We start from the raw sequence: 40,853 nt of genomic DNA on the forward strand, positions 1-40,853 counted from the left end.
CCTCCACCTCCCGCGGCACCGGTGCCGGTCCTGCCTGCCCCCGCGCCGATCTACAACCCGCCGGGGTACATCCCGCCCGTGGTGGTGCTCCCGCCGCTCCTGCGTCCCCCGGTGATCGAACCGCCGCGTCGCTCGCCGTGGCAGCCGCCGTGGCAGCGTCAGCCTGTCGACGAGCCCGACTACCCGTGGCAGCCGCCGTCGCGGCAGAACCCGGACTATCCGTACCCGGGCAATTCCGGGAGCGGCTCCGGAGACTGGGGTCCCGGTTCCAGTTCCGGCGGACGTGGCGGTGACAACGGCGGCTGGAACCCCGGATCCAGTTCCGGCGGACGCGGTGGCGACAACGGCTGGAACCCCGGTTCGGGTGGTCGCGGCGATGACGGTGGCAGCCGCGGTGGCAACGGCGGCGGCTCGATCTGGCCGTGGCCGTTCGGTGGCGGACACTAGCCACCACCAACCGTTACCTGACGTTGGTTTGCCGCTCAGGGTGACGTAGCGGCTCGCTCATTCGCGCGGCCTATTCAGGCAGTATGCGATGCACCGTATTCGGAACCGGTTACCTCGGGGCCACCCACGCCGCCGGTATGGCAGAGCTCGGCCACGAGGTCATCGGGGTCGACATCGACCCGGGCAAGGTGGCCAAGCTGGCCTCCGGCGACATCCCGTTCTATGAGCCCGGGCTGCGGAAGGTGTTGAACGACAACCTGTCCGCCGGGCGACTCCGGTTCACCACCGATTACGAGGAAGCCGCCGACTTCGCCGACGTGCACTTCCTCGGCGTCGGCACGCCGCAGAAGAAGGGTGACTACGGCGCCGACCTGCGCCACGTGCACGCCGTCATCGACAGCCTGGTGCCGCGGTTGCGCCGCCCGGCGGTGATCGTCGGCAAGTCGACCGTTCCGGTGGGCACCGCCGCGGACCTGTCCAAGCGGGCCCGCGACCTGGCCCCCGAAGGCGTCGACGTCGAGGTGGCCTGGAACCCCGAATTTCTCCGCGAGGGTTTCGCCGTGCACGACACCCTGCACCCCGACCGCATTGTCGTTGGGGTGCAGGAGAATTCACTGCGATCGGAGGCCGCGGTGCGCGAGTTGTACGCACCGCTGCTCGCCGACGGCGTGCCGTTCCTGGTCACCGACCTGCAGACCGCCGAGCTGGTCAAGGTTTCGGCAAACGCCTTCCTGGCCACCAAGATCTCGTTCATCAACGCGATCTCCGAGGTGTGCGAAGCCGCCGGCGCCGATGTCACGCTGCTCGCCGACGCGCTCGGCTACGACCCGCGCATCGGGCGGCGCTTCCTCAACGCGGGCCTCGGTTTCGGCGGCGGCTGCCTCCCCAAGGACATTCGCGCATTCATGGCCCGGGCCGGTGAGCTCGGGGCCAACCACGCGCTGACCTTCCTGCGCGAAGTCGACAGCATCAACATGCGGCGCCGCACCGCCATGGTCGAGCTGACCACCAGGGCGTGCGGGGGGTCGTTGCTGGGCGCCAACATCGCGGTGCTGGGTGCGGCGTTCAAGCCCGAATCCGACGACGTGCGGGATTCGCCCGCGCTGAACGTGGCGGGCATGCTGCAGCTCAACGGGGCGACAGTGAACGTCTACGACCCCAAGGCGATGGAGAACTCGCAGCGGGTCTTTCCCACGCTGAACTACTCGACGTCGGTCGTCGAGGCGTGCGAGCGGGCCAATGCGGTGTTGGTGCTCACCGAATGGCAGGAGTTCCTGGATCTGGATCCCGACGCACTGGCCGGTACGGTGCGCGCGAAAGTCGTTGTCGACGGCCGTAACTGCCTCGATGTGCAGCGGTGGCGGCAGGCCGGGTGGCAGGTCCATGCGTTGGGCCGCGCGGCGGCCACTGTTTGACACTTGTCCAACAATCCCGCCGGTCGTAGGCTCGGGTCATGCGGGAACGGATCCGTTGGTTTGCCCTGCACGGCGTCATACGCGGTCTCTCCGCGATGGGCATGCGCGAGGGGGACCCCCAGGCCAGGCTGATCGCCGATCCGGGGGTGCGCGCGGATCCGACGGCCTTCGCCGACGAGATGCGTGTGCGCGGCCCGGTGATCCGCTGCCGCAAGGTGTTGTTGACGTTCGATCACACCGTCGGACATGAGCTGCTGCGGTCAGAGGACTTCCGCGTCAGCAAGCTCGGAGCGAATCTGCCGAAACCGCTGCGCTGGGTCGTCGACAAGACCGATACAGGCCTGCTGCACCCGATCGAACCGCCGTCGCTGCTGTCGATCGAACCACCCGACCACACCCGGATGCGCAAGCTGGTGTCCTCGGTGTTCACCACCCGTGCAGTGGCCCGATTGCGCGAACGCGTCGAGGAAACCGCGGCCGAACTGCTTGACGGACTTGGGGACACCGGCGCACCCACAGATGTGGTCGATCGGTACTGCGCCAAACTGCCCGTCGCGATCATCGGCGACATCCTCGGGGTCCCCGAGTCCGACCGCCCCAACATCCTGCACTTCGGTGAACTGGCCGCACCCAGCCTCGACATCGGCCTGTCGTGGCCGCAGTATCAGCGGGTCAACGAGGGCATCGCCGGTTTCGATCACTGGCTCACCGGTCACCTGCGGCACTTGAGGAGCAATCCGGGCGAGGATCTGATGAGCCAGATCATCGCCGCGTCCGACGGCGGGCAGGCAGGCGAACCGCTCACCGAGCACGAATTGAAGGCCCTGGCCGGACTGGTGCTTGCGGCCGGTTTCGAGACCACCGTGAACCTGCTGGGCAACGGTATCCGGATGCTGCTGGACCATCCCGAGCATCTTCAGACACTGGCCGCGCGACCCGAATTGTGGCCCAACACAGTCGAAGAGATCCTGCGGCTCGATTCTCCGGTTCAGATGAGCGCACGCATGGCGGCGCGTGACACCGTGGTCGCGGGCACCGCCGTACAGGCCGACGAGCTCATCGTCATCCACCTGGCCGGCGCCAACCGCGACCCTGCGGTGTTCACCGACCCGCACCGGTTCGACATCGAACGCGAAAACGCCGGGCGGCACCTGTCGTTCTCCGGCGGACGGCACTTCTGCCTGGGTGCCGCGCTGGCCCGCGCCGAGGGCGAGGTGGGCCTACGCGCCTTCTTCGAGCGCTTCCCCGACGCCCGGTTGGCGGGCGGTGGCGTCCGGCGCGACACCCGTGTGCTGCGCGGATGGTCGACTCTGCCGATCGCGCTCGGGACCGCGCGTGCAGCGGTAAGTTCGTGATGTGGACTTCCGAGCCGCTCTGCTCGATCAGACCCGCGCCTTCGGGGAATTGGTAGCCACCGGCGCTCCCGAGACGCACATCCCGACCTGTCCGGACTGGACGCTCAAACAGCTCTTCCGCCATGTCGGTCGCGGAAACCGTTGGGCAGCACAGATAATCGCCGACCGAAGAACCAGCGCGCTGGATCCTCGCGAGGTCCGCGACGGGCGCCCGCCCGACGACACCGCTGAGGCGGTCACCTGGCTCAACGACGGTGCGGAGCTGATCCTCAAAGCCGTCGACCAGGTCGGTACCGATGCACGTGTCTGGACGTTTCTGGGGCCCAAACCGACCGGCTGGTGGATCCGCCGTCGCCTGCACGAGGTCGCCGTTCACCGCGCCGACGCCGCACTGGCACTCGGGGTCGCCTTCGACCTTCCACCGGACCTGGCGGCCGACGCGATCAGCGAGTGGCTCGACCGGACATGCCTGGAGGCGACGAAAGGGCACCACACACCACTGCACCCAGGACAGACGCTGCACCTGCACGCCACCGATGACGGGCTGGGCCCCTCCGGAGAGTGGACCGCCTACAACGAGGACGGGGAGATCTCGTGGTCGCACGACCACTCCAAGGGCAGCGTCGCGGTGCGGGGGAGCGCCACGAACCTGCTCCTCGCACTCACCCGCCGGGGCACGGTGGCCGATCTCGGGCTGGAGACCTTCGGCGACACCGCGGTCTGGGACCGGTGGCTCGAGCACACGCCGTTCTGAGTGGCGTACGTTTCGTTCATGACCACATCCGAGATCGCGACGGTTCTGGCCTGGCACGACGCGCTCAACGCGCGGGACTTCGACACCCTGGACCGGCTGTGCAGCGACGACATCGAGTTCGGTGACGCCCGAGGGGCCGCACAAGGTCGCGCTGCCCTGCGGCAATGGGCCCAGGAGCTGGGCGAAACCGTGACGGCCGGCCAGATGTTCGTGCACGACGGCGTGGTGGTCGTCGAGCAGACCATCGCCGACTCCGACGGCGAGACCGACACCTCGGCGTCGGCGTTCCGGGTGGTACGCGACCACGTCACCTCGGTGTTCCATCACCGCGACCTGGCGGCGGCGCTCGCGGCGACCGACCTGACCGAGAGTGATCTTGTCTGAGGCGTGAGAAGGGGCATGTCCGGGTACTTCTCCGGGCATGACGGCACCGCGATTGCACGCTGACCCGCGTGACGCCGCCGAAGCTCAGCGCACGATCGACGCGGTGACATCGGCCTTCACCACGCGTGTCGTGGGGCAGGATCACCTGCGCGAATCGATGCTGGTGTGCCTGCTCGCGGGCGGCCACCTGCTCATCGAAAGCGTTCCGGGGCTGGCGAAGACCACGGCGGCACGCGTCGTCGCCGAATCGATCGACGGCACCTTCCATCGCATCCAATGCACTCCCGATCTGTTGCCGAGCGACATCATCGGCACCCAGATCTACGACGCGGGAGCCGCTCCGGACGCGGCCTTCAGCATCCGGCTCGGCCCGGTGCACGCCAACATCGTGCTGCTCGACGAGATCAACCGGTCCAGCGCCAAGACCCAGAGCGCCATGTTGGAGGCGATGGAGGAACGGCAGACCACCATCGGCGGCATCGAATACCGGCTGCCCGAGCCGTTTCTGGTGATCGCCACCCAGAACCCCATCGACCAGGAGGGCACGTATCCGCTGTCGGAGGCTCAGACCGACCGGTTCATGCTCAAGGACATCGTCGGCTACCCGTCGGTCGAGGATGAGATCGAGATCGTCGCGCGAATGGACGCCGGTCTCTACGCCCGCGACCACCCGTCGGACGCCGTCGTCACGGTCGACGACATCCGCCGCGCGCAACGCATCGTCGCATCGGTGTACATGGATCGCGGCCTGGTCGAGTACGCCAGCCGGTTGGTGAACGTCACCCGGGAACCGGGCCGGCACCTGCCTGCGAACCTGGCGCGTCTGGTCGAGTACGGGGCCAGCCCCCGCGCCACGCTGGCGTTCTGCCGAACCGCACGTGCCATGGCGGTGCTGCGGGGTCGTGACCATGTGGTGCCCGACGACGTCGCGCGACTCGCGCACCGCGTGCTGCGGCACCGGCTGATCCTCGGTTTCGAGGCCGCCAGTGCGCGCGTGACGCCCGATGTTGTGGTCGACGCGGTACTGCGCGCGGTGCGGGTGCCGTGAGGCCGTCATGGGCAAGTACCTCGACTCTGCCAAGGCGTATGTCGGCCGCGACGCGGGCGGTCTGCTCGAAGGCGGCCACTACGCGCTGATCCACACGCGCAGCCTGGAGTTCGACGAGTTACGGCCTTATGTACCGGGGGACGACGTCCGCGACATCGACTGGACCGCGACCGCGCGCTCCGGGCACACCCTGGTCAAGCGGTTCGTCTCCGAGAAGCACCACAAGATCCTGGTCGTCACCGACGCCGGGCGCAACAGCCGGGCGCTGGCGCCGTCGGGTGAACTGAAATATGTTGTGGCCCTGCATGTCATCGGCGCTGTCGGCCTGATGACCCTGCCGCGTTCCGACGAAATCGGCATGGTGCTCGGCGACCGTCGCGGCTGCGTCGACATCCGGCTGCGCCGCGGGGAGACTCACATCGAGAGCATGCTGCACCGCTACCAGCAGCACGCCGCGGCCGATCCCGCGCCAAGTGACATCGTCGTCCAATTGAGCTGGGTGGCACGGCACTACCGGCACCGGCTGCTGATCGTCGTGGTCAGCGACGAGCCGGACATCAGTGACCGGCTCGAAGAGGTGCTGCGTTCGTTGACCGCACGTCACGACGTGCTGTGGGCGATGGTCGCCGACATGCCGGCCGTACACCCCGACGCCCAGCACCGGAAGAGCTACGAGATCACCGACGGGCGGCCCATTCTCGATGAGCTGGACGCCGATGTGATCGAGGCCTATCGGCGAGCCGAAGCGCAACGGCGCGACCAGCTGGCCGAGTTCCTGACCTTGCAACGGATACCGCACGCGCGAATCACCGGCAGTGCGCGTATCTTGCCGGCACTCACCACGATGACCGGGGTGTATGCGCGTGCCCGATGATCTGCTCTCGCACCTGATCGGCCCGTCACCGTACTCGTCGGCCTGGTTGTGGACCGCGGTGATGCTGGCGCTCGGCGTGATCGTTTGGTACGCGGTAGTTTTCGCGTTGACGTCTCGACGCCGACTGCGGGATATCCCGGTGCTGGGCGCCGCGCGCGACGAGCTGATCCGGCGCCGCGCGGTCCGCGCGGTGCGCACCATCGGAAGCCGCTATCGGGCAGGGGAACTGGCACCAGCCCGGGCCGGCGCCGCGATGAGCGGCGAACTGCGCTCCTTCCTGCACGCCGCGACGGGGATGGACGCCGAGTACATGCAGGTCGATGCCATGACCGTCGGGACGCTCGCGCCGGCCGCGCCGATCCTGTTCGAGCTCACCGATGTTCAGTTCAATCATCGGTCCGCGGTCGACGTCGGTGCACTCAGCGCGGCAACCGAGGAGCTGATTCGCGAATGGACCTGATCTGGTGGGTGGTGGCGATGGCCGGTTGCCTCGCACTCGCCGGGTGCATCGGCCTCGCGGTCCTGTGGCCCCGGCAGGTGTCGCAGCAAGAGCTGCGGCCCTTGGCCAATACCGGTCGGCTCACCCGGTTGCCGGAATACCGGCGAGCGGTGCGGCGACGCACCGTCACCATCGTCGCCACGGTCGCATTGCTGGTGGTCGCGTTCGTGGCGTCGGTGTTGGTCGCTGCGCGTCCGACAGGATTGCCGTCCTGGGCTCGCAACGCCCAGAACTCGGCACCCGAGGACATCATGGTGTGTGTCGGCGGCCCGCAGGACAGCCCCGGGGTGGCCGCGACACTGAAGTACTTCGCCGACCGAATCCCCTCGTTCGGCACCCAACGCATCGGGCTGACCTCGGCCAACCGGCGCATCGTGCCACTCACCCGCGACTACCAGTACGCCGCAGCGCGATTCGCAGACTACGCCCAGCCGCAGGGCAGCCCGTCGTTGGTGGCGCCGGTGTCCTATGCCGACTACGCGCCGAGCGTCGAAGACGTGATCGCGATGTGCGTGACGGGCTTGCCACCGTTTGATCGCACGGCCGACCAACGGCGTTCGCTGATCTATATCGGCCCCCAGACCACTTCCGGCGGCGCTCCGGCATTGTTCACCGCCGACCGCGTGACCGATTTGGCGCACAAGGCCGGGGTGCAGGTCAATGTTCTCACCACCGGGGCCTCCACCGGACCGACGACAGACCTGGCCCACACCACTGGAGGCCAAGCGTTTTCGGCGGATTCCGATGTGACAGCGCATCTCGAGCAGATCCGCAAGCACCCACCCCCAGCTGCGCCGGGAGCCGGCGCCGCCCGGTCTCCGGAGTCCCCGGAGGTCCCGGCCATCGTGGCGCTGTGCGCGGTCGTCGTCCTCATTGCCCTCGTCGTGGTCCGTCAGCGGGGGACCGTCGGCCGGCGAATCGCTCTGTTGGTCGGTGCGGCAGTGCTTTTGGCGATCGCCATCGCCCGCCCCGTGATCGGCGGGGCCACCCCACCACCCGCGGTCGCAGGTGCTCATGACCCGAGCATCTTCGTGCTGGTCGACCGGTCTGCGGACATGGGCATCTCCGACGGACGGGGCCGCACCCGGCTGGCGGCCGCACGTGACGACATCGCCGCCCTGATGGACCGCTACCCGAACGCGCGGTTCGCCGTCATCTCCTTCGCGTCCCGGCCGGCGCTGAATTGGCCTTTGTCGCAGGATAACTGGAGCCTGAAACCGGTTGTCGACGCCATCGCGCCCTACGCGTCGACCCCCGCCCAGGCCGCCCGGGCCGACGTCGGTGCCGCGTCCACAGTGCTGCGCTACCAACTGTTCAGTGCGGTGCAGCAGTATCCGCGAGCGCAGAATCTGGTGTTCTACCTCGGGGCGGGAGCACCCGAATCACAAGAGCAGGCACGCGCATTCGACCCGCCGGCAGGAGCGATCGACGGCGGTGCGGTGTTGGCCTACGACGCGGCAGGCCAGGCAGCGTTGCAGGCCGTTGCCGGACAATTGGGCGTACCACTGCTCACGCGTGGCGGTGACGGGCCGCTCACCGGGTGGGCCGAGAACCCGGGGCACGAGACCGCGCCCGCACCCGCCGCTGCGACCGGGTTCGAGACGTACTGGATCCTGGGAATGGGCGCGGCTGGGCTCGTCCTCGTCGAGTTGTATCTGGTGCTACGGCAATTCGTCCGGACCCGGCTGGTCACACCGGAGCCGCCATGACGACGCGGCGGCGGCTACTGGTGTACTCGGCCCCGGTCGTGGCCGTCGTGGTTCTCGTCGTCCTCAAATGCCTTTCGGTGATCATCGCGGGCAGTTTGGCGGCGTCGCACTTCACGGCCTATGACACCGACGCGCTGCACCGCGACGTCGCCGGGCTGTCGGTGTTCAATGTGGCAGAACCGGCGAAGGCGCCGTTCGCGGCGGGCACCCTGGCGGTGCTGCAGAACCGCCTCGACGACGCCGACCGGCAATTCTCCGCGGCACTGGCGGCCGGCGGGGCCGAATCATGCCCTGCCCGGGTCAATCTCGTCCTGGTCCGGGAGACCATGGGGGACCGCTCGATGGCGGCCCTGGATGGTCGCGGCGCGCTCGATCACTACCTCAGTGCACGCCAACTCGTCGAGCAGGCCCCGCAGGGCTGCTTCGCAGGTAACCAGGATCCGGACGAGCCCCGCCGTGCGGTGCGCGACCAGAGCGCGGCCCGCCTCGACGGCAAGATCGCCGCCGCGCGGGCTGCCGTGCCGCCACCCCCGCCGGCGCCGGTCGTCCCGCCGGCCGCAGCGCCGCCACCGGCCTCGGGCGCGGCACCGGAAAACCCCGAGGACAGACTGCGACTCGATCCAGGAGCCGGCGATCCGTTCGATAGGTTGCAACAGATCCTGCGCGACGCGCAGCGCTAACGGTGTGAATGCTGCTCGGGCGTGGCCAGCACGGCCGCGATACCCGTCGTCAACGGAACCGACAGGGCCAGGGCGATACCGCCCACCGCGGACCGGGTGATCTCGATGGCCACGCTCTCACCGGTCAGCACGTCGCCCAGGGACCGGTTGGCCACGCTGAACAACAGCAGCAGCGGCAACGCGCTGCCGGCGTAGGCCAGCACCAGGGTGTACACCGTGCTGGCGATGTGATCGCGGCCCACCCGCATGGCGCCCAAGAAGACCGACCGCCGCGTGCCGCCGTGCTCGGCCAGCTCGAACACCGTCGAGGCCTGCGTGACCGTCACGTCGTTGAGCACACCGAGTGAGCCGATGATGAACCCGGCCAACAGCAGACCCGTGATCGACACGTTCCCCAGGTAGGCCGCGACCTCGTTGTTCTGGTCCTCCGAAAGACCCGTCAAGTGCGCCACTTCGATTGCCCCCCACGACAACAACGCGGCGAGCAGCAGGGCGGCCAGGGTACCCAGCAGCGCTGCACTGGTCCGCAGGCTCACCCCGTGCGCGAGATAGATGACCGCATACAAGATCGCGGCAGAGGCCACCAGCGACACCGGGACGGCCGCGGCGCCGTCGCGCAGCGCGGGCAGCAGGAAGACCACGAGCACCACGAACGCAACGGCGATGCCGATCAGCGCGCGCAGTCCGCGCCACCGCGCCACCGCGACGATGACCACCGCGAACACCGCGGCCAGCGCGACCAGTGGCCAGGTGCGTTCGAAGTCGAAGAACGCATACGTTGTCGTCCCCGCATCGTCGACCTGCCGACTCAGCCGGACGTTGTCACCAACGGCAAGATGCGGCTGCCCCGGACCCTTGGTGAACTCCAGCAGGGTGTTCGCGCCCTTGTTGGGCCCCGAATCGATCGCGATGAGGTTCTGCACACACTGGCCGCCGCCCGGCGGGGCAGGCGTCGGATTCGCGGTGAGCACCCCGCCGGTCGACGGGCTGCCGCAGTCGGCCATCCGGCTGGAGAGCACATGTCCGGCCTCGGTCGTCACTGCACCGCCCGCCGCGTTCTGGAACGGCAGCGGGATGGCCACCTTCTGCTGGCTCGGCCACAGCAGGGCCAGCCCGGCCAGTACCGCGATACCGATGGCGATCAGCAGACCGACGACGACCTTGGCGGCCAACGGACCCAGCGGGGCAGGACCGCCACTGAGTGAGTGCGAGTGCGAGTGGGAATGCGCCACCCGCACAGGGTAGAGCGCCGAGCTGTCCGGTTACTGCGCCGGATTGGGCCCTACTGCCGGTAGCTGGCCAGGAAGTTGCCGAGACGTTCGATCGCGGCAGCGAGGTCACGCGACCACGGCAGAGTGACGATGCGCAGGTGATCCGGTGTGGGCCAATTGAATCCGGTGCCCTGCGTCAGCAGGATCTTCTCCTGCATGAGCAGGTCGAGTACCAGCTGCTCGTCATCCTGGATGTCGTGGACCTCGGGATCAAGCCGCGGGAACGCGTAGAGCGCCCCGGAGGGCTTCACACAGGACACCCCCGGGATCTCATTGAGCTTGGACCAGGCGGTGTCGCGCTGCTCGAGCAGCCGGCCGCCGGGCAGCACCAGATCGTCGATGCTCTGATGACCGCCGAGCGCCACCTGAATGGCGTGCTGCGCAGGCACATTCGGACACAACCGCATGTTTGCCAGCAGGCTGATGCCTTCGATGAAGCTGCTCGCGTGCTCCTTGGGGCCGGTGATCACCAGCCAACCGGACCGGTAGCCGGCGACGCGGTACGCCTTGGACAGCCCGTTGAATGTCAGGGTCAGGACGTCCGGCGCGACCGACGCCATCGAGATGTGCTTGGCGTCGTCGTAGAGGATCTTGTCGTAGATTTCGTCGGCCAGCAGCATCAGCTGATGCTTGCGCGCCAAATCCGCGATCTGCGTGAGGGTTTCGCGGCTGTACACCGCGCCCGTCGGGTTGTTCGGATTGATCACGACGATCGCCTTGGTGCGATCGGTGATCTTGGACTCGAGGTCGGCGACGTCGGGGTTCCAGCCCTGCGTCTCGTCGCACAGATAGTGCACCGGAGTGCCGCCGGCCAGCGAGGTCGACGCGGTCCACAGCGGATAGTCCGGGGTGGGGATCAGCACCTGATCGCCGTTGTCGAGCAGGGCCTGCAGGGTCATGGTGATCAGCTCGGAGACACCGTTGCCGAGGAACACGTCGTCGACGTCGAACCGGGGGAATCCCTCGACCAGCTCGTAGCGGGTGAACACCGCACGGCGGGCGCTGAGAATGCCCTTGGAGTCGGAGTAGCCCTGCGCGTACGGCAGTGCCTGGATGATGTCGCGCATGATCACGTCGGGAGCCTCGAAGCCGAACGGCGCCGGGTTGCCGATGTTCAGCTTGAGGATGCGATGGCCTTCAGCTTCCAGCCGGGAGGCGTGCTCGTGTACCGGCCCGCGAATCTCGTACAGGACATCCTGCAACTTCGTCGATTGGGCGAACACACGTGGCTTTGGGTGGTGCCCGGTACCCTGCCACGGCAGCTGATGGGTAGTCACGTCCACCATGGTCTCACCGTCGTCCAGTTGTTTTGCAATTTGCGGTCCATGCCACAAAAACGCCAGTGGCCAGTCATGACACACAATTCATGGCGAACCTGTGTCATAACTGGCCACTGCGGGGTACTGATCTAGCGCTTGCCGGGGCGACGGGCGCCCGGCTTGATACCCAGGCCCACAACCGGGGGCTCAGGCTTGGCCGGTTCCTCGGACTTGGCCGGCTCCGCCGGTGCTGCTGGGGCGGCGGCCGCAGCGGCAGGCGCGGCGTCGTTCTTCGGCGCGGCCTTCTTGGCGCCGGGGCGACGTGCGCCCGCGGCGATGCCAAGACCCACCACAGGTGGCTCCGGCTTGGCCGGGGCCGCGGCTGCCGGAGCGGCCTCAGCAGGAGCCTGCGCGGCCGGAGCCGGAGCCGGAGCGGCAGCGGCGGTCTTCTTGGCACCCGGACGCTTGGCACCGGCAGCCAGACCCAGACCCTTCACCGGAGTGGCGGGTGCCGCAGGAGCTTCGGCCGCGGGTGCCGCGGACGCTGCCGGGGCGGCAGCGGTCTTCTTGGCTCCCGGACGCTTGGCGCCGCCCGCGATGCCCAGGCCCTTGACCGGCGCCGCGGGTGCTTCGGCTGCCGGTGCCGCGGACGCTGCCGGGGCGGCAGCGGCCTTCTTGGCCCCTGGACGCTTCGCACCGCCTGCCATGCCAAGGCCGGTCACCGGCTTGGCAGCTGTGTCGGTCGACGCCGACGCGGCAGGAGCCGCGGGCTGGGCCTCGGGTTCGGCCGCTGCCGGAGCCGGTGCCGCGGCTGCGGCAGCAGCTTCGGCCTTGGCCTCGGCCTCGGCGCGAACGGCCGCGCGGGCTTCGGACTCCTTGGCGGCCGTGCCCTTCTCCGGCAGCGTGATGGAGCTCTTGTCCAACGAGTTCAGCAGCAGCTGAGCCACGTCGAGCACTTCGGCCTTCTCGACGTTGCGGGCGGCTGCCACGTCGTCGACACCGTCGGTGATCATCACGCGGCAGAACGGGCAGCCGGTCGCGATGGTCGAGGCGGTGTCCATCGCCTCTTCGGTGCGCTCCACGTTGACGCGCTTGCCGATGTGCTCTTCCATCCACATCCGCGCGCCACCGGCACCACAGCACAGGCCGCGGTCGGCGTGCCGGGGCATTTCCTTGAGCTGCACGCCCGAGGCCTCGACCAGCTCACGCGGAGCCTCGTACACCTTGTTGTGCCGACCCAGGAAGCACGGGTCGTGGTAGGTGACCTCGGGGCCGCCGGTGGACTTGACCGGAACCAGCTTCTTGTCCCGCACCAGGCGGTTGAGCAGCTGCGTGTGGTGCACGACGGTGTAGTTGGCACCCAGCTGCGGGTACTCGCGACCGATCGTGTTGAAGCAGTGCGGGCAGGTCACCACGATCTTGCGGTCGACCGTCTCGACACCCTCGAACAGCTCGTTGATGGTCTCGACGTTCTGCGCGGCAAGCTGCTGGAACAGGAACTCGTTGCCGGAGCGGCGAGCCGAGTCACCGGTACAGGTCTCACCGGTGCCCAGGACCAGGAACTTCACGCCGGACGCGGCGAGCAGCTCGGCGACGGCCTTTGTGGTCTTCTTGGCGCGGTCCTCGTAGGCGCCGGCGCAGCCGACCCAGAAGAGGTACTCGAAACCGTCGAAGCTCTCGACGTCCTGGCCGTAGACCGGAACGTCGAAGTCGACCTCGTCGATCCAGTTGGTGCGGTCCTTGGCGTTCTGGCCCCAGGGGTTGCCCTTGGTCTCCAGGTTCTTGAACAGCACGCCGAGCTCACCGGGGAACTCCGACTCGACCATGACCTGGTAGCGGCGCATGTCGACGATGTGGTCGATGTGCTCGATGTCCACCGGGCACTGCTCGACGCAGGCACCGCAGTTGGTGCAGGACCACAGCACGTCGGGGTCGATGACGCCGCCCTGCTCCAGGGTGCCGACCAGTGGGCGCAGCGCCTGATCAGGGCCGGAGCCCTCGATGCGGGCGAAGCCGTCTTCTGGCACAGCGTGCCCATGGTGCTCGCGCTCGGCCTTGGCGAAGTCGACCGAGCCTTCCTCGGGCATCGGCTTGCCTTCGATGATGTACGGAGCCTTGGCGAACAAGTGGTCGCGCAGGTTCATCATGACGAGCTTGGGCGACAGCGGCTTGCCGGTGTTCCAGGCCGGGCACTGCGACTGGCAGCGACCACACTCGGTGCAGGTCGCCATGTCGAGGTTGGCCTTCCAGGTGAAGTCCTCGATGCGGCCCTTGCCGAACACCGCGTCCTCGGCGGGATCGTCGAAGTCGATCTTCTCGCCCTTGTACTCCATCGGCAGCAGCGGGCCGAGACCGTTGGGCAGGCGCTTGAAGGTCACGTTGATGGGCGCCAGACCGATGTGCAGGTGCTTGGAGTGCAGCACGATCAGCAGGAAGGCCAGCATGACGCCGATGTGGGCCATCAATGCCAGGGTCTCCAGCCACAGGTTGGCGGTGTGGCCCAGCGGAGCCAGCAGAGCGGCCATGCCGTCGGAGAAGAACGCACCGGACTGGTACGGGAAGGCGGCGCGACCCTCGTAGTTGAGCACGTTGACCGCAGCGCCGCGGAAGATCGCGTAGGTCAGGATGACCAGGAAGATCATGATCAGGATGGTCCAGGCGCCGCCGTTGTGCGAGCCGTAGAACCGGGATTCGCGGCCGAGCTGCTCGGGATTCTTACGGATCCGGATGATCGCGAAGACGATGATGCCGACCAGCACCGCGACCGCGAAGAAGTCCTGGAGGAAGCCCAGAACGGGCCAGCGGCCGACCAGCGGGATGTGGAACTCGGGGTTGAACAGGACCCCGTAGGCCTCGAGGTACACCGTGGCCAGGACGAAGAAGCCCCACATCGTGAAGAAGTGCGCGAGACCCGGGATGGACCACTTCAGCAGCTTCGACTGCGCGAAGACTTCCTTGTTCTGGTTCAGGAAGCGACGGACCAGATCGTCTTTGCGGCCGCGTTCGTCACCGAGCTTCTGCCCCGAGCTGATCAGTTTCGTCAGCCACATGATGCGCTTGGCGGCGAAGACCAAGACGATCGCTGTTGCCAACAATGCAAGGATCAACCGGCCTGTCGTGAGCATATGCTCCAGGCTGTTTTCCAACGGGGGCCTCCCAGTTTCGTGGTTACTCGCCGGTAACAAAGTCCATGTTACTGATCGGTAACTTAAGCTCAGTGCCTGCTTATAGTGACATCAACCACAGAACCGGCGCCACTAAGGTTGTCCTAAGTCGATTTCCGGCCCCTGGGGAGGGCTTGTTACTTGTGGGTAACTTAGCGCTGGCGCGCGTGGTCGGCGGGCCGAAACCGGGCTGCGACACGCCCAGGGCGCCCGACGAAATTCTTCGTTTTTCGGACCTTCGATCGGTCGCTGCAGTCAGCTCTGCGGAGCCAGCATCGCACGCAACATAGACAGCATTTCCGACCGCGATTCGGCCCCCAACCGCCGCCGGATCCGGGCCACGTGATGCTCGACCGTCTTAGCCGAAATGAACAACTGGCTGCCGATATCGCGGTACGGCATACCGAGGAGGAGCAACTCGGCCACCTCCCGTTCCCGGTCGGACAGCCGGGCCGCGGAGCTCGCTCCGGGCTGGGCCGCAGGCACGGGAGCCTTCGCGACGGCTGCGACATCCGGGAGCGGTGACTCGTCGACCGCGCTGCTCTGCTTGAGGTCACGGGCCAGCTGCAGCATCGCCTGCGACACCCTCGCGTCCGGGGTCTGCAGCGCGGCCTGACTGGCCAGCCGGGTGCCGTCCCAGGTCAGGCCGTATTGCGCCAACGCCCGCGCTGCCACGGTGACCTCGTCGGTGTCGACCTGGTTGGCCAGCACCCGAAGCCAGGTGCGCCCCGCGTGGGCGAGGGCACGCGCGAACGCGCTCTGCCCGGCGGCCGCGGTGAGTGCCTGCCCGTGCGGGGCCACCGCGGCCGGGGAATTGGCCAGGATCCCGGCGTGCACACCCGCCCAGTGCAGCGGCACCGACCACAGCACCGGCTTACCCGACGAATCCAACAGATCGAATGCCTGCGACAGAGCGTGCTGCATCCGGTCGACCTGGCGCATCCGCGCCCCTGCCACCCACAGTTCACCGAGCGGGAGCAGGGAAAACAGGTCGATCGAGTACTCGGCGAGCACCTCCATGGCTGCGTACCAGTGCTGCTGCACGGCGCCGCTGTCACCGGCGCGGCGCGCGATGGCCGTACGCAGCGCGGCGGCCCACAAGGCATCCCGCCGGTGCAGGCCGTGGTCGGCCGCGGCCGCGTCGGCGGTGGCCGCTCCGAGCTGGCCGTCCTGCATGCGCACCCAGCCCTGCAGCAGCCGGTGCCGGTGCCCGGTGAAAGGCACCTCGTCGGCACCTTCGGCCCGCACGGCCCTGCCGATCACACTGCGAGCGCGCACCGGATCGCCGCCGTGCAGCGCGACCAGCGTGACCAGCGCCGACGGGGTGTCTGGGGCGACGGCGCCACCATGATGCTCGCTCGTGAGGGCCTGCCCGAGCCGGGCGACGGTGGCCGCGAACGGCTGATCCAGCGACGAGAGCACGCCCTCGGCGAGGCTGTGCGCGGCGCGGGCCGCGGCCGTCGGCGGACCCGTGCGCTCGGCCGTCAGCGCAGCGCGTGCCGTCGGCAGGTCGCCCGCGGCGACACTCACGACGACGGCCGCCGCACTCACCGAGGCGTCGGGATACGGACCCAGCCACCGGAACAGGTCGGCTGCCGCCACGGCGTTCCCGTCGTGCGCGGCGACGCTCGCGGCGATGCGGACCGCCGCGGCCCGCTGGCAGGCATCGTCGGATTCCAGCAGCTCATCGGCCATCCGTCCGGCCGTCGCGCAATCACCCGTCAGGGCCAGTGCATCGGCCAGCCGGACACTGCCCGAGATGGATCCGGCTTTGGCGGCGGCCCGGTACAGCGCTGCCGCGCGGGCCGGGCGACCGTGGACCTCGACGGCGCGCTCGATCAGTGCATCGGCCAACCGGTCGTCGCGCAACCCATGCTCGGCCAGCTGCACCGCGAGGTCCGCCGACAGCGTCGACATCGCCAGTTGCGAATTCAGCAGCGATGTCTCGATCTCGTGATGACGCGCGGCACCCGCGATCTGCGCGAGGCTCTCGTGCACCAGCCGCACGAACCGGCGGTCGTAGGACGGTTCGACGAGGCCGCAGGCCCTGGCCCGGTCGACGAGGTCGACGGCGTCGGTGCCGCTGCAGCCCAACGCCGCGGCGACGTCGTCGGGGCCGAGCCCCTGACTCAGTGACGTGATCAGCAGGGTGTCTCGGGTGCGTTCGTCGATGCGGCGCAAGCGATCGATCAGGGTGAACCGGGCGGACTGCTCGGGTGGATTCGTCGCCTGCGCGGCCGCGGTCACCAGGAACGGCAGGCCGGCGGTCGCGATCAAGACCGAGCGGACGGTTTCGGACGACGCAGGCGCGCCCAGCGCGGTCGTGAGGATGTGGTTGACCTCGGCTGCGGGCAGCGGGCCGAGGATGACTTCCGGGCTTTCCCGCTGCAGCGCGGTGGCCAGTGCGCGCAGCGCCGGCCGGTGCGCCAGGGGTGCGGTCGCGACCACCACGGTCGCTGCCGGATCGGTGATGTGCTCGACGAACGCAGCGAGTTCGTCGTCGCCCAGCAGGTGCGCATCGTCCACGACGTACGCCGAATCTGCGGCGTCGGCGGGGCGGGGTGGACGGGTCAGCACCACCCGCCCGGCAGCGCGCAGCGCGCCGCGCACAGCGGCAAGCACCGACGTCTTGCCGGTCCCGATGCCACCGGTGACCAGCAGCTTCGTCGGAGCGGTCGGCGCGGCGAGCACAGCTGCGACGGCGCGGCGGGCGGCCGGCGGCAGGTCCATGCCGGTGTCCGGCGCCGGGTGCGACATGGCCGACTAGGCGCCGCCGCCGGCCGCGGTCGTGGTGACCGGCGGTTGTGTCGTGGTCGGCGGCTTGGTGGTGGTCGGTTGCGTTGTCGTCGGCTGGGTCGTAGTGGGCTGTGTGGTGGTCGGCTGGGTGGTGGTTGTCGTTGTGGTGGGCGCCGTTGTGGTGGTTGTCGTCGTCGTGGTTGTCGTGGTCGGACTCGTGGTCGTGGTGGTGGGCGACTCACTCGTCGTGGTGCCCGACGTGGCGGTGTCCGTCGGCGTGTGCGTCTGGGTGATGACGGTCGTCGGGGTGATGACGGTGGTGGTGCCCTGACCGTCCGGACCGACGGTGACCGTGGTGACCGGCGGCAGCATCGAGACCGTGGTGCTGGTCTCGGTCACCGGGGTCGAGTCGCCCGACGAACTGGTCAGCGTCACGGCGAGACCACCCGCCGCGAGCAGGACCGCGGCGGCGGCCGCCGCGAACAGGATGACCGGTCGCTTGTACCAGGGCAGTGGCCCGGGCTCGGCCTCGAACGCCTCTTCTTCGTGGGCGAAGGCCATCTGCGGGCGGGCCGAGGTGGGGCCCGTCCCGCCGCTTTCGTAGTTGTAGTTGTAGTCCGGTCCGGCGTAGGGGACCGGTTCGTCGGTGGGTGCGTCGTCGTCCTGCGACCACGCGAGCGAGCGGAACGGGGCGGACGCGGCGCCGTCGGACGCCGACTCGGCCGCAGCCGCACCGGCCGCGCCAACGGCCCACGCGCTCGGCGCCATGCCGGTCGGGGCGTCCGCGGGGTTGATCCCGGGTGCCAGACCGGTCGGAGCGTCGGCCGCGAAAACCCCTGGGGCCATGCCGGTCGGGGCGCCCGCGTCGGCGACGACGTCGGCCACCAGCGCGGCACCGGCTGCGGCGGTCAGCTGCGGCTGCGGTGACGTGACGACGGGTGCGCGCAGGTGCTCCGAGAGGCGCTGGGTGACCAGCGGGATCGCGGCCGAGCCACCGACCGTCGCCACGGCTGTCACGCTCGACAACGCAATGTTGTTGCGCTGCAACGTGTCTGACACGCTGTTCAGTAGGCCGGTGAGTGGCTCGGCGACGAGTTGCTCGAGCTCGGAGCGCGTCACCCGGACATCGGAAGTGAACCCGGGAAGGTCGGTCGGTACGACGGCGACGGTGTCGGCCGACAACTGTTCCTTGGCCTGGCGGCAATCAGCCCGCAGCCGGGCCAGCGAGCCGACCGCCGCGGTGCCGGCCGGGTCGGCATTGCCCGCAGCGGCGACACCGCTGAGCACATGGTTGAGCAGCGCCTGATCCACCTGGTCGCCGGAGAAGTCCGGGTACCGCACGGTCTGGCCGATCTGGGACAGGCCCGCGCTCGCGTCCGCCAGCGTCACGCTGGTGCCGCTGCCGCCGAGGTCGCACAGGACCACGACGCCTTCGGTGGGCAGACCGGGGCCGGCCCGCAACGCCGCGAGCGCGGCCAGGGAATCGGGAACGAGTTCGGCGGGAACACCGTCGGGGGCCAAGGCGGGCTTGCCGCGCAGAGCACCGCGCAGCGCGCCGACAGTGGCGGGCCCCCAGTAGGCCGGGACGGCGATCGTGACCGGAGAACCACCACCGGCGGCACCGGCCATCGCGTCGAGAGCCTCGGCGAGCGCCAGCTCACCCCGATGTTGCGAACCGTCGGCGGCGACGATCGGCACGGGATCGCCCACCCGCTCGACGAATCCCGTCAGGGCCAGGCCCTGGTGATCGGGCCGACCGCCGATGTCGCCGACCTCGGGAGCTCGATCGGCGAACAGCGTGAGAATCGAGCGGCGAACGACCGGCGGACGCCCTTCGCGGGCAGCCACCAGGTTGGTTGTCCCGATCGACAACCCCAGTGCGTCGGTCATCAGGCGTCACTCCTGTGTTGTCTGGGCCGTCCCCACGATAGCGGCTGGCCCCCAGTGCCGAGGGTCCATCCCCTAGTCGCCAGAATCCCCTAACAGCCGACCCCCTAATTGGACCGCCAAGGGGGTGGGTTGGACACCGATCCCAGTGACGCCACTGGTGGATAGCATCGATGACAGCCGTCACGAGACGGGGCCGAGATGGTCACAAGACAGTAAGGAAGGTGTCATGGCGAATTCGCTCCTCGACTTTGTCATGTCACTCGTGCGCGATCCCGACGCGGCCGCGCGCTACGCGGCCGATCCGTCGCAAGCCATCTCCGACGCCCATTTGACCGGTGTGACCAGCGTCGACGTCAACAATCTCATCCCGGTGGTCTCTGAATCGCTCACCGGCGGCGAGGGGTTCGGCACCGAACCCGCGGGCAACGTCTGGGCAAGCGGTGCGGCCACGGCCGCGTTCGACGCCTTCGGCGACCATGTGCCTGCTGCGCCCGCGGATACCGGGCACGCCGTGGACCACGTGATCACCCAGCCCGATCACGTCGCGCCGGCCGCGCTCGATGACTACTTCACCGACAGCGGGATCACTGCGCAGCCGCTGGATGATTCATCGCTGCAGCTCAGCGACGCCGTCATCGATGACGCTCCGGCCCCTCAGGCCGACTTCGGCACCGAATGGGCAGCCCCCGCGGTGGACGATCACCACCACGACGATGGTGGGGCCGGCTTCGACCTGTTCAGCTGAACGCGGCCCATCTAACCGTAGCGAATTAGCGCACAACCTCCGAGGTTGTGCGCTTTTTTGACGTTGACGTGCATAAATGGGCGATCTCCCAGGCTTCGACCATATTTGCCTCAGGAACCCCTAGCGATCCCCTAATCCCCTAATGGGTCCCCATTGGTCAGCCCCGGTGGGCCTGTGGGAGGGAGGGGATCCTGCCCCGTTTGCGGGGGCTTGCGGGGCCCATAACGTTGTCACCAGTTCGCCGGGACACCCCGGAACGAGAACCAGAACCTCAGGCAAGACACAACGAAAGGCAGTACCGAGATGACCACTCTGATCGACTTCATCATGGACCTGTTCCGCAGCCCCGCCGCTGCCGCCGCCTACGTGGCCGACCCGGAAGGCGCGCTGCGCGACGCCGGCCTGCCGAACGTGTCCGCCGCGCAGCTGGCCTCCGTGGCCGCCACCGCCGCTCCGGCCGGCCTGGCGCTGGGCAACGGTGACCCGGTCTACGGCCTGCAGCGCGCGGTCGCCGACTACCACAACATCGCCTCCCCGTTCTCCCCGCAGACGGCCTTCACCTCGCAGCCGACCTTCGCCCCGCAGACCGACACCTCTCTGATGAGCGGCAACTCGACCGATCTGGCCAGCCACAACAACGTGCCGATCATGAGCCCCAACCAGGACGCGGGCGCCAACGCTCAGCAGGGTGCGTTCAACCTGGGCTTCGGGGACATCACCCTCGGCGACAAGACCACCACGACCAACACCGCCACCAACGGTGGCGTGGTCAACACCGGTCACTCCAGTGGCCCGATCGTCACCGGTGACGGCGCTGTGCTCGGCCACGGCAACACCGTCAACAACGGCGATGTCTGGGCCGGTTCCGGCTCGCACGTCGCAGTCGGCCAGGGCAACGAGATCTCGGACAGCTCGCAGCATGCCGGCGGTCAGATCATCTCCGGCAACGACGGCCCGGTCATCAGCGGCAACGACATGAGCGGTGGCCACGGCGGTGGCGCGAGCGCCAGCGGCAGCGGCGGTGGCCTGCTCAACATCGGCGGCAGCGGCGGCCACGCCAGCGGCGGTGACGGCGGCAACGCCGGCTCGATCATCGTGACCAGCAACGACAGCCACGCGGTTGGCGGCAACCAGACCACCGCCGGTCACGACGTCGGCAGCGGCAACACCAGCTCCATCGACTCGTCGGTGCACACCGCGTCGTCGACCCACACGTCGCTGTCCGATCAGTCGGTGCACGACAGCTCGGTGGGCAACACCAGCACGGTGCACAGCGACAGCTCGGTGCACAGCTCGGTGACCGACGATTCGGTTCACCAGGTGGGTGGCCTGCACACCAACGTGTCCACCACCAACGATGTGGCCAGCCACAACACCGTCGACCCGCACGCCGGGTTCCACGGCTTCTGATCGGAACAGCACCGCCACTGGCGGGGACCGCAACGGTCCCCGCCAGTTCGCCGTTTACCGTTAGAGGCCGGAGGGTTTCCCTATGACGCAACCGAATGACCCGCGCAAAGTGGCGGCCGGCGGGCCGGCCAGACCAGTCGCGATCATCGTCGAGCTGATCGACCACACCAGCAGGATTGCCGGCGCCAGAGACCGTGGCGACCTCGTGCAGAGCCTGGGCCGCGCCAAGGAGCGCATCACCGACCCGCACATCCGGGTGGTGATCGCCGGCCAGCTCAAACAGGGCAAGAGTCAGCTGCTCAACTCGCTGCTGAACATGCCGGTGGCCCGGGTCGGCGACGACGAGAGCACGGTGCTGGCCACCATGGTGTCCTACGGCGAGCAACCGTCGGCCCGGCTCGTGGTGGCCCGGCCCGACGGGGCGGAACCCGAACTCATCGACATCCCGCCGGGTGAGCTGCGCAACGATCTACGCCGGGCCCCGCAGGCCGGCGGGCGGCAGGTGTTGCGGGTAGAGGTGACCGCCCCGAGCCCCCTGCTGCAGGGCGGGCTTGCGTTCATCGACACCCCCGGCGTTGGCGGGCACGGGCAGCCGCACCTGTCGGCCACGTTGGGCCTGCTGCCCGACGCCGACGCGATGCTCATGGTCAGCGACACCAGCCAGGAGTTCACCGAGCCCGAGCTGAGGTTCATCCGTCAGGCACTCGAAATATGCCCGGTGGCAACGATTGTCGCGACCAAGACCGATCTGTACCCGCATTGGCGGGACATCGTCGCCGCCAACACGGCGCACCTGCAGCGCGCGGGTTTGGCGGTCCCGGTGACTCCGGTTTCCAGTGTGTTGCGCAGCCACGCCATTCAGCTCAACGACAAGGAACTCAACGAGGAGTCCAACTTCCCGGCCATCGTCAACTTCCTCTCCGAACGGGTGCTGTCTCGCGAGAACGACCGCATCCGCGATCAGGTGGTCGACGACATCCGCTCCGCCGCAGAGCATTTGATGCTCGCGGTGGAAACGGAGCTGGCGGCGATCAACGATCCGGAGGTTCGCGCGCAGCTGACCAGCGAGCTGGAGCGGCGCAAGCAGGAAGCGCAGGACGCCCTCGCGCAGAGCGCGCTGTGGCAGCAGGTGCTCAACGATGGTATCGCCGATCTCACCGCAGACGTGGATCACGATCTGCGGCAACGGTTCCGGACCATCAGCGCACACACCGAGAAGATGCTCGACAAGGTCGATCCCACTGCGCACTGGGCCGAGATCGGCGCCGAGCTGGAGGACGCGGTGGCCACCGCGGTCGGCGACAACTTCGTGTGGGCCTATCAGCGGGCCGAGGCGCTGGCCGCCGAGGTGGCCGACACGTTCACCAAGGCCGGTCTGGACGCGGTGGCCCTGCCGCAGATCGACGCCCGCGAAATGGGTGCTGGTTTCGGGGAATTCAGCTCGGTACAAAAACTCGAGGCGGGGCCCATCCGGGCCGGGCACAAGCTCGTCACCGGTATGCGGGGTTCCTACGGCGGTGTGCTGATGTTCGGCATGATCACCTCATTCGCCGGTCTCGGCATGTTCAACCCGCTGTCGCTGGGTGCCGGACTCCTGTTGGGCCGCAAGGCTTACAAGGAGGACATGGAGAACCGGATGCTGCGCGTGCGCGGTGAGGCCAAGGCCAACGTGCGCAAGTTCGTCGACGACGTGGCGTTCGTGGTGGGCAAGGAATCCCGCGACCGGCTCAAGGCCATCCAGCGTCAGCTGCGCGATCACTACCGCGAGGTGGCCAACCAGACGAACCGTTCACTCAACGAATCCCTGCAGGCCACGCTCTCGGCGGCCAAGGTCGAGGAGAACGAACGCAACAGCCGGGTGGCCGAACTGGAGCGTCAGCTCAACATCCTCAAGCAGGTGGTCGAGCATGCTGGGAACCTCGCCCAGGCACGCCCGCTAGGCTCGCGGGGTTAAGTGGAAGGGTCGGATTTCGCAGCGTGAGCACGAGCGATCAGGTACGGACGATTCTGGGCGGCACCATCCAGGCGTACCGGGGCGACCCGGCGTACCGTGACCGACCCGACGTGCACAACGAACTCGACCGGATCGGGCGCAGGCTCAACCAGCCGATCCGCATCGCGCTGGCCGGCACGCTCAAGGCAGGCAAGTCCACGCTGGTGAACGCTCTGGTGGGGGAGGACATCGCACCCACCGACGCGACCGAGGCGACGCGCATCGTCACGTGGTTCCGGCACGGCCCCACCCCGAAGGTGACGGCCAACCACCGCGGGGGCCGCAGGTCCAACGTGCCGATCGCGCGCGACCCCCACGACCGGGGCCTGACGTTCAGTTTTTCGGCGCTGGATCCCGTCGACGTGGTCGACCTGGACGTGGAATGGCCTGCCGCCGAGCTGATCGACACCACGATCATCGACACTCCGGGCACGTCGTCGCTGTCGCGCGACGTCTCCGAACGCACGCATCGGCTGCTGGTGCCCGAGGACGGGGTGCCACGCGTCGACGCGGTCGTGTTCCTGCTGCGCACCCTCAACGCTGCCGATATCGCGCTGCTCAAACAGATCGGTGAGCTGGTCGGCGGGTCGGCGGGCGCGCTCGGCGTGATCGGGGTGGCATCGCGGGCCGACGAGATCGGCGCAGGCCGCATCGACGCCATGATGTCGGCCAAGGACGTCGCCAAGCGGTTCACCGCCGAGATGGACAAGACCGGCATCTGCCAGGCCGTGGTGCCGGTGTCGGGGTTGCTCGCACTGACCGCCCGCACGTTGCGGCAGAGCGAGTTCGTGGCGCTGGAGAAGCTCGCCGGGGTCGACGCCACCGAGATCAACAAGGCCATGCTGTCGGTGGATCGCTTTGTGCGCGAAGACAGTTCGCTGCCCGTGGACGCAGCGACGCGGGCGGCGCTGCTCGAGCGGTTCGGCATGTTCGGCATCAGGATCTCCATCGCGGTACTGCGTGCTGGCATCACGGATTCGGTGGCGCTGGCCGACGAACTGCTCGAGCGCAGTGGCCTGGTCGCGCTGCGCGACGTCATCGACCAGCAGTTCGCGCAGCGCTCCGATCTGCTCAAGGCGCACACCGCGTTGCTGTCGCTGCGGCAGTTCGTGCAGCACAACCCGATCTACGCGACGCCCTACATCCTGGCCGACATCGACCCGCTGCTGGCCGACACGCACGCGTTCGAGGAGCTGCGGCTGCTCAGCCAGCTGCGCGGGCGGCCGACGACACTCAACGAGGACGAGATGGCCTCGTTGCGGCGCATCATCGGCGGGTCGGGCACCGACGCCGCGAGCCGGCTCGGTCTGCAGCCCGATACGCCCTACGACGGGCCGCGCGCGGCGTTCGCGGCCGCGCAGCGCTGGCGTCGGCGGGCCGAGCACCCGCTCAACGACCCGTTCACCACCCGCGCGTGCCGGGCGGCGGTGCGCAGCGCCGAAGCGCTGGTTGCCGAGTATTCGGCCCGCAACCGCTGACGCCAGCGAGGAGCCGGAGGCGGATCGCGCATCGGCGGGTGCAACGAATCAGGGCCCTCGACCGACATAGAAGGTATGCGTGGTTGCCTGGGGTTGTCGGTTGGTGCATCCAACCTGACAGCGGTTGTTGACCAGGCGCCGATCGTGCGGCGTAGCGTGCTGACCCTGTACCGGGACCGCATGCCTGAGGTCGGCGTCTTGGACGGAGACGGTCTTGTCATCAGCGGCTTCGTGGAGCGGGTCGGTGATCCCATCCCGCTGCTCGCTGCCGACGGCTCGGCCCACCGCGGCGAGCAGTTGCTGGCCGCGGCGGTCGAATCGCTGACCCGGATCGCCAGCCCTGCGCAGCGTCCGGAGCGCACCGTTGTGGCGGTGCCTGCGTATTGGGGCCCGGCAGCGTTCGATGCGGCCCGCGCCGCGATGCCCGGGGTGCGGGTGGTGTCCGACGCCGTTGCGGCGCTGACGGCGATGCAGGCGCATCCCGGGCTGCCGGCCCGCGGCATCGTCGCGTTGGCCGATTTCGGGGCCACCGGAACCAGCCTCACCCTCGCTGATGCCGGTGCGCGTTTCGCGCCGATCGGACAGACCGTGCGGTACGACGATTTCTCTGGTGATCTCGTCGATCAGGAGCTGCTGCGCCACGTGCTGAGCAGCCTCGACGCCGACGCCTCGGGCACGGCGGCGGTGGCCGCACTGTCCCGGCTGCGTGAGGAGTCGCGGGCGGCCAAGGAACGGTTGAGCTACGAGGCCGCCACCGGGTTGCCCGGCCCGGCACCGGGGAGCACGCTGCGGCTCACCCGTGCCGAGCTCGAGGCGGTCGTCGATGCGCCGCTGCGCGGGGTGATCGAGGCACTGCACGATCTGCTGCGGCGCAACGGCGTGCACCCGGCACAGCTGGCGGCTCTGGTGACCGTCGGTGGAACGGCGCGGATTCCCCTTGTGACGCAGCGTCTTTCGGAAGCCTTCCGGATGTCGGTGACCACCGTCTCGCAGGCTCAGGTGGTGACCGCGATCGGTGCCGGTCTGCTGGCCCGCCGCGGCGAGGCCGAGACAGCAGCGACGCGGGCGGTGACCGCGGCGCCTTTTGTCGCCGCATCGACGACCGGCACGGTGGCTGCCTCGTCGCTGGCACCGGCCGCGCTGGCCTGGTCGGTCAGCGATCCGGCCGCCGAGGTCATGGACTACATCCCCGAATCGGTGTCCGAGGATTCCGCAAGGCCCGCATTCGTGTTCGCCGAAGCCCCGCGTGAGCCCGCCGCGGCGGCCCGCACCCCGTGGTACCGCGGCATCGTGGTGTGCGCAGCGGCACTGCTCACGGTTGTCGGCACCGCGGGCCTGTTGTTGTCGGCCCACGCCGACAAGTTGGACGCCACGCCTGCAGGTGGCCCGGCGGCGGCGCCCGGGCTCGCGCCGGCGGAAGCGCCACTTGCCCAGGTCGGTGCGGCACCGCCGACCCGCACCGTCGTCGTGCAGGATCCCGCGGTGCCCGCGCCCGCCCCCGCGGTGTCGCCGTCGTCCGCGCCGTATTCGGTCCAGCGCCAGCAGGCGGCGTCGGCTCCCGCGCCGCAGGCCGCACCCGCCCCGGCTTTGCCGCAGGCGGCCGACCCGGCGCCGGCCGACATCCCCGCACCGGCCGCGGTGCCGCCGGCCCCCGAACTGCCGCCCATCCCGCAGTTGCCCATCCCGGCGCTGCCGCTGCCGCAGTTGCCGGTACCGCAGTTACCGGTGCCGCAGTTGCCGATCCCGACGTTCACGCCGCCCGCGCCGCCGGCGCACACCCCCGCGCCGACGCCGGAACCGACCCAGACCCCGACGCCCGAGCCGACGCATACGCATACTGCGCCGCCGCCTCCGCCGACACAGACTCAGGCGCCGGAGCCGACGGCTGCGCCCAGCTCACCGCCGAAGCCGTCGCATTCGACGGAGCCGACGACGTCTGCGGTGCCTGCGCCGTAATCGCTGCTAGTTGCCCTGCCTGCGGGGGAACTCCGGAATGGTCACGGTGTTGGTGACGACCGTGGTGCTCGTGCTGACCGTCACCGATGGTTCGGTCGTCGTGGTGGTGACCGGCGCCTCGGTCGTCGTGGTCGCGGTCGTCGTGCCCGGATCCGTGGCGGTCGGGGTGTCCGGTGCCTGGGTTTCGGTGACGGTCTGCGTGGCAGGCGGCGCTACCGCGGTGGTCTGCTGGGCCGGTGTGGTGGTCGCCGTCGTCGATGACGTGGTCGAGGACGTTGTCGTCACGCTCGCGGGCTTCGTGTCGCCGCCCGACGAAAACAGCTGCACGATCGCGTAGACGACCAGGGCCGCGACGATGGCGCCGAGTGCTCCGAGCCCGACCAGGGCAGCTGGTTTGCGGTACCAGGGGACGGGTTCAGGAGCAGGTGGCTCGGGTTGCGTTCCGTAGTCGCCGTAGTCGCTGTAACTCTGGGCGTACTGAGTCGGCTCGTTGTCGTCGGAGTAGTAGTTCGACACGCCAACCGATGTTAGGCGGACTCAGTTTCTCGACCGGATACGCGTAGGTGGATGAGCGTGGGTCGGTCGGCATTCAGTGCGGCCCCGACGGCGTCGGCCAACAGTGTGGCGGACTCGAGGGACACCCCGTGGCAGCCGAGGGATCGCGCCAGCGCGGCGAAGTCGGGGCTGGCCAGATCAACCGCATGCACGGTGTCACCGCGGTCGGCCATCTCGTTACGGATTTCGCCGTAGCCTCCGTTGTCGACGATGACGACGGGTACGGCCAAACCGGCCTGCGCGGCGGCCGCGAGCTCGGCGATGGTGAACATGACACCGCCGTCGCCCAGTAACGCGACCACTTTGCGTTGTGGCGCCGCGATTTTGGCACCGATCGCCGCCGGTAGCCCATAGCCCAAGGTGCCCACCCCGGTCGGATACAGAAACGACCGCGGCCGGTGCAGCGGAAGGTTCGACAGTGCGCCGTAGTAGCAGGCCATCGCGCTGTCGGCGGCAATGAGGGCGCTGTCGTCGAGCGCGGCGTCCAACGCGGCACACAGCTCGAGGTAGGCGCCGCCTTCCCGTGCGGCGTCCTGCCGGAGTAATCGGCGCCACTGCGCGGCAGATTCGCGACCATCGGTGCGTCCTGCGGTGCGCAGGCCGGTGAGCAGCGAGGAGATGGTCTCGGCGGCGTCACCGACAAGAGCGACTGCGGGGGAGATGTTCGTGGCCGCCGACGTCGGATCGATGTCGATGCGAATCACGGTGCTCTGCTGCGATATCGGTCCCCACCACCAGTCCGACGGGGCAAGTTCGGTGCCGACCGCCACGACCACATCGCTGGCGGCGACCAACTGTTTGACGGTGGGGTGATGCACCCCGGCGCCCAGTGACAACGGATGTGTCTCGGGCAGAACACCTTTGCCGTTCGCGGTGGTGATCACCGGCGCTTGCAGTGCTTCGGCGAGCTCACGGACTTCGTCGGCCGCACCCGACGCACCACCGCCGACGATCAGCAATGGGTGCTCGGCGGCGTCCAACAGCTGTGCCGCCGCCTGAATCGACTCCGCATTCGGGCGAGCCGGGCGACCTTCGTAGGGCGGTACCAGCGCCGTGGTGGCCTCGAGATCGAGGAGGTCCAGCGGGATTTCCAGGTACGCGGGCCGGGGACGCGCACTCGTCATCGCGGCGAAGCACTGTGCGACCGCCAACGGTATTTCTTCGACCGTGGTCACGCGTTGCGCATGCCCGACGATCGAATCCATCGCGCGGAACTGGTCTTTGACCTCATGAAGGTACCCGTTGCCCGCGCTCGGGTGGTGCAGAGGCAGACCCGGCGCGATGAACAGGACGGGCACCGAATCCGAATACGCTTGGGCCGCAGCGGCTGCAGCGTTGAGGATGGCCGGGCCGGTGGTCGTGATCACCACCCCGGGCTTGCCGCTGACCCTGGCGTAGCCGTCGGCGGCATAGCCCGCGCCCTGTTCATGGCGCGTCAGAACGTGCCGGATGCCAGCGCCGCCGAGCGCCGCGTAGACCGGCAGATTGTGGGTTCCGGGGATGCCGAAGACCACGTCGACGCCGTGGAGGGTCAACGCGTCGACCAATGCTTGGCCGCCGCTGCGGCGCCGGCCGGCGGGCGCGATCGTGGCTTCGGTGTCGGTGCTCATGAGTCCTTCCTGAGGTGGTGCCAGATCGCGTTGGGCCGCTGGCTAACTGGGGTAAGCGGTGGTCAGCTTGTCGAGTCGGTCGGTGGCCATGGTGTACGCGGCGGCACGCGCGGTGATCTTGTCGGCGGCCGACAGCGCGAACATCTCGCTGCTCAACTCGCGCAGGCGAGTCGAGATCTTGGCGAAGGACTGCTCGGCACTTCCGTCGATGTCGCCGAACAGTACCCACCACCACCACGCGTTGGTCGCCGAATTGGCCACGAAATCCGGCACGATCACGATTCCGCGTGCGGCCATGTCGGTTTCGGCGTCCGGGGTGACGGGCATGTTGGCCGCCTCGACGATGAGTTTCGCCGTCACCTCATGCTGGTTGGTGGCATTGATGCAGTAGGAGGTGGCGGCCGGGACCAGCACGTCGGCCTTCACCGACAGCCAGCGGTCACCGGGCAACTCGACATCGTCTGGGCCGAGTTCTGCGCGGTTGACCCCGCCGCTGGGTGTGCGCGTCAGCAGCAGCCGTTCCACATCGAGTCCATTGGGGTTGGCGACGACGCCGTGCACATCGGCGATGCCCACAACCCGGACACCGGCCCGCTGCAGATACCGCGCGGTCGCCCCGCCCATCGACCCGAACCCCTGGATGAACGCCGTGGAGGCATCCGGTCGCAGGTCGTGCAATTCCATCGCGGCCAGGGCTGCTTCGGCGACGCCGTAGCCGCCGACCAGTTCATCGAGCTTGACGCCGTCGACGTCTGTGCCGAACGCGACCCGCATCCGGGCCTGCGCCTGCTCCGGATCGTCGACGTGTCGGTAGGCCGCGTCCACCGAGCTGCCCAGACCGATCTGGGCAATGCACTTGTCGACGGTCTCCTGGCGCACGCCGAAGTCTTCACCCATCGTCCAGCGCTGCTCGATGAGGGGTTTCATCGCTTCCAGGTAGCGGTAGAGCACCGACTCTGCCGCGGGATCGGAGGGTTCGAAGTCGATACCGCCCTTGGCGCCACCCAGCGGAACGTAGCGGGCGCCCTCTTCGTAGTGGATGGCCTCCTTGAGGGTCATCCCGCGGGCCAATCCCCGGACCTCGTCGAGCGAACAGCCTTTGCGCATCCGCAGGCCGCCACTGCTGATGCCGCGCACCAGCCGGTCCAGCACGAGGTATCCGCGAGCGCCCGTGATCGGGTCCGTCCAGATCGCCTCGAAGACAGGCGAGTCGTCGGCCTGCTCGACCGAACCGATGGCGTTGGGCAAAGAAAGAGACATGAGACTCCCCAAAAGTGACTGACTAGGCAGTCAGTATGGAGAGTGGGTCAGGTCACGTCAAGTCCTGCTTGGTTCGGCGCCGCGCTATGCGGACGGTGCCGGCAGCCCCAGTTCGTTGCGCAGGGCGTCCTCGGTCCAGCGGTGAATCTCCTCCGTGGTCACCGCCCCGCCGAGCGCGACCGACTGAACTGCCAGGCCGTCGAGGAGCAGCGTGAGGCGCCAGGCCGCCCCGTGCGGATCGGGCGTGTGAAACTCTCCCGAACCCACGCCTTCGGCGATGAGCATCGCCACGGTCTGCCGCCACTGCGAGTCCATGTTCTTGACGACTTTCCGCAAGTTCTCGTCATGCAGGCCGGCTGACCATGATTCGATCCACAGCCGCCAGCCGAGGGCGTTCCCGGTAGGCCCGTAATGATGTAAGACCGCGCGCAGTCGGTCGAGCACCGGCTCGGTCGCGACCCGGTCGAGGGTGTTGCGGAGTTGGGTCAAATCACGTTCGGCGGCAACGGCGAACGCGTGTTCGACCAGATTTGCCAGCGTCTCGAAGTGATAGAAGATCAGGCCCGTGCTCACGCCGAGGCGTTTGGCAATGTCGACGGTGCGAAGCTGGCCGACGCCGTTCTCGGTGATGAACTCGATGGTCGTGGCCACGATGTCGTCGGCGCGGCCAGGGGACTGTTTCTGTGATCGGACCACATCGGCACCGTACCCGGCGGCATCTGCGCAGGTGGCGCAGTGATGACGCTCGCGGTCTTGACAAATTGTGACCCGCGCCGCAGAGTTCTCCTGCTTACTGATTGAGCAGTCAGTTGTTGTTGGCATCTCACGCACCCGGTGCACTTGGGCGTGCATGGACAGTGCAGAACCAGGAGAAACCGCTTTGACGCAACAAATCATCGAAGAACCAGAGATCGAGCGTCCCAGAGGGCGGCTGCGGCAAGGGCTTCGCCGCTTCGATGTCTTTTTCCTGCTGCTGTGTTCGCTGGTCGGTCTGGACACCATCGGCGCCCTGGCGGCATCCGGGCCCGAGGCGTTCGCCTGGCTGCTCGTCTTCTCGGTCGTGTTCTTTGTGCCCTACGGGTTGATCGTCAGCGAGCTCAGCTCGACATTTCCCCTCGAAGGCGGCCAATACACCTGGGTGCGTATGGCATTCGGTCGCGGCGTGGCATCGGTGGCGCAGTTCGTGTACTGGCTGTCCAACCCGGTGTGGGTCGGCGGTGCTTTGGCGGTCGTCGCACTGGCCACCTTCCAAACCTTCATCCATCCCTTACCAGGGGCGTGGACGTACGTCTTCGGCCTGGTTTTCGTTTGGGCCGGTGTCTTGGCGGTGTCCGTCTCGCTGGAAGCAGGTCGCTGGGTGCCCATCGCCGGTGCCGTGGCACGCATCGTCCTCCTCGGATTCTTCTTCGTGTCGACAGTGATCTACGGCGTCATCCACGGAATCCAACCGCTCACCGCATCGGACTTCTCCCCGTCGTATCTGGGGTTCCTCGCACTCGCACCCTTGATCGTGTTCACCTTCGTCGGGTTCGAGGTCTCCTCGGCAGCGGCCGAGGAAATGGAAGCCCCGCAACGCACCATCCCGCTGGGTGTCATGCGCTCGGGGATGGCCGCGTTCCTGATGGTGGCGGCTCCCGTGGTGGCGATTCTGGTGGTCTTGCCGCGGGACCAGGTCAGCCATTTGAGCGGATTCCTCGACGCCGCCAAACTCGTCTTCACCATCTACGGAGGCCATGTCGGCCCCGACGGAACCGTCGAATTGACCGGTGCCGGTGAGGTTATCGGCGTGGTCTGCGCCGCAGGCGTCATCGTCGCCCTCTTCACCAGCGGAGTGAGCTGGGCGATCGGTGAGAGCCGCGCTCAGGCCACCGCGTGCTCGGACGGCAGCGGTCCGGCGTGGCTGGGCCAGATCTCCGAGCGGTTCGGCACCCCGGTGCGTATCAACGTCCTGGCCGGAATCCTGGCGACCGTGGTGATGATTGCGGCGCTGAACTTCACGTCCGGTGACATCGGCAAATACTTCAGTGTCGGGCTCAACCTTGCCATCTCGATGACCATGGTGGCCTATCTGGTGATGTTCCCGGCGCTGATGGTCCTGGATCGCAAATACCCTGACGCCAATCGACCGTTCCGCATCCCCGGAGGTACCGTCGGCCGGTATCTGTGTTCGGCGGCAGCCACACTCGTGGTCATCTTCACCCTGATTCAGCTGCTCTACCCGGGCGCCGGTCTCGGTCTCTTCGGCTCTCCCGGCACCCCCGACGACGCGCTGCCTGCCGGGTTCGCCGGCGACCGCCTGGGTTACGAACTGGGCCAGCTGATTCCGATGGCGCTGTTCATCGCGACGGGAATCGTGTTCTATCTGGTCGGGCAGCGAGAGGTGCGACGCGAGCGCAATAAGGTTCTGGCGCTGGACGACCCACTCGGCTGATACCGGTGGCCTCAGTTACCCGGCAGCGGATAGAGCGTGCGCGTCACATTCGTGCGGACCCGCGGACGGCTGGTACTGGGGTCGCCGGCGTGAGTCCGGGTGGTGGGCAGTTCCCCGGTCGTCGACGGGCCGGTCGTCGACGTGTCGCTCGATGACGAGGTGTCGGAGCCCGAGGTGGTGGCGGCGTCCGACGGCCCCATGATCTCGGAGGTGCTCACCGGCGGGGTGGTGGTGATTGTGGCTGTCGTGGTCGTGGTGGACCCCGTCGGCGTCGACGACGAGAATGTCGGGTCGACGAACTGGGTCGGTGCCTCCTCCGGACTGTTCGCGCTGCTGGTCAGGCTCACCACAGCCCATACCAGTAGGGCGATGACGCCGAGGGCCGCGGCGCTCGCACCCGCGACCGCCGACGTCGAATGATGCCAGGGCTGATCATCAGCCCGCTCGTCGTCGTCCTTGGCGGTCACGGGGTCCGATGATAATCGCGTCACCTGGTCTTGCCCCTGTCAGTTCAATTGGCTGATGACCTCGTTGGAGAAGAACTCAATGTGGTCCAGATCTGCCATGTCGAGCACCTGCAGGTAGACCCGCTGCACGCCCGCTTCGACGAACGGAGCCAGCTTGTCGACGATCTCCGCGGGCGTCCCGACCAGCGGCGAATTGCTGCGAAGCTCATCGACTTCGCGACCGATGGCGGCCGCTCGGGTGGCGATCTCGGCGTCGTTCCGTCCCGCACACAGCACGAACGCCGCGGAGTAGGTGAGCGAGTCGGGGGCCCTCCCCGCAGCCGCAACTGCGTCGGCGACCCGGGCGAACTGTGCCTTGAGGACGTCGAGGGGGACGAACGGGATGTTGAACTCGGCGGCGAATTCCGCGGCCAGGGCCGGCGTGCGCTTGGGGCCGCCGCCTCCGATGATGATCGGTGGGTGCGACTGCGTGGGCTTGGGAAGGGCCGGTGAATCGACGACGGTGTAGTGCTTGCCGTCGAAGTCGAACTTGTCTCCGACCGGGGTGTCCCACATGCCGGTGACGATGCGTAGCTGTTCGGTGAGCCGGTCGAACCGCTCGCCCAGTGGCGGGAACGGGATGGCGTACGCCTGATGCTCGGCCTCGAACCAGCCCGCTCCGATACCCAACTCGACACGGCCACCGCTCATTTCGTCGACCTGAGCGACGGAGATGGCCAGTGGACCCGGGTGGCGGAAGGTCGCCGAGGTGACCATCGTGCCCAGGCGAATGGTCGAGGTCTCGCGGGCGATGCCCGCCAGCGTCACCCAGGAATCGGTCGGCCCGGGCAGGCCGTCACCGCTCATCGCCAGGTAATGGTCGGACCGGAAGAATGCCGAGTAGTTCAGCGCTTCGGCCGCGCGGGCGACAGCGAGCTGATCGGAGTACGTAGCGCCTTGCTGGGGTTCGACGAACACACGGAAGTCCATGGGCGCCAGAGTATCGGGGATCTCACGTCACCGATGCTTCGCGACTGAGCTCCTCGAACCGGGCCAGTGCAGCGGCGAAGTCTGCCTCATCGAACAGCTCGCAGCGGCTGATCCGGTCGCCGGTGAGCGTGACGAGCGCGATCTCGCGCCATTCGGCGTCGAAGCCGTCCGGCGTCGTCCCGTGTACCGCCTGTGTGACGAGCGCACCGCATTCGCTCAGGCGATGGATGGCCTGGATGTGGGACGTCTGCTCGCCAGGAGCGAAGGCGATCGTGCGCCTGCGGTCGACGATCTTCCAGTCAGGCGCGGTCGGCTGCAGCTCATGCTTGTCGAACGCGGCGTAGCCCGCCATGATTGCCGACCAGGTGCGCGCGTGGGCGGCGCCTTCGCCGGCGAGATAGCGGGCATCGAGCTCGGCCAGGCCGGCATCGATGTCGTCGGGATCAAAGGTGACCACCGCGGCGATTCGCTCGTCGGTATCCAACTCGACGACTTCGAGGACGTAGACATCAATCGCGGCGGACGGTTGGCCCACGTAACGCGAGCGCCTGAGCATGAGGCGTTCTCCACGCGTCGCAATGACCGTCGCCGCGGCGACCCTGATGCCGAGGCCGGTGATCGCGCGGGCGTCCTGAAGTGCGGCATCCCGACCAAGCCGAATTCCGGAGCCTACGAGGTGCCGGCGATCGTCACCGTAGAAGCTCTCGGCCAGCATCGCCTCGATCGCCGCCAGATCAGGTGCAGCGAAACACTTATGGAAGCGCTCGTACATGTCGCTTGCGGTGTTGTGTAGACGCCCGGTCGTCGGGTGCAGCTCCTCGAACCGGGCCAGCGCAGCGTCGAGATCTGCCTCGTCGAATAGTTCACAGCGGCTTACCATTTCGCCGTCGACCAGCAGAATGTGGGTGTCCCTCCACTCGGCGTGGAAGCCGTCCTGCGAGACCCCTTGCGCGACATGGGTGACCACTGCGCCGCGGTCAGTCAACCGATGCACCGCCACGATGTGGATCTTGGTGTCAGGTGAGTCGTCCCATGCGGCTTGGATATAACTGATCATGTCGCCAGGTTGGAAACCTGCTCCGCGACGGTTGTCGATGTTCACCCAGCCAGGTGTCGTCGCGGCAATTTCGCGGCGGTTGAATCCGGCGTAGCCCGCCATGATTGCCGACCAGGTTCGCGCGAACGGCGCCGCCTCACCGGCAAGATAGCGAGCATCGAGTTCGTCGAATGCCGCGTCGATGTCGTCGGGATCGAAGACGACGCGCGCCACAACTCGTCCGTCGGCGTTGGTTTCGACCACGTCGAGGACATCGGTGTGGAACGCCTCCGGTAGCTCGCCGCTCGATGCTCGCGCACGATTGAGAACGATGCGATCGCCGCGGACCGCCACGGGGTCCGACGTCCAATTCGTCGCTCCGACGTCGGCGATGGCCAAGATTTCGGCGATCACGGCGTCACGACCACGTTGGATACCCGCGTTGACCACGATGCGACGGTCGTCGTTGAAAACGCTCTCAGCCAGCATCTCGGTCAGTGCGGCCCAGTTGCTGCTGGAGTAGCAGTCCTTCATGCGCTCGTAAGCCCGGGTTGCAGCATTCTCCAGTCGCGCCCTCGGGGCGCTGAGCTCTTCTAGTTTTGCGACCGCGAGGACCAGATCCGCCTCGTTGAAAGCTTCAGCGCGACTCATCCGGTCGCCATCGACCGTCAGCAAGGCGATGTCTCGCCATTCGGCGTCAAACCCTTCGTTCGAGGTCGCTGCTGACACGTGAGTTGTGACTGCGCCGATTTCAGTGAGTCGATGCACTGCTTCGACATAGATGGTGGCTTGCGACGTGATGTCCCACAATGCGTTGAGCGACACTCCCAATTCGCCCGAGTCGACCGTGAGCACCTGTCGGTGATCGATGTCTACCCAATCCGGCGTCACCGCGGGAAGCTCGCGCCGATTGAGACTGACATAGGCGTCAGCGATGACGGACCACGTGTGCGCGTGCGGGGCGGCTTCCCCGGCAAGGTAACGAGCGTCCAGTTCCGCGATGGCAGCGTCGAAGTCGTCGAGGTCGAACCATATCTGCAGAGCGATTCGGCCGGCGTTGTCGATGCCATATATCTGGAGAAGTTCGTCCTCGGGCGCCCCAGCGCTCATGTCGGCGGTGCCAACTCTCAATCGGGAAAGGGCAAGGCGCTCACCTCGAACAGCGACTACCGTCGCGGTGACCCGCATGCCGCCGGTCTCGAGGTTGAGTCTGTTCTGGTGCACCCAGTCAGACGGCACGTCGACCGGCGCGAAACCGACGATCTTGCGACGACTTTCGACAGTGGCCGCAGCCGAGAACAGTTGCTCGAATTCGTCCCACGCCCCTCGGTCGACAGCTGCCAACACACGCTCGCCTGCTCGGACGCATGAGCTATCGAGGTCGATGCTCGCTAGCTCAGGCAGCGCCGGTGTAGTGGTCTGGACGCTCTTGCCGACAAGTCGACGTGCCTTCTCGACAAGGGCTACAGCCTCCTTCTGCTCGTACAGGGCTGCGGCTCGTTCGGCAGCGGACTGCATCCCGGAGGGATCACCTGCGGCACCCAGTACCATTGCGAGCGCCAAACATGCATCGCCGTGATCGACCAGCGCGTCGGTGCGTTCGGCCAGCGCCACAGCCTCCTCGGCGAGCCGCCGTGCCTCAGCGTGATCTTTGCCCCGTGACAGCAGCTGTGCCCGGAGGGCGCGCCACGCAATCGAGGCCTTCAGCGCATGGCCGGCGAGACGCTCACTCTCGGCGCACAATTCGTCGGCTTCGTCGTCGCGGCTCAGGAGCATGCACGCGCGCCCCAATAGGGCGGCCGTCTCGGCAGTATCGGCGTCAAGGCCCATCCGACGAAAGCCGTTGTAAGCCAGACGCAAATGCTGTTCGGCCGCGTCCGGATCGTCGAGAATGAGCTCGACGATGCCTGCGAACTGCTCGACCTCGAGGAGCCCATGTCGCAAACCAAGTTCGGTGACCGTTCGGCGAGCCGAGTCGATCATGCGTCTTGCGGCACCGGACCGGCCGCGATATGCCTCCAGTACGGCCTGACACCGCGTCGACGTCGCCTCCACCGCAGGCGAATCGGCGGTGATCCGCAACAGGCGCACCACATCAAGACAGCGCCCACCTGCGCGCGGAACCGGATTGGGTCCCCAGAGAGCCGCAAGGGGTGCTCCCGCCAACACGTTGTTCACCCTGCGGTGTTCTCGAGCGCGGCGGGCAGCGGAAAGCGCATGGTCCAAAGCGGTTTCGCAGTCGGCGATCCGACCGAGCCGGGCGAGACACTGCGCGCGTACGGTGTGTGCCTTGGCTTCCCCTGCACCATCGTTCAATTCGGCCAATCGCTGGGCGGCCTTGTCCAACGCGAGTTCGAGATCGTCGAGTCGCTCGGGGTGGATCAGCATCGAGAGTTGTCCGTCGAAGCATGTCGCCCACGCCGCGAGGCGTGCTGAATGTTGGGTCGCTTCCTGGAGTTGGGCGACGGCGCTTGCCGCCGACGCGACGTCACCCGAGGCCAACAGTGCTTCGCAGCGCGCGACCAGTAGTTCGGCGCGCTGGTCGTCGCGGTCGGGTAACTCGTCGTCGAGTTCTTCGAGTGCATGCAGGGCATGGTCATAGAGTTCTGCGGCGCCTTCGTAAGCAAGTCGGGTCATCGCTTGGTCGGCTGCACGTCGGCAGTATTCGACGGCCTTGACTGCATTTCCGGCCCAGGCACATTCGAAATAATGATGCGCCAGTTCGGCCAACCGCTCGTCGTCGATGCCGGGCGTGTTCTCCAGTGTGGTGGCGATGCGCTGGTGCAGTCGCATGCGCCGCACGGACGCCAGCTCGGCCAACAGCGACTGCCGGACGATGGCGTGATTGAACCGGTAGCAGCCGCCAGGCTCTTCGATGATGATGCCCGCCGTGCACGCTTCGTCGAACGCATCGACGAGCTCCTGGTCAAGCACCCGCTCGACCAGGTCCACGGCGAACCGGCTGCCCACAACCGCGGCTGCGGAAAGCGCCTTGTTGGATTCCGCGGAAAGCCGGGAGAGCCTACGGCTCACGGCTTCTCGCACCCCCTGGGGTAGGGTGCTCGGGTCCCAGCGGCCACCGCTTTCACCGACGTGACGCAGCGCCTCGATGAGAAAGAATGGATTGCCGCCGGTGACCGACGCCAAAGCCCGGCCCAGTTCTTCGTCGTCGTAACCGGCTTCGGCGACGTACGCGGTCACGTCGTCGGTGCCCAGGCCGCTGAGCTGAACGCGGTCGGCTGTGCCGTCGCGATGGAGGTCGGCAAGCATGGCCGCGAGCGGGTGCGACCGGTCGAGATCAGTGCTGCGGTACGTGCCGACGAGCTGTACTCGGGCGTGGTCGCCGAAACGCAGGACGTGTCGCAGCAGCAGCAAGGTGGATTTGGCGGCCCAGTGCAGGTCGTCGAGAACCAGCACGATGGGTGCCGTCGCAGACGCGACTTCCAGGAGCGCGACGACTGCGTCGAACAGCGCGTAACGTTCGGTGTCCGGATCGGCTCGGGCGGGTGCGACAAGGTCGGGCAGCGCATCGAGCAATCCAGGAATCAAGGGCAGCAGCGCTTCGACGCCGCGCATGGCCCGCAACCGGCTGCCCCCGACGCACGGCACAAGAGTGCGTAGCGATTCCGTGAATGGTTGGTACGGCGCGCCGAGGTCCTCATCGCACCGCCCGTACAGCACGACAGCACCGTTCTCGTATGCCCGAGAGGACCATTCGCCGGCCAGCCGAGTCTTGCCGACACCAGGTTCGCCGGCGATCAGCACTGCCCGGGTGGCGCTGCTGAGCGCGGACTGCCAGGCGGACGTGAGGTGGCTGAGCTCTGACCTACGGCCCACGAAGGGGCCGGAACCGGTGAGTACGGCGGGTAATTCGGGCCGCTCGATCAGGGGAGCGCTTGGGGGCGGTGCGTTGTCGTTGGTGTCGACGCGAAGTTCGAAAACGTGCTCAGGTCGAGTCAGGTTCTTCAGTTGCCGAGTCCCCAGATCCACGAGCGCAACGTCGTCGGAGAGGGAATCGATCACCAGTTCGGCGGTCGCACCAGAGCACAGGATCTGGCCACCCCTGGCCAGGGACCGTAGCCGGGCGGCGCGGTTGACCGATCGACCGAAGTAGTCGCCGTCGCGGAGTTCTGCCTCGCCGGTGTGCAAGGCGACGCGGATACGCATAGGTTCGGCCAGCGCCCACGGCTCCTGGAGGATCGCGTCTTGCAGCTCGATGGCGGCAGCGGCCGCTGCTGAAGGGCGGTCGAAGACCGAGAATGTCGCATCGCCCTCCCCGCGCGTCTTGATCAGCCGACCGCCTCGAGATGTCACGACCTGCTCGACGATCTCGTCGTGGCGCGCGAGCGCGACGGCCATGGCATCGGCATCTGCCTCCCAGGCGGCGGTCGACCCCTCGATGTCGGTGAGCAGGAAGGTCACCGCGCGTGTTACAGCGGGAACATGTTGTGCCGCAGGGAGGTCCAGTGTGTCGTCCTGTGCAACGATCGCGGCCTCGAGGCGTCGAAGCTCGGGTCCGGGATCTATACCCAACTCATCGGCCAGCAGCGTGCGGGCGCGTCGGTACGCGCCCAGCGCCTCACCCTGCCTGCCGGCACGGTACAGGGCGAGCATCAGCTGGCCCCAACGTCTTTCGCGCAGGGGTGCGTCCGCCACCGACGCCTCAAGCTCGCCGATGATTTCCGCCGCTCTGCCAGTCATCAGCAGCGCGTCGGCCCGATCTTCGATCAGTGCGGCGTGGCCCTCGACCCAGCGCGTCTTCTCAGACGCTCCGCGCCGGCCTTCGGGAAGCTCCGGAACTCCCCGCCACAAGGCCACAGCCTCGCCGAAGCGAGCCACTGCACCGCTGGCGTCACCGGCGGCTGCTGCGGCACGACCGAGCCCGGCTGCTCGCTTGTAGCGTGAGGCATCAACTTCGGTGGTGCTCAGGCGCCATCCGGTTCCCTCGGTCAAGACGAATCCGTCGCCGAGAGCGTGCCGCAACGACGAGATGTGGGTCTGCAGGGCTTTGACGGCGGTTCGCGGTGGTGCGTCGCCCCACAGCAACTCGATCAACGTGGTGGCGGGGACCACCGAGCCGCCGTGCAGCCCGAGCATCGTGAGAATGGCGCGCGGCTTTGCGCCCGGGATTGCGACGGGCGCACCGTCCTTTCGGACCTGGAGAGGTCCCAAAACCTCCAGTTCCACCGATGGAAGCGTACTCACACCCGACATCGTCGGTGTGACGTTTCAACATGCGGTCAAGGTCGAGTAAAGGACAGTGAGTGAGCCCTCTTGTGACGTGCATTGTCGCACGGCCGTCTGTCGCGCAATTGTGTTGTGTCATAGGGCCTGTGGATGAACTACAGGTTGTGGATAACTGGTGTGCGGGCCGGTGAGTGGCGGTAGAATTCGAACATGCTTGCGAACACTGTCGTCGACCGGGAAGCGGTCCTGGCGGTGTTCGACGAGTACGAGG

Annotated in this window: 27 protein-coding genes and 1 pseudogene; 17 read left to right on the forward strand and 11 right to left on the reverse strand. The window is 67.8% G+C overall.

The features are described from left to right. The 10 genes and pseudogenes from BST13_RS34790 to BST13_RS34835 form a co-directional block, all read left to right on the forward strand. Window positions 1–447, forward strand: a pseudogene (locus BST13_RS34790) (DUF7159 family protein); the annotation flags it as partial. Window positions 448–530: 83 nt separating this feature from the next. Further along, a complete protein-coding gene (locus tag BST13_RS34795; RefSeq protein WP_083170346.1) occupies window positions 531–1,862 on the forward strand; it encodes a UDP-glucose dehydrogenase family protein in 1,332 nt (443 codons plus the stop codon). A gap of 38 nt (window positions 1,863–1,900) precedes the next feature. Beyond that, window positions 1,901–3,217 carry a cytochrome P450 gene (locus BST13_RS34800; protein ID WP_083170348.1) on the forward strand — a complete coding sequence of 439 codons (1,317 nt, stop codon included), beginning with the start codon at window positions 1,901–1,903 and terminating at the stop codon, window positions 3,215–3,217. A gap of 1 nt (window position 3,218) precedes the next feature. After that, the gene (locus tag BST13_RS34805) at window positions 3,219–3,971 is read left to right on the forward strand and encodes a maleylpyruvate isomerase family mycothiol-dependent enzyme (RefSeq protein ID WP_083170350.1); all 753 of its coding nucleotides are present in this window, start codon (window positions 3,219–3,221) and stop codon (window positions 3,969–3,971) included. Window positions 3,972–3,989: 18 nt separating this feature from the next. Beyond that, window positions 3,990–4,355 (forward strand): nuclear transport factor 2 family protein, encoded by a 366-nt coding sequence (locus BST13_RS34810; RefSeq protein WP_083170386.1) that lies wholly within the window; start codon window positions 3,990–3,992, stop codon window positions 4,353–4,355. A 37-nt stretch (window positions 4,356–4,392) separates the two neighbouring features. After that, complete coding sequence (locus tag BST13_RS34815) at window positions 4,393–5,403, forward strand: AAA family ATPase (RefSeq protein ID WP_083170352.1); 1,011 nt, start codon at window positions 4,393–4,395, stop codon at window positions 5,401–5,403. Window positions 5,404–5,410: 7 nt separating this feature from the next. Next, the gene (locus BST13_RS34820) at window positions 5,411–6,277 is read left to right on the forward strand and encodes a DUF58 domain-containing protein (RefSeq protein ID WP_083170354.1); all 867 of its coding nucleotides are present in this window, start codon (window positions 5,411–5,413) and stop codon (window positions 6,275–6,277) included. Then, complete coding sequence (locus BST13_RS34825) at window positions 6,261–6,737, forward strand: hypothetical protein (protein ID WP_342744334.1); 477 nt, start codon at window positions 6,261–6,263, stop codon at window positions 6,735–6,737. Before BST13_RS34820 ends, BST13_RS34825 begins: the two co-directional genes overlap by 17 nt. Beyond that, on the forward strand, window positions 6,728–8,485 hold the full coding sequence (locus BST13_RS38880) for a vWA domain-containing protein (RefSeq protein WP_245839926.1): 1,758 nt from the start codon (window positions 6,728–6,730) through the stop codon (window positions 8,483–8,485). Before BST13_RS34825 ends, BST13_RS38880 begins: the two co-directional genes overlap by 10 nt. Further along, window positions 8,482–9,165 carry a hypothetical protein gene (locus BST13_RS34835; RefSeq protein WP_083170356.1) on the forward strand — a complete coding sequence of 228 codons (684 nt, stop codon included), beginning with the start codon at window positions 8,482–8,484 and terminating at the stop codon, window positions 9,163–9,165. The genes BST13_RS38880 and BST13_RS34835 overlap by 4 nt, the downstream gene beginning before the upstream one ends. Here BST13_RS34835 and BST13_RS34840 read toward each other — a convergent pair. The 5 genes from BST13_RS34840 to BST13_RS34860 all read right to left on the reverse strand — a co-directional run bounded on the left by BST13_RS34840 (window position 9,162) and on the right by BST13_RS34860 (window position 19,485). Further along, window positions 9,162–10,397, reverse strand: coding sequence for a YibE/F family protein (locus tag BST13_RS34840; protein WP_095533836.1), 1,236 nt, complete (start codon window positions 10,395–10,397; stop codon window positions 9,162–9,164). The genes BST13_RS34835 and BST13_RS34840 overlap by 4 nt on opposite strands. A 50-nt stretch (window positions 10,398–10,447) precedes the next feature. Beyond that, window positions 10,448–11,722 carry a pyridoxal phosphate-dependent aminotransferase gene (locus BST13_RS34845; protein WP_036422494.1) on the reverse strand — a complete coding sequence of 425 codons (1,275 nt, stop codon included), beginning with the start codon at window positions 11,720–11,722 and terminating at the stop codon, window positions 10,448–10,450. Window positions 11,723–11,844: 122 nt separating this feature from the next. After that, the gene (locus tag BST13_RS34850) at window positions 11,845–14,820 is read right to left on the reverse strand and encodes a (Fe-S)-binding protein (RefSeq protein WP_083170359.1); all 2,976 of its coding nucleotides are present in this window, start codon (window positions 14,818–14,820) and stop codon (window positions 11,845–11,847) included. A 294-nt stretch (window positions 14,821–15,114) separates the two neighbouring features. Further along, window positions 15,115–17,616 (reverse strand): isoniazid response ATPase/transcriptional regulator IniR, encoded by a 2,502-nt coding sequence (iniR, locus tag BST13_RS34855; RefSeq protein WP_083170361.1) that lies wholly within the window; start codon window positions 17,614–17,616, stop codon window positions 15,115–15,117. Window positions 17,617–17,622: 6 nt separating this feature from the next. Further along, a complete protein-coding gene (locus BST13_RS34860; protein WP_083170363.1) occupies window positions 17,623–19,485 on the reverse strand; it encodes an Hsp70 family protein in 1,863 nt (620 codons plus the stop codon). 226 nt (window positions 19,486–19,711) lie between these two features. Between BST13_RS34860 and BST13_RS34865 the strand changes: the two genes are divergently transcribed. The 5 genes from BST13_RS34865 (at window position 19,712) to BST13_RS34885 (ending at window position 27,067) form a co-directional block, all read left to right on the forward strand. Further along, window positions 19,712–20,230 (forward strand): Rv0340 family IniB-related protein, encoded by a 519-nt coding sequence (locus BST13_RS34865; RefSeq protein WP_083170365.1) that lies wholly within the window; start codon window positions 19,712–19,714, stop codon window positions 20,228–20,230. A gap of 303 nt (window positions 20,231–20,533) precedes the next feature. After that, complete coding sequence (locus tag BST13_RS34870; protein WP_083170367.1) at window positions 20,534–21,640, forward strand: IniB N-terminal domain-containing protein; 1,107 nt, start codon at window positions 20,534–20,536, stop codon at window positions 21,638–21,640. An 82-nt stretch (window positions 21,641–21,722) separates the two neighbouring features. Beyond that, entirely contained in the window at window positions 21,723–23,594 is a 1,872-nt protein-coding gene (gene iniA, locus BST13_RS34875; protein ID WP_083170369.1) for an isoniazid-induced dynamin-like GTPase IniA, read from the forward strand. 23 nt (window positions 23,595–23,617) lie between these two features. Next, the gene (locus tag BST13_RS34880; RefSeq protein ID WP_083170371.1) at window positions 23,618–25,111 is read left to right on the forward strand and encodes a dynamin-like GTPase family protein; all 1,494 of its coding nucleotides are present in this window, start codon (window positions 23,618–23,620) and stop codon (window positions 25,109–25,111) included. A gap of 144 nt (window positions 25,112–25,255) precedes the next feature. Next, the gene (locus tag BST13_RS34885) at window positions 25,256–27,067 is read left to right on the forward strand and encodes an Hsp70 family protein (RefSeq protein ID WP_245839927.1); all 1,812 of its coding nucleotides are present in this window, start codon (window positions 25,256–25,258) and stop codon (window positions 27,065–27,067) included. 6 nt (window positions 27,068–27,073) lie between these two features. Here BST13_RS34885 and BST13_RS34890 read toward each other — a convergent pair whose 3' ends face one another. From BST13_RS34890 to BST13_RS34905, 4 genes are all read right to left on the reverse strand, one after another. Then, complete coding sequence (locus BST13_RS34890) at window positions 27,074–27,583, reverse strand: hypothetical protein (RefSeq protein ID WP_083170375.1); 510 nt, start codon at window positions 27,581–27,583, stop codon at window positions 27,074–27,076. An 11-nt stretch (window positions 27,584–27,594) separates the two neighbouring features. Then, window positions 27,595–29,232, reverse strand: a complete 1,638-nt coding sequence (locus tag BST13_RS34895) for a thiamine pyrophosphate-binding protein (RefSeq protein WP_083170376.1) — start codon at window positions 29,230–29,232, stop codon at window positions 27,595–27,597. A 42-nt stretch (window positions 29,233–29,274) separates the two neighbouring features. After that, complete coding sequence (locus BST13_RS34900) at window positions 29,275–30,492, reverse strand: Glu/Leu/Phe/Val dehydrogenase dimerization domain-containing protein (protein WP_083170378.1); 1,218 nt, start codon at window positions 30,490–30,492, stop codon at window positions 29,275–29,277. 84 nt (window positions 30,493–30,576) lie between these two features. After that, window positions 30,577–31,188 carry a TetR/AcrR family transcriptional regulator gene (locus BST13_RS34905; RefSeq protein ID WP_245839928.1) on the reverse strand — a complete coding sequence of 204 codons (612 nt, stop codon included), beginning with the start codon at window positions 31,186–31,188 and terminating at the stop codon, window positions 30,577–30,579. Window positions 31,189–31,372: 184 nt separating this feature from the next. Between BST13_RS34905 and BST13_RS34910 the strand changes: the two genes are divergently transcribed. Together BST13_RS34910 and BST13_RS40010 are read left to right on the forward strand one after the other, a co-directional pair. Further along, on the forward strand, window positions 31,373–32,923 hold the full coding sequence (locus tag BST13_RS34910; RefSeq protein ID WP_158087252.1) for an APC family permease: 1,551 nt from the start codon (window positions 31,373–31,375) through the stop codon (window positions 32,921–32,923). A gap of 102 nt (window positions 32,924–33,025) precedes the next feature. Continuing rightward, window positions 33,026–33,343, forward strand: a complete 318-nt coding sequence (locus BST13_RS40010) for a hypothetical protein (protein ID WP_245839929.1) — start codon at window positions 33,026–33,028, stop codon at window positions 33,341–33,343. A gap of 86 nt (window positions 33,344–33,429) precedes the next feature. Here BST13_RS40010 and BST13_RS34920 read toward each other — a convergent pair whose 3' ends face one another. Then, window positions 33,430–34,359, reverse strand: coding sequence for a TIGR03560 family F420-dependent LLM class oxidoreductase (locus BST13_RS34920; protein WP_083170382.1), 930 nt, complete (start codon window positions 34,357–34,359; stop codon window positions 33,430–33,432). Window positions 34,360–34,381: 22 nt separating this feature from the next. Further along, window positions 34,382–40,582 carry an ATP-binding protein gene (locus BST13_RS34925; protein WP_211296260.1) on the reverse strand — a complete coding sequence of 2,067 codons (6,201 nt, stop codon included), beginning with the start codon at window positions 40,580–40,582 and terminating at the stop codon, window positions 34,382–34,384. Window positions 40,583–40,853: the final 271 nt, after the last annotated feature.

Origin of the sequence: Mycobacterium aquaticum, assembly GCF_002086485.1 — a bacterium.
GTDB classification, from domain to species: domain Bacteria; phylum Actinomycetota; class Actinomycetes; order Mycobacteriales; family Mycobacteriaceae; genus Mycobacterium; species Mycobacterium aquaticum.

Coding starts and splice junctions, on each gene's coding strand:
- BST13_RS34870 (WP_083170367.1), top strand. CDS start 20,534: ATGACCACTCTGATCGACTTCATCATGGACCTGTTCCGCAGCCCCGCC.
- BST13_RS38880 (WP_245839926.1), top strand. CDS start 6,728: ATGGACCTGATCTGGTGGGTGGTGGCGATGGCCGGTTGCCTCGCACTC.
- BST13_RS34795 (WP_083170346.1), top strand. CDS start 531: ATGCGATGCACCGTATTCGGAACCGGTTACCTCGGGGCCACCCACGCC.
- BST13_RS34860 (WP_083170363.1), bottom strand. CDS start 19,485: ATGACCGACGCACTGGGGTTGTCGATCGGGACAACCAACCTGGTGGCT.
- BST13_RS34850 (WP_083170359.1), bottom strand. CDS start 14,820: ATGCTCACGACAGGCCGGTTGATCCTTGCATTGTTGGCAACAGCGATC.
- BST13_RS34820 (WP_083170354.1), top strand. CDS start 5,411: ATGGGCAAGTACCTCGACTCTGCCAAGGCGTATGTCGGCCGCGACGCG.
- BST13_RS34895 (WP_083170376.1), bottom strand. CDS start 29,232: ATGAGCACCGACACCGAAGCCACGATCGCGCCCGCCGGCCGGCGCCGC.
- BST13_RS34815 (WP_083170352.1), top strand. CDS start 4,393: ATGACGGCACCGCGATTGCACGCTGACCCGCGTGACGCCGCCGAAGCT.
- iniA (WP_083170369.1), top strand. CDS start 21,723: ATGACGCAACCGAATGACCCGCGCAAAGTGGCGGCCGGCGGGCCGGCC.
- BST13_RS34800 (WP_083170348.1), top strand. CDS start 1,901: ATGCGGGAACGGATCCGTTGGTTTGCCCTGCACGGCGTCATACGCGGT.
- BST13_RS34835 (WP_083170356.1), top strand. CDS start 8,482: ATGACGACGCGGCGGCGGCTACTGGTGTACTCGGCCCCGGTCGTGGCC.
- BST13_RS34825 (WP_342744334.1), top strand. CDS start 6,261: ATGCGCGTGCCCGATGATCTGCTCTCGCACCTGATCGGCCCGTCACCG.
- BST13_RS34900 (WP_083170378.1), bottom strand. CDS start 30,492: ATGTCTCTTTCTTTGCCCAACGCCATCGGTTCGGTCGAGCAGGCCGAC.
- BST13_RS34810 (WP_083170386.1), top strand. CDS start 3,990: ATGACCACATCCGAGATCGCGACGGTTCTGGCCTGGCACGACGCGCTC.
- BST13_RS34920 (WP_083170382.1), bottom strand. CDS start 34,359: ATGGACTTCCGTGTGTTCGTCGAACCCCAGCAAGGCGCTACGTACTCC.
- iniR (WP_083170361.1), bottom strand. CDS start 17,616: ATGTCGCACCCGGCGCCGGACACCGGCATGGACCTGCCGCCGGCCGCC.
- BST13_RS34865 (WP_083170365.1), top strand. CDS start 19,712: ATGGCGAATTCGCTCCTCGACTTTGTCATGTCACTCGTGCGCGATCCC.
- BST13_RS34845 (WP_036422494.1), bottom strand. CDS start 11,722: ATGGTGGACGTGACTACCCATCAGCTGCCGTGGCAGGGTACCGGGCAC.